Raw genomic sequence first — 57,671 nt, forward strand, 5'->3', positions numbered from 1 at the left:
TACCCAGCGGCAATTTGGCAGTTCAGGCCGCCAGCGCCGCCTCCGGCGGCGTCTTTGCCCCGGTCATGAATGCGACGGCATCGGACATTGTATGTTGTTTGGGATCGATGACGCACAGCCGACGACCCAGCCGATGGATGTGGATGCGGTCTGCCACTTCGAAGACATGCGGCATGTTGTGCGAGATCAGCACGATCGGCAGACCCCGCTTCTTCACGTCGAGGATGAGTTCCAGCACGCGGCGGCTTTCCTTGACGCCAAGTGCTGCCGTCGGCTCGTCCATGATGACCATCTTGGAGCCGAAAGCGGCGGCGCGCGCCACTGCCACGCCCTGGCGCTGGCCGCCCGACAGCGTCTCCACCGCCTGGCTGATGTTCTGGATGGTCATCAGGCCGAGTTCAGTCAGCTTGTCGCGGGCGCGCTTTTCCATCGCCGGACGGTCGAGCATGCGAAGCCATTGGCCGACAAAGCCGGGCTTGCGGATCTCGCGGCCGAGAAACATGTTGTCGGCGATCGACAGCGCCGGCGACAGCGCCAGGTTCTGGTAGACGGTCTCGATGCCGGCTTCGCGGGCCTCCATGGGCGATTTGAAGGCGACCGGTTTGCCCTCAAGCCGGATTTCGCCTTCATCGGGCACGACAGCGCCTGAAATCGCCTTGATGAGCGACGACTTGCCGGCGCCGTTGTCGCCGATAACAGCGAGGATTTCGCCGGGGTAGAGGTCGAAATCGGCATTGTCCAAGGCGGTGACGCGGCCGTAGCGCTTGACCAGTCCACGAGCGGTGAGGATAGGGTCCTGGGTCATGCCGAAACCTTTCTGATCCATTGATCAACCGCCACTGCGCCGATGATCAGCACGCCGGTGAGCAGCACTTTCCATTGCGGATCGGCGCCCAGCATGTTGAGGCCCATGGAGACGACACCGACGATCATCGCGCCGAACAGCGTGCCGAGGATCGAGCCGCGGCCGCCGAAAAGAGAAATACCGCCGATCACCGTGGCGGTGATCGCCTGCAGGTTGTAGTCGGTCACGGCGGCCGAAGGCGAGATCGACCCATTGCGGCCGATGGAGACCCAGGCGGCGAAAGCCGCGATCAACCCGGCCAGGGTATAGACCGTCATGAGCACCTTCTTGGTCTGGATACCCGACAGTTTCGCCGCCTCCTGGTCGTCGCCGACGGCGTAGACATGGCGGCCCCATGCCGTGTGATTGAGCACGTACCAAAGGAGCAGCACGAGCGCGACCATCGCAATCACGCCGGCCGTCAGCACAGCGGTGCCGACCTTGAAGCTGAGCGCGAACAGATGCAGCAGCGGCGCCTGAACGTCGACGTCGGTGTCGCGGATCGTCTCATTGGCCGAATAAATAAAGTTCGTCGCCATGACGACGTTCCAGGTGCCGAGTGTCACGATAAATGGCGGCAGTTTCATGTAGGCGACAAGCACCCCGTTGAGCAGCCCGCAGGCAGCACCCGCGGCAAGTCCGATCGCTACGGCAAGGACGCTCGGCAGGCCGTAGCTGACGGCGCAATTGCCCATGATCACGGCCGAAATCACCATGATGACGCCAATCGAAAGGTCGATGCCGGCGGTGAGGATGACCAGGGTCTGGGCGGCACCCAGAATGCCGACGATGGCGATCTGCTGCAGGATCAGCGTCAGCGTGTAGGACGAGAAGAAACGCCCGCCAATGGTGAGGCCGAACACGATGATCGCCAGGACCAGAACGATCAGCGGCACCGCGGCCGGCGTCGAGTGCAGAAAATGCTGGATGCGTCTGACCGCCGATTTATGCTCGTCAAACGCGGCAACGCTCGTGTCGCTGCCCGAGAGAACCTTCTCGAATTCCTGAGCTTGAGACATGTTTCCTCCCCGTAGGGTATCAGCCACGCGGCGACACCCGTCCACGTCTTTCCGGTCTCCTGCCGGGATTGTTCGCGGTCACGCGACCATCGTCCACCCGAAGCGGCCGGGGATCAAGTCCGGCCGCTCCGTTTTTCGTTGCCAGTCAGACCGGCATCAGCCCCAGCACTTGGCGAGGCCTTCCTTGGTGTCGATGGACTTCACGCCATTGGCCGGCTTGTCGGTCACCAGATTGACGCCGGTGTCGAAGAAGTTCTTGCCTTCGGTCGGCTTCGGCTTGGTGCCGTCCTTGGCAAAATTGGCGATGGCCTCGATGCCGAGCGCCGCCATCTGCAGCGGATATTGCTGCGATGTCGCGCCGATGACGCCTTCGGCCACTGACTTCACGCCGGGGCAGCCGCCATCGACGGAGACGATCAGCACCTGGCTTTCCAGGCCGACGGCCTTGAGCGCCTGATAGGCGCCGACCGCGGCCGGCTCGTTGATGGTGTGGATGACATTGATGGTGTTGTCCTTCTGCAGAAGGTTCTCCATCGCCTTGCGGCCGCCCTCCTCATTGCCGTTGGTGACGTCATGGCCGACGATGCGCGCGTCATCCTCGTCGCCGATCTTGTTAGGATCCTTCACGTCGATGCCGTAGCCCATCATGAAGCCCTGGTCGCGCAGCACGTCCACGGTCGGTTGCGAGGGGGTCAGGTCGAGAAAGCCGATCTTGGCGTCCTTGGCCTTGTCGCCGAGCGTCGCGGCGGCCCAGGCGCCGATCAGCTTGCCGGCCTCCAAATTGTCGGTGGCAAAGGTCGCGTCGGCGGCGTCGATCGGATCGAGCGGCGTGTCGAGCGCGATCACCAGCAGGCCGGCGTCACGCGCCTTCTTCACCGTCGGCACGATGCCCTTGGTGTCGGACGCGGTAATGAGGATGCCCTTGGCGCCGTCGGCGATGCAGCTCTCGATCGCCGCGACCTGGCTTTCGCTGTCGCCGTCGATCTTGCCGGCATAAGTCTTGAGGTCGACACCAAGCTCCTTGGCCTTGGCGGTCGCACCCTCCTTCATCTTGACGAAGAAGGGATTGGTGTCGGTCTTGGTGATCAGGCAGGCGCCGACACCGGCCGCGGATGCGGACGAGGCGAATGCCATCAGGCCCAGAGCGGCCGCCGCAAAGACGGTGGACTTCAACAGTTTTGTATTGGTCACGATTTTCCTCCCAGTGGAACATTCCGGATGCCGACCAACCGGCACCCGTACGGCATCCAAGCAACCTCTCCCGGTGGGATGCCTGCCTCAAATGACACCAGACCAATCTCTCTGTCAATAATTAAATCACTCTTATTTATTATTGACAGCCTTGCGCCGTTCGCACATTCTGTTCCAAAAGCCTCGAGGGGAAATGACGGGAGGAACAGGGGTGGAGACGGCCATTGCCAGGCATGGTTCGCCCGAGGCGAATGAGAGCCTTATTCACCGTGGTACCAACCAGAGCGGCATGCGGGACCACAATGAGCGGCTGGTGCTGTCGCTGGTGCGCCAGCATGGCAGCCTGGCGAAGTCCGACATCGCCCGCATGACCGGACTGTCGGCGCAAACCGTCTCCGTCATCATGCGCGAGCTCGAGGAGGAAAGCCTGCTGCTGCGGCAGGCGCCGCTGCGCGGCAAGATCGGCCAGCCCTCCATCCCCATGGCGCTCAATCCCGAAGGCGCGTTCTTCATCGGCCTAAAGATCGGCCGCCGCAGCGCCGAACTCGTGCTGATCGATTTCCTCGGCAATGTACGTTCGATGCTGCAGCATTCCTACCGCTACCCTGCCCCGCGCGAGACGGTGGAATTCGTCACATCAGGCATGAAGAAGATGCGTGGCGAGCTTTCGCCCGCGCAGGACAAACGCATAGCGGGGCTCGGCATCGCCATGCCTTTCGAGCTCTGGAACTGGGCCGATACCGCCGGCGCGCCGCGCGACGTCATGGACGAATGGCGCCATCGCGATATCCGCGCCGACATCCAGGCGCAATGCGATTTTCCGGTCTATCTGCAGAACGACGCCACTTCGGCCTGCGGCGCGGAACTGGTCTTCGGCCAGGCAGGCGCCCCGCGTGATTTCGTCTATTTCTATATCGGCGCCTTTGCCGGCGGCGGCATCGTCCTCAACGGGCGGCTCTTTGGCGGCCCGACCGGCAACGCCGGCGCGCTGGGCTCCATGCCGGTGCCCGGACCGGAGGGAAAGCCGACCCAATTGATCGACGTGGCCTCGATCGCCATGCTCGAAAAGGCGCTCAATGCGCGTGGCGTCGAGGCTTCGCATCTCTGGACGTCGCCCGACGACTGGGGCGAGATCGGCGCCGAGCTCGACGACTGGATCACAAACGCCTCGCGGGCGCTCGCTTATGCCATCGTCGCGGCGTCGTCCGTCATCGACTTCGAGGCGGCGGTGATCGACGGCTGGATGCCGACGCAGGTGCGCCGCAGGCTGGTCGACGCCGTCATCGCAACCATCGACACGATCGATGCCGAGGGATTGAAATTGCCAAACGTCCGCGAAGGCACCGTCGGTATTCACGCGCGCGCTCTCGGCGGCGCCAGCCTGCCACTATCCGAGCGCTTCCTGATCGGTTCGACCACGATTTCCAGGAGCATCTGAATGCTGATCGGAATTCCGGCGCTGCTCGGTCCGGAGCTTCTGGCGATCCTGCGTGCGATGGGGCATGGCGACGAAATCGCCCTGGTCGATGGAAACTACCCGGCCGAAGAGCAGGCAAAGCGGCTGGTGCGGGCCGACGGCCACCATCTCATTCCGGTGCTGGACGCCATATTGAGCGTGCTGCCCGTCGATGACGTCGTGCCGGAGGCGCTGTTTCGCGCCTCGGCCAAGGGCGACCCCTCGCTCGCCGATCCCGTGCATCATGAAATCGAAGTGCTGTGTGCAAAACGCGCGCCCGGGCGCAAGGTGGTTGCGCTGGCCGGTGCCGACTTCTATGCACGCGTCAGGGCCGCGCACGCCATCGTCGCGACCAGCGAACCCAGGCTCTACGCCAACATCATCATCCGCAAGGGCGTGATCCATCCGCCGGAGACGACAAGACAATGATCCTTTGCTGCGGCGAGGCCCTGATCGATATGCTGCCGCGCACGACGACGGAGGGAGAACGGGCCTTCGCACCCTATGTCGGCGGCGCGGTGTTCAACACCGCCATTGCGCTCGGCCGGCTGGGCGCTCCTGCCAGCTTCTTCTCGGGCCTGTCGTCGGACCTGTTCGGCGGCCAGCTCCGCGAAGCGCTCGGGGCGAGCAAGGTCAGTTCCACCTATGCGCACACTTCGCCCCGGCCGACGACGCTCGCCTTCGTGCGGCTGAACGATGGCCAGGCAAGCTACACTTTCTACGACGAGAACACCGCCGGGCGCATGCTGACCGGCGAGGATCTGCCGCAACTTGGTCCGGAGATCGAGGCCATGCTGTTCGGCGCCATCAGCCTTATTTCGGACCCGGCGGGGGCCGCCTACGAGGAATTGATGAAGCGCGAGCATGGTCGTCGCGTCATGATGCTCGACCCCAACATCCGGCCGAACTTCATCCCGGACAAGGCAAAGCATCTGAAGCGTATCCGCGAGATGATGGCGATGGCCGATATCGTGAAACTCTCGGATGAAGATCTTCACTGGTTCGACGAAGCCGGCTCGCACGAGGATGTCGTGCGCAACTGGCTCGACCGCGGACCCAAGCTGATCGTCGTGACCCATGGCGCCGAAGGCGCCGTCGGTTACACCAGGGATCACATGGTCAGCGTGACGCCGCAAAAAGTCGAGGTGGTCGATACGGTCGGCGCCGGTGATACGTTCAATGCCGGCATCCTCGCCTCCCTGCACGAACAAGGCCTGCTGACGAAGGCGGCAATCTCCGGGCTGTCGCAGGACGCTATCCGCAAGGCGCTGGTGCTTGGTGCCAAGGCAGCGGCGGTAACCGTGGCGCGGGCCGGCGCCAATCCGCCCTGGCGCCATGAGATCGCCTGAGTGGCGCGCCAGAGGAACGAATCCGAATTAACAGGTTCCTTGGAACCTTCGCCGGCGCGCTGTTGATGAGGTAGTAAAGAAAACCCGCCTGTGCGGCGGGTCCTTGGCGCAACTCAGCACCATGGGCAAATATGTAGCATAGTTGCCTTCACCCAGTCAAGAAAAAATTCCTATCTTCGGATAGCTGCCGCACTGCGGACTGGCCGTTCTCAGGCCTTGGCTGACCCAAGTTCGGGCCGTGGTAAGGCCCAACATGGATTGAGCCGGCCGATCACTTTATGTTTAGCAGGGTCGACTCTGGGGTTATAAGGCCGTAATTGCGCCGCACGAATCCCGGATTTCCGGCGTCCGGCTGACCGACACCGGAAAATGCGGTAACAGACTGCCACGACCGGGCAATTTGTCGCTCCGCGCGCCCGGCTTTCTCGGCAGGCGCAATTCTGATACCAGCGGGTCGAGGCTAGACCGCCCGGTTAAAATCGTTTGAGGACGACATGCAGTTCATCGATCTTGGCGCACAGCGCGAACGAATCCGCGACCGGCTGAAGGCCGCGATCGACCATGTCGTCGAGGACGGCCGCTATATCCTCGGTCCCCAGGTAGCCGAATTCGAGAAAAAGCTCGCCGCCTATGTCGGCGTCAAGCACGTCGTGGCCTGCGCCAACGGCACCGACGCACTGCTTTTGCCGCTGTTCGCCGCCGGGATCGGCCCGGGCGATGCCGTGTTCGTTCCGAGTTTCACCTTTGCCGCCACGGCGGAAGTGGTGGCGCTGGCCAAGGCCGAGCCGGTTTTCGTCGACGTCGATCCCAACACCTACAACATCGACATCGCCAGCCTCGAGGCGGCGATCACGATGATCAAGAAAGAAGGCCGGCTGAAGCCCAGGGCGATCATTCCGGTCGACCTCTTCGGCCTTGCCGCCGACTACGATGCCATCATGGCGATCGCCCACCGAGAAGGCCTGATGGTGATCGAGGATGCCGCCCAATCGATGGGCGGTTCGGCGGACGGCAAGATGTGCGGGTCGTTCGGCACGGTCGGCTCGACCAGTTTCTATCCGGCGAAGCCGCTCGGCTGCTACGGCGACGGCGGAGCGATGTTCACCAACGACGACGCCTTGGCCGACAAGCTGCGCTCCTTCGCCTTCCACGGCAAGGGCGAGACGCAATATGACAACATCCGGGTCGGCATCAATTCACGGCTCGACACGCTGCAGGCCGCGATCCTGATCGAAAAGCTCGCCATTCTCGAGGACGAGATGGTTGCCCGGCAAATGGTGGCGAACCGTTATGCCGAAGGGCTTGGCGATGTCGTCACGGCAGCCCGCAACCTGGACGGCAGCCGCTCGGCCTGGGCGCAATACGCCATCGAGACGCCCAAGCGCGACGGGCTGAAGGTTCATCTCGGCGAAAAAGGCATTCCGTCGGTCATCTACTATGTGAAGCCGCTGCACGAGCAGATCGCCTATCGCGACTATCCGAGAACGCCGACCGGCCTTGCCGTATCCGAGCAATTGCCCAAGCGCATCCTGTGCCTACCGATGCACCCCTATCTCAGCGAAGCCGATCAGGACCGGATCATCGAGACAATCCGCAACTATATCGGATCGAACTCGGCGCAGGCCGCGGCCGAGTAACCAGCCGGCTTCAGGCGGGGCTTGCCCCTGCCCTGCCGCTGGCGATGAAATGCGGATTGGCGAAATCCGCATCGCCGCCCTGGTTTCGCTTGCCATACATCAAGGGCTGTCCGTCCAGCGTGCGCGTGATGCCGCCGGCGGCGCGCAGCACGGCATCGCCGGCCGCGGTATCCCACTCCATGGTACGACCGAAGCGCGGATAAATGTCCGCCTCGCCATTGGCGACCAGACAGAATTTCAGCGACGAGCCGACAGAGACGATCTCAGCGACGCCTAGGTCACGAATATAGGCTTCGGTTTCGGGCGTGTTGTGGGAGCGGCTCGCAACCACCGCCAGCGGCGTCGCAGCCGCCCTCACCGAAATCGGCCGGCGAGAGACGATGCGGAAGTCGCCATCTATTTCGAGGAATTCCGCCTTGCCCGGCAGCCCGGAAAAGAACCGGCCCGTGCAGGGCGCGAAAACGACGCCGACTTCCGGCACGCCGTGGCGGACAAGCGCGATGTTGACGGTGAAATCGGTGCGGCGATTGACAAATTCCTTGGTGCCGTCCAGCGGATCGATCAGGAAGAAAGCCCCGTCCAGGTCCGGCGGCACGATGCCGGCGGATGCTTCCTCCTCGGCCACGCAGAGAATGTCGGGAAAGGCGGCACGCAATCCGGCCAGAATGATCTTCTCGCTCTCGCGGTCCGCCTCGGTCACCGGCGAGGAATCTGATTTCTGGTCGACCGCGCAGCCGGCGTGGAACACACGCATGACCTCGCGGCCAGCCGCCAAAGCGAGCCCCTCGAAAATCTCGAGCATCGACCTGTCGTCAGATGCCGCCGCCATTGTCGTATTGGTCTTCGGCAATGTCACGCTCGTTCAGCCAGTGTTCCAGGGCATCTACCATCTCCTCGGCCGATTTGCCGAGCGTCTTCAGATGGATTTCCGGTTTTTCCGGCGCTTCGTAAGGCGAGTCGACACCGGTGAAGTTCTTGATCTCGCCATTGAGCGCCCGGGCGTAGAGGCCTTTCGGGTCACGCCTGGCGCATTCCTCGAACGGCGTGTCGACGAACACTTCGATGAACTCGCCTTCGGCCATCAATTCGCGGGCCATGCGCCGCTCGGCGCTGAAAGGCGAAATGAAGGAAACGATGACGATCAGCCCTGCATCGGCCATGAGGCGGGCCACTTCGGCGACGCGGCGGATGTTTTCGACGCGGTCGGCGTCGGTAAAGCCGAGATCGCGGTTGAGGCCGTGGCGGACATTGTCGCCGTCGAGAATGTAGGTATGGCGCCCGGAGGCGAACAGCTTCTTCTCGAACAGGTTGGCGATGGTCGATTTGCCCGAGCCCGACAGCCCCGTGAACCAGAACACGGCGGGCCGCTGGTTCTTGATGTCGGCACGTACCCGCTTGCCGACATCGAGCGATTGCCAATGGATGTTCTCGGCACGGCGCAGCGAATGCAGGATCATGCCGGCGCCGACCGTGGCGTTGCTGATGCGGTCGATCAGGATGAACGCGCCGGTTGTACGGTTCTCGGCGAAGGTGTCGAAAGCGATCGGCGTGCGCGTCGAGATGTTGCAGATGCCTACTTCGTTCATCTCGAGCGACTTGGCAGCTTCACGGGCGAAGTCATTGACATTGACCCGATATTTCAAATCGGTGACGGTAGCGCTGGTCTGGTCGGTCTCGGTGCGCAGGATATAGGAGCGGCCCGGCAGCAGCGCATGTTCGTCGAACCAGACGATGTTGGCGGCGAACTGGTCGGCGACCTGCGGGCGTGCCGCAGGCGCCACCAGCATGTTGCCCCGGGAAATCTCGACCTCGTCATCGAGGACAAGCGTGATGGCCTGGCCGGCAACCGCCTGGGCGAGGTCGCCACCCTGCGCGACGATGCGCCTGACGCGGGAGGATTTGCCCGATTTGGCGACGACGACCTCGTCGCCTTGCGAGATCGCGCCCGAGGCGATCGTTCCGGCGAAGCCGCGAAAATCGAGATTGGGGCGGTTGACGTACTGCACCGGAAAACGGAACGGTAACTCGGCCGCGGCCTCGTCGACCGAAACGGTTTCGAGATGTTCGATCAGCGTCGGGCCGGAATACCATTCCATCCTGTCGGAGCGGCCGGTGACGTTGTCGCCGTAGCGCGCCGACATCGGGATCGGCACGATGGTCTCAAAGCCGAGATCGCGCGAAAACTGCTGATAGTCCTGCGTGATCCGGTCGAAGACCGCCCGATCGAAATCGACGAGATCGATCTTGTTGACGGCCAGCACGATATGGCGGATGCCGAGCAGCGAGGCGATGATCGAGTGGCGCCTGGTCTGGCGCAGCACGCCTTGCCGCGCATCGATCAGCACGATTGCCAGGTCGGCGGTGGACGCGCCGGTCGCCATGTTACGCGTGTACTGCTCGTGGCCGGGCGTGTCGGCGACAATGAATTTGCGCTTTGGCGTGGCGAAGAAGCGATAGGCGACGTCGATGGTGATGCCTTGCTCGCGCTCGGCTTCGAGACCGTCGACCAGCAGTGCGAAATCGATGTCGTCGCCGGTCGTGCCGTGCTTGCGCGAATCGCGTTCGAGCGCGGCAAGCTGGTCCTCGAAAATCTGCTTGGTGTCGGAGAGCAGACGGCCGATCAGCGTCGACTTGCCATCGTCGACGGAGCCGCAGGTGAGGAAGCGCAGCAGCGACTTCTTCTCCTGCGCCGCCAGATAATCGCGGACGCCGTCGGTAGGTGCGAGGCTCTTTGCCATGATGTGGCGCATGGTCAGAAATACCCCTCGCGCTTCTTCTTTTCCATCGAGCCGGCTTCGTCCCGGTCGATCAGGCGGCCCTGCCGTTCGGAGGTGCGCGCGGTCAGCATCTCGCCGACGATAGCTTCCAGCGTGTCTGCTTCCGATTCGATGGCGCCGGTCAGCGGGTAGCAGCCGAGCGTGCGGAAGCGCACCAGCCGATTCTCGATCGCCTCACCGGGGCGCAATTTCATGCGATCGTCGTCCTTGAGGATGAGCATGCCATCGCGTTCCACGACCGGCCGCTGCTTGGCGAAATAGAGCGGCACGATCGGGATGTTCTCCTGCAGGATGTACTGCCAGATGTCGAGTTCGGTCCAGTTGGACAGCGGAAAGACGCGGATCGATTCACCCGTGGCGATGCGGGTGTTGAAGATCTTCCACATTTCGGGACGCTGGTTCTTCGGATCCCAGACATGCTGGGCGTTGCGGAAGGAAAAGATGCGCTCCTTGGCGCGCGATTTTTCCTCGTCGCGGCGGGCGCCGCCAAAGGCGGCATCGAAACCGTATTTGTCGAGCGCCTGGCGCAGCGCCACGGTCTTCATCACATGGGTGTGCGTGTTCGAGCCATGATCGAAGGGATTGATGTTGTCGCGCACGCCATCCTGGTTGACGTGAACCAGGAGATCGAAACCGAGTTTTTGCGCCATCTGATCGCGAAAGGCGATCATCTCGCGAAATTTCCAGGTTGTGTCGACATGAAGGAACGGAAAGGGCGGCTTGGCGGGATAGAATGCCTTCATCGCCAGGTGCATCAGCACGGACGAATCCTTGCCTACGGAATAGAGCATGACCGGCTTGGCGAAGGCGGCCGCGACTTCACGGAATATGTGGATTGACTCGGCCTCAAGCCGCTGCAGGTGCGTAAGCGCTGTTGTCATGGCCTGTCTAGCGTTCTCTCGTGCCTTCCGACAGAAGACCTGGCATCAAATCATCGGGCTTCCCGCCCGGTTCAAGCTTGCTTCTGGACAATGTTATTCTTGCGGGCGTTCTAGCAGATCGCCGCTGCCCAGAACAATGCAAGACGCGCCTGGCAAGGAGTGGTTCGGGAATGAATTTTCCATCCATGCGTCAAAATGCGGAAATTCCTGCTTGTCACGCCGGCGGCTGAGAAAATGCGGGGGAAAAAATTGCTTGATGAAAAGCACGCAGTCTTCGCCGCGCCCAAATCCGATCGTCTGCCAGCGACTACCGATTTTCGGTGGCAATCGGCCTTGATGCACTTTCAGAAAAAGACCCAAGCCGCTATACCGGCCCCTGAAAGCGGGCAGATGCACGATGCGACACGGGCAATTTCGGCAGGGCTATGTTCGCCGCCGTCAGACAATCCGCCGTGTGAAGCGTCCGAGAATGGTGAGCCGCCCTTGAGCCAGCTTTCATCGATAAGACGGCAGTTCTCGCCCGCGCGGATCAATATCTATTTTTCCATCGCTTGCTTCTTTTTTCCACCGGTCCTGGGGTCTGTGGTGAGCTTCGTGTTCAACGGCGGCGGCCTGTGGTCGGTTCTTTTGATCGCCTCGAAAAAGAGGCGCTTCAACATCGACCGGGCGATGATGGCGCTCACGGTCGCGATCTATGCCTATTGCGCGGCAAATCTCCTGGCTTCGCTCGCCAACAACGCAATCGTCAGGGATGCGCCGCATCTGATCCCGCTCGTTACCTTCCTGTTTTTCCCCCTCTCCTATTCAACCTGGAGCATTACGCAGAAAGCAACCCTTGTCCGGATCATAATCCTCAGCAGCATGGCCGCCTGTTTCGTCGCGCTGGTATTGGCGATCATCCAGCAATATTGGATCGGGATGAGGGCGGAGGGCGGAGCGGGAAATGCGATCGTGTTCGCCACGGTCGTCTGCCTTGCAGTGATGGCCTGCGTGGCCGGTGCCCTGTCGGGCATCGAAAGGCACAAGAGTGCGCTGATCTGCGCAGCGCTCGGCGGAACGATCGCCATCATCTATTCCGGCACGCGCATCATCTGGCTGGCGCTGCTGATTTCCGGCATTGCCGTGCTGTTGATCAACCAGCATTGGCTGAAAGGGAAGAATGCCGTCCGTCTGCTGCTTCTGCTGGCGGCGATCGGCGTCGCGGTCGCCGCTATCGGCTTCCATACAATATCCGACAGATTTGATTTTCTGCGCTCTGATTGGGACGCGCTTGGGGCGCACGGCAATTCCGACACCTCGCTTGGAATACGTGTTGCCCTCTGGGACATCGGCCTGAAGGCATTCCGCGACATGCCCTTGTTCGGACACGGAGTGGGCGCCAACCAGCTCTTGATCAGGCAGGGCTTCCAAGACCTGTTCGCGAAAACGGCAGGTTTCAATCATTTCCACAATGGCTTCCTGACGGCACTGGTACAGGCGGGCATCCTGGGCGCCGTGACTTTGGCGGCGATCTTTGTCGTCGCCGGCAGAAACGCCGCCCTGGTCCTGCGCAACAGCGCCGACCCGATCGAGCGCTTTGGCGCCACCATGGTCGTCATGATGGTGATCATCTACCTGACGGCTGGGATGACAGGCATCCTGATCGGCCAAGACATCCTGGATTCGGTGTTCATGGTCTTCCTGGTATCCGGGACCTATCTTGCGTCGGGACGTCAGGCCCCGTTGCCGGAAGAGATGCCGCTTCCGCCAGTCACGCAATAGCGGCTCCGGGCAAGGCAATGAAGGTCTTGGTCACAGGCGCATCGGGCTTCATCGGACGTCTCGTCGTGCAAAGGCTTTGCGAGGCAGGCGTGGAGGTTCGCCTCGCCTCGCGCTATCCCGAAAGCCTCGCTTCGGGCAGCGACATCGTCGCCTTGCCGCGTTTCGATGCGCCGGCCGAGGCCTTCCTTGCCGTCACCCGCGATGTCACGGACGTCGTTCATTGCGCCGGCCTGAACAATGATCACGGCGGTGCCACTGAAGCCGACTACCGAGCCGCCAACGCGGAACTGAGCGCGCGGCTGGCGCATGCGGCTGCCATGCAGGCAAGCGGACGCTTCATCCAACTGTCATCGGTCCGGGCCGTGATCGGCGCCCGCGTCAGCGCAACGATCGACGAGCATACGGTCCCCGATCCGCAATGCGCCTACGGGCGCTCGAAACGCGAGGGCGAGATCAGGGTCCTGGACGCCTATGCATCGCACGGCCGCGCCGACGCCGCCGTGCTGCGCCTGCCGGCGGCCTACGCAAGCGGCATGAAGGGCAATCTGGCAATGCTGATGCGCCTGGCCGATACGGGCCTGCCGCTGCCGACAGGTATTCTGACAGGAACCCGCTCGCTGGTGTCGGCCGACGCAGCCGCGCAAGCCGTGCGGCATTTGTTGGCTCATCCGGGGCCGCTCAGCCCTGCCTATATAGCCAGCGACGTGCCTCCGGTGTCGGTGGCAGCCGTCGTAAGCGCCTTCCGTAAGGGACTTGGGCGGCCGGTGCGCCTGGCTGCCGTACCGGCCAGCCTGATGCGGATGGCCGCGGTGGCGCTAGGCAAGCGGGCGTTTTGGGAAAGCATGACGGCGACACAGATATGCGACCCTTCCCTGCTCGTCTCGCAGGGCTGGCTGCCGGAAACAGCGACGCTTGATCGTCTAAGCGAAATCGCGGCGCGCAGCAGGCAAGCTCAACCTGGATAAATCGTCGCAAGCAGGATGCGAAGATCAAGGCCGATCGAGGCGACCTTGAGATAGTCGGCATCGGTTTCGGCCAATAGGGCCGGGTCCGACATGTCGATGCCCTTGACCTGAGCCAGGCCGGTGATGCCGGGAAGCGCCGATGAAACGCCCAGCCGTCGGCGGCACTCGATCAGCTCGGTTTGCGTCGGCAGACAGGGACGCGGTCCGACCAAGCTCATCTCGCCCTTCAGAACATTCCAGAACTGCGGCAGCTCATCGAGCTTGAACTTCCGCAGGGTTTTTCCGGCCGGCGTCACGGCATTCGCCGGCGCCTCGTGCGAAGGCAAGGATGGCGTGCCGACATACATCGTGCGCAATTTGTGACAGCGAAAGAGCACGCCATCGCGGCCAACCCGCGTTTGAGAAAAGATGGCCGGACCGGGCGACGATATACGAACAGCCAGGACAGCGAGCGCTAGGACGGGTGACGTGACCAGGAGCAGCAGCGCCGCGCCGGCAAGATCGAAGATTTGCTTGGCTGTCTTCATGAACCGCCGATAGTGCTCGTTGCCAAAACCAAAGACGAAATACGAATCCGCTCGACGTAGCATGAGGCTATCGCTCGACCAAGCTCGACCCCTCGCCAGCCAGCGCCCCAGAGTCCCGAAGGTCCGCCGATAAATGCCGCTCTTGCGCAGACTGCTCAAGCGCCTAAGAAGGCCAGGGTCTTTCGAAGCATCAGTTCGCCTGCCCGGCCGCTTTCGGGATCACGGCCTCAGGCACGTCCCCTCTTACCTTCTTGGTATGGTCAAGACCCGCAAGCACAGCGAGCGAGGATGCCTTGTCCTGGCTCTTCACGGATTGCTGCAGGGCCGCAAGCGCCGCCTGGACATCGGACCATTCCGCGACATCGGTGCTCAGGCCAAAAATCTTGGAAATGCCGAGTTCGACCAGCTCCTCATCCTCACCATGCAACGTTTCATGGAGTTTTTCACCCGGCCGGATTCCGGTGAAGCGAATGGGGATGTCCGTGTATGGGCTTTTTCCGGACATGCGGATCATCGTCTCGGCAACTTCGAGGATCGGCACCGGTTTGCCCATGTCGAGCATGTAGACGGCGTAGTCGTCGCCGGCTTTCCGCGAGGCGGCATCGGCCGCGGACATGATGACGAGGTCGACGGCTTCGGCCACGGTCATGAAATAGCGCGTCATGCGCCGGTCGGTTATGGTGACCGGACCTCCGGCCTCGATCTGCGCCTGGAATATGGTTGCGACCGAGCCATTGCTGCCAAAGACATTGCCGAACCGAACGGCTATGAACTTGGTGGCGGGGCGCCGTGCGCCGGGCTCGCCGGCGGGCGTTTCATGCAAGGCGCTGACGATCTGTTCGGCCGCCCGCTTCGTCAGGCCCAGCACGGATGTCGGGTCCACGGCCTTGTCGCTCGAAACAAGCACGAATTGCTTGACGCCGCATTTGGCGGCAACCTCGGCACAGACAAGCGTTCCGAAGACATTGGTCTGGATGGCCGAATCCCAGTTTTCCTCGAGCAAAGGCACATGCTTCAGTGCCGCGGCGTGGAAAACGATGTCCGGCTTGAACTCGGTGACGACACGCGTCATCTGGCGCCGGTCGGCGACATCGACAATGCGGACCTTGAGGCGGTCATGGTCCTTCTCTTCGACGTATTGGCTCAACTGGAAAATGCCGAACTCGGAATTGTCGGCAACCAGCACCGCCTCCGCGCCCAGTTCCAGTGACCTCTTGACCAGGGTGCGGCCGATGGAACCGGCGCCGCCGGTGACCAGGACGCGCTTGCCGCCGACGAAGGCCCCGATGCGTTCGATGTCGGACGGAACCGTGGGGCGGCGCAGGATCGTTTCCATCTCGACCTCGTCGAGAACGAGCTTTCCCTCCTGGCCGAGCTGCGAAAGCCCCGAGAACTGCACCACCGCTATGTCGCCTTGCCGGGCAACACGGACGAGCTCCGAATACTCCTCGATCTCATGTTCGGCGCCGCTGCCGAAAATCAGCAGGTCCAGGCTTGTCGTACCCTTGGCGTATTCTTCCAGCACCTCGATCAGGCGGGGGCGGGTGGCCACGACGGGAACGCCCTGGATCCGAGTGCCCTGCGGAACACCGTGCTCAATCGCCATAATCCCTGCAATTGAATACTCTACAGGCTGCGTCGTGCGCGTGAAACGGATGATTACGTCGGCCTCGCTCAGCTTGCCGACAAACACCGCTCTCTTGGTCGAAGCCTTGCCGCGACTCAGAATGCGCCAGCTCGCGCCGTCGCGAAAGAACCGGTAGAAAATCCGGGGCGCCGAGATGATCGTGAAAGAAACCAGGAAGAAGACGATGAACTGGCGCTCATTGAGGCCCGCCACCGGCTGAAAGGAACGAACAAAAAGCGAAACACAGTAAAGGACGATGGTCAGTATTGCGCAGCCCTTCAGGATGTTGAAGAAATCCGGCGTCGAGGCGAAGCGCCACACAGTATTGTAGAGGCCGCAATATCTGAATAACAGATGACTAAGAATAATGATGCTCGCCCAGCAAGCGAAACCCGCTGGAGAGAACGCTTCGAACGACAGCCTCGACTGCGATAAAGTCAGGCTAAGCGCCACCGCCACCAAAACCATGGCGATGTCTTGAATCATGATGATGGCGCGACGCATTGTGGGCCGGAGTCCGGGTACAGCTTCTACATAGGATTTCATCGGACGGTACTGAACTCCAGGCGCGAAGACTTCAATACTAAAGTGGCTCTAGAGCGAATACCATCCGTCACCGGCGGCTTCTTTTTAGTACCAAATCTTCGGCCCCCGCCGCGTGTATCGCATAGCGTGGACTTGAAATCATCGCCAGAGATTTTTTCATAGGTTGGCGGGTGAAGAGAAAGTCCGTTTGATCAAGATCTTGCACATCAACTGCAAAGAGCCCTAGAGTCCGACAGCAACTCAGGATAGAGAGAGGGGTCGGCCGGAGAGGTCAATCCTTGACTACTCTTTGCCCTGGTGCGGTCTGCTCTCGACCTATGGCCTATGGTTCCGCAGATATCAAGCGGTTCGAGAATGCCGGCAGCGCGATCGTGAGGCCATCGCTCGGTCCTTGACGCCAGACGGCTCTCACCCTGTCGACGCGGCTGGGAATGCAGTGTGGATAGCTGGAAGGAAAGGTGAACCGCCCGAAGCGATTTTGCGGTTGACAGCCAAGTCTGCTGCAATATGACGGTCTTCCCTTTACCAGCCAAAGCGAAGTGATGAAGTTTGGATCAAGTGGCCTGCGAGGGTTGGCTTCAGAATTAGTCGGGAAACCCAGCGGCCTTTATACGGAGGCTTTCGCTTGGCGTCTCGTTGCCGATGGGGTCCGATCGAAGGCCAAGGTGTTCGTTGGTCGCGACTTGCGCGATAGCAGTCCGACGATCGCCGCCAACTGCATGGCTGCCTTGGCGGCAAGTGGGTTTCAACCGATCGATTGCGGTGCCATTCCAACGCCAGCCTTGGCGTTGTATGCCGGGCAGCATGACGCAGCGGCGCTCATGGTTACGGGTTCGCACATCCCTGCGGACCGCAATGGCATCAAGTTCTATAGCCCGCGGGGCGAGATCACCAAGGCCGATGAAGCCGCTATGGCACACTATGCTGCCGAACGGCTAGACGCCTATTGCCCCCCGCCGCCAATAGGTACGGCTTTGCCGGGACATCACGACAATGCGATCGCCGCCTATCGCGCGCGCGCCGATGACATCTTGGAGCCTGGGTCCCTTTCGGGCCTGAGGCTCGGCGTCTATCAGCACAGTTCGGTCGCGGCGGATCTTCTGGTGGAGGTTCTCCGATCCTTTGGCGCAGATGTGACACCTGTCGGGAAATCGGAGACCTTCGTACCCGTCGATACCGAAGCCGTTGACGAAACCACAATTGCAAAGTTCAAGGGTTGGGCGCGGGAATTCCACCTCGACGCCATCGTGTCGACCGATGCCGATGCTGATCGGCCACTGATTGCCGACGAGAATGGTGACCTGTTTCGCGGCGACCTGATCGGCCTCGCCACGGCTCTGTTCCTGCGGGCTGACATCGTGGTGACGCCCGTGACTTCGAATTCAGGTATTTCGAAAGCCTTCGGTTTTACGGTTCTGAGAACGAAGGTCGGATCTCCCTTTGTTGTCGAAGCCATGGAAGCCTCACACCGCCCCGGGAAAATCGTTGTGGGCTTTGAAGCCAATGGTGGCGTTCTCTTGGGGTCGGACTGTTCGCTACACGGCAAGACATTGACGGCATTGCCGACACGGGATTCACTGCTCCCCATCCTGGCTGTCCTCGGGATGGTCGCATCGACAAGAAAATCGCTGTCAGGTCTGCGCGCGTTGTGGAATCTTCCGGCTTGTGCAAGCGAACGCCTTGAGAATTTCCCGGTGGAGAGTTCGCGCAGCTTGATGCGCCGGCTCGCGGATCGGCCTGCACTGCAGCGGTTTCTGGCCCCGTTCGGGACTGTTGCTGAAGTTGACGAGACCGACGGCCTAAGGACACAAATGCTGACTGGCGAGATCATCCATCTGCGGCCGTCCGGCAACGCGCCTGAACTTCGCTGCTATTCGGAGGCAGCAGACCCAGGCAGAGCGAGAGCGATTGTGGCGCTGACGCTCGACAGGGCGCTGGCAATCGCATCCACAAACGAAGCAGAGGTCATTTCATGAAAGTGGTTCCCGTCATCATCAGCGGTGGAGCCGGATCGCGACTATGGCCTGCCTCAAGGCAATCGCACCCCAAGCCTTTTCTTAAAGTGGCGGATGGGCATTCGCTTATTCAGCACACGGTGCTGCGCGCCGCGTCCATTGAGGGCGTGGTGGAACTCGTGGCTGTAACGTCCGGGGACCACCTTTTCCTCACGAAGGACGACTTCGACGAACTGGATTCGGTTGTGTTGCCGCGTACGTTTCTGCTCGAGCCGGAAGGCCGGGATACTGCCGCTGCCGTGGCGGCAGCCACTGTCCATGCCAAGGCAACGCAGGGCCCTGATGCGATTCTATGCGTCTTCCCGGCCGATCACATGATTGGCAACTTGCCTGCGTTTCTAGACGTTATGGGCCGGGCCATCGAATACGCAAAACTGGGGCGGATTGCCACATTGGGCATCAGCCCGACCAGACCGGACACGGCATTCGGCTACATCGAAGCCGATGGTGAGAAAGTCGTCCGCTTCGTTGAGAAACCGGATCTCGACACAGCCAAGGCCTATGTCGCCTCCAAACGCTTCTTCTGGAACGCGGGGATATTCTGCTTCAGCGCGCAACGCATGCTCGACGAGATGGCTTTGCATTGCCCCGAAGTGATCCAGGCGGTTTCCGACAGTTATGAGAACGGCCGATTCAGTCAAGGCGAAGGCTTTGCCAAAATCGAACTCGCGCCCGAGCATTTTGGCTCCGCTCCGCGTATCTCTCTCGATCATGCGGTTATGGAGAAGGCGAACAATCTTGCCGTGGTTCCTTGCGACATGGATTGGAACGACATCGGATCTTGGAACGCAATGGCCGATTTGATCACTCCTGACGAAAGCGGCAACAGGCTACGCGGCGATGTTCACATGGTCGACACCACCGGCAGCTATATAAGTTCCGACAAACGCGTCATCGGCACGGTCGGGGTCAGCGATCTGGTGATCGTGGATTCTCCCGACGCATTGCTTGTCGCCTCCCGCGATCGCGTTCAAGACGTCAAGAAGTTGTTCGAGGGCCTCAAGGCTTCCGGGCATGAGGCGCATTTGGTCCACAGCACCGTACATAGGCCGTGGGGCACCTATACGGTTCTGGAGGAGGGCGAGCGCTTCAAAATCAAACGCATCGAGGTGAAACCCGGTAGACGTTTGAGTTTGCAGATGCACTACCATCGCTCCGAGCACTGGGTCGTGGTCAGCGGCTCCGCGAAAATAGTCAATGGCGACCAGGAGCTGTTCCTGGCGACAAACGAGTCAACCTACATCCCCTGCGGTCATAAACACAGGCTGGAAAACCCGGGCCGGATTGACCTGGTGATCATTGAAGTGCAAAGCGGCGATTATCTCGGCGAGGACGATATCGTGCGTTTTGACGACGTATACGGCCGCGCCTGACAATCCATTGGGTGCTTGGCGACCAGTCACCGGATAAACCGAGAACATCGATGAAAAAGACAGCTTTGATTACCGGCATCACCGGGCAGGACGGCGCCTATCTGGCGGAGCTTCTGCTTGCCAAAGGGTATGAGGTTCACGGACTTGCACGGCGTTCAAGCACTGCCGATGTGAACACCACGCGCCTGAAGTGGCTCGGCATCGAGAAAGACGTTCGGATCGTGGACGGAAACCTCACGGATTTGTCCGGTCTGGTTAGAACTATGCGCGATGTGAAGCCGGATGAAGTCTACAATCTTGCGGCCCAATCTTTCGTCAAGTCATCGTGGCAGCAGCCGATCCTGACAGGCAACGTTACCGGCATAGGCGTGACCAATGTTCTTGAGGCAATCCGCCTGGAATCGCCGGAGGCCCGTTTCTATCAGGCATCATCCTCGGAAATGTACGGCCTTATCCAGGAGCCGATGCAATCGGAAACCACACCTTTCTACCCCCGTTCCCCTTATGCGGTGGCGAAGCTCTATGGTCACTGGATTACGGTCAATTATCGCGAAAGTTTCGGCCTGCATGCCTCAAGCGGCATCCTGTTCAATCATGAATCTCCGCTTCGCGGCATCGAGTTCGTCACCCGCAAAGTCACGGATGCGGTCGCGCGCATCAAGAAAGGCATGGCAAAGGAATTGCGTCTCGGCAACATCGACGCCAAGCGTGACTGGGGTCATTCCAAGGACTATGTCCGCGCCATGTGGCTGATGGTACAGCAGGACCAGCCGGACGATTACGTGGTTGCGACAGGCAGGACGACAACTGTGCGCGACATGTGCCGAATCGCATTCGAGCATGTTGGGCTCAAGATGGATGACCATCTTGTGATCGATCCCGACCTATTCAGACCGGCCGAAGTCGAAATTCTGCTCGGAAATCCCGCCAAGGCAAAGCAGAAGCTGGGATGGGAGGCGACGACCTCGCTGGAAGCAATGATCTGCGAAATGGTGGACGCGGACCTCGACCGCCTTACCAACCCGCCGAGCCGCGGGTAATCGGAAAGCCCTCTTTGCCAACATGATCGGCACGTTGACGCATCGCATCCTGATAACCGGGGCCAGTGGGTTCGTCGGCACGACACTCTTGCAGTTGCTGGAGCGGGAGCACGGTTCCTGCGAGGTTTTTGCTTTTGGTCACGGCGAAGGGCAAAACCCGATCGATCTGCTGGACCAGGACGCGGTCGACACGGCCGTCCAGAAGGTACAGCCCACCGCGCTTATCCATCTGGCAGCGGTCGCCGCCCCTTCCGATGCACGCAATGCGCCGCGACATGCCTGGAACGTCAATGTTACAGGCACGATGAATCTTGCCGATTCCGTGATGCGCCACGCGCCACAGGCACGGTTCGTTTACGTTGGCAGCTCGGAAGCGTACGGCGCTTCCTTCCAAAGCGCCCGCGGCCCGGTGACGGAGAGTGCCCCGCTTCGGCCAATGACGATCTATGGCGCTACCAAGGCAGCAGCAGATCTGATGATCGGTCAAATGGCCTATGACGGCCTGCGCGCCATCCGCTTTCGCCCGTTCAACCATACCGGCCCGGGCCAGTCCGATGCCTACGTTGTCTCCGCCTTCGCACGCCAAGTTGCAGAGATCGTATCGGGCAAGAACAAGCCGGTCATTCAGGTCGGCAATCTTGAAGCCGAGCGCGACTTCCTCGATGTTCGCGACGTGGTGCGCGCCTATGCGAGCGCCGCGACGATGGATTTGGATGACGGACCGGACCATGTCTACAACATCGCATCCGGGCAGCCCCGAAGAATCCACGACATATTGGATATGCTTGTCGCACAGGCAGGCATCGATATCGAAGTGCGCGCTGATCCGGAAAAATTCCGCCCAAACGATATCCCCTCGGCTTGGGGTGATGCGTCAAAAGCACGCGCCAGGCTGAATTGGGAGCCATTAGTGCCGTTCGAACAGACAATAGCCGACGTTCTCGGATATTGGCATCGGGTATGTAACGTCCGCTGACGTCGTCATAACAGCGCACAAAGGTCAAACCTATGTTCCGAAGCCTATGGCACTATCGACATTTCGTCATTTCCTCCATCAAAGGTGAACTGCGCGGTCGTTTTGCACGTTCGCGCCTGGGGGCGCTTTGGTTCATTCTCCACCCGCTCGCACAATCTCTGATTTTTTCGATCGTTCTCGCGGAAGTCATGCGCGCCCGCATGCCTAATAGCGACAATACGGCCGCCTATCCGATCTATCTCCTTTCGGGCATGGCCGCCTGGGGTCTTTTCAGCGAGATATTGAACAGGAGTATCGGCATCTTCATCGAGCAGGCTTCTGCAATGAAGAAGATTGCTTTTCCTCGTCTCTGCCTTCCAGTGATCATTCTGGGAAGTGCGCTCATTAATCACGTCCTTTTGCTTGCCGCGATCATGATCATATTCCTTTTTTTCGGCCATTTTCCCGGTTTGGCATGGCTGTATCTCGTTCCTGGAATGCTGGTAATTTCAGCCATGGCATTCGGCATCGGCGTTTTCCTGGGGGTGCTGAATGTATTCGCGCGCGACGTCGCTCAGTTCATGAGTGTTTTCATGCAGCTTTGGTTCTGGTTCACGCCTATCGTTTACTTGAGAAGCGTCGTGCCCCAGCATTTTCAGTGGCTGCTTGCGTTTAATCCCATGACGCCTCTGGTCGGGCTCTATCAAGACGCCCTCCTGCTCAACCAAGGGCCGCACTGGACAAGTCTCCTGCCCACCGTTGTGATCGGCGGCCTTGCGATGCTGCTCTCCTTTACCGTGTTTCGCCGGGCGAGCCCTGAGCTGGTGGATGCCCTCTGATGCCGTTAGTCCTTGACGTCTCCCACGTGGGCAAGTCCTACGCCACATACCGCAGCAATCTGCAAAGATTTGCCAACTGGTTCGGCGCGTCCATCGCGCCGCAAAGCGAATTCTGGGCAAACCGGGACGTCTCCTTCCAAGTCGAGCAGGGAGAGGCCGTCGCACTGATCGGGCAGAATGGCGCCGGAAAAAGCACGCTGCTCAAGATGATCACCGGCACCGTTCGTCCGACAGCCGGATCGATTACGGTGACCGGCAGGGTCAGTGCCATTCTCGAACTGGGTCTCGGGTTCAACCCCGAGTTCACCGGGCGTCAGAACATATACCAGGCGGGGGGGCTGATGGGCTTTTCCCAACAGGAGCTGACGGCCTTGATGCCCAGCGTCGAGGAGTTCGCCGAAATCGGCGAATTCTTCGATCAGCCCACCAGAATCTATTCGAGCGGTATGCTAGCGCGCCTCGCCTTCGCACTCGCCACGGCGAAACGACCCGATATCTTGATCGTGGACGAGGTTCTTTCAGTGGGCGACAGTTACTTCCAGCACAAGAGCTTCGACCGGATAAGGCAGTTCAAGGCGGAAGGCGCTTCCATTATCCTGGTCACTCACGGCATGGGCGACGTTCGAGCATTAAGCGACCGGGTGATCCTTCTCGACAAGGGCAAGATTCTTAAGGACGGCAAGCCGGACGAAGTCGTCGACTACTACAATGCGATGATCGCGGAGCGGGAGAACGCGAAGCTGTCCATCGAGCAGAAGCGAAACAAGAATGGATGGTCCTATACAGAATTTGGCAACGACCTCGCCAAAGTCGAGGCCATCGACGTCTATCATCCAGATGGTGAAACGCCGATAAAGGTGGCGCGCACAGGCGAAGAATTGGAAATCCGAGCCCGTATCACGATAAATCGCGATCTTGACCGCCTTGTCATTGGGCACCGTATCGCCGATCGGACCGGCCAGATCATTTGGGGCAGCAATACCTGGCACACAAAGCAAATCATCGAAAAACCCCGTGCTGGACAGGTTCTACTTTCGACGCTGCGTTTCAATTGCGCTCTCGGTCCCGGCTCCTATGCCGTCTCATTTGGCCTTCACCGCGATGATACGCACCTGACGGAGGTCTACCACAAGGTCGACAACAAAATTGTCTTCGATGTTGTAAATACAGATCATCCATTTTTTATGGGGACCACACACCTCAACGCGTCCTTCGAGTTGGATTTCGTTTCATGAATGAATCGGGTCGCGACCCCTTATTTATTCATTCGCTCCACAGAAGCGGCAGCACGTATCTTTTCAATGCGCTAAGGCGCGTAAAGCATGACGGCAAGCCATGCTATACTTGCTTTCAAGAGCCTATCCATGAAATAGCACTTTATTCGCGCTATAATCCTGATTTACTCTTGCCATTTGAAGGCTCAGGCTCGTTTCAGCGAACCGCGCGCCACCCTGAGCTTGAAACGCCATATTTCCAAGAGCTTTACGATCTCCATTCCGCTTGGAAAGATGTCATATCGCCCGAGATAGTCTACTCCGGTTATTTTGGCGGCGTCGCAGTGGGCGCAACGTCGGCCTATCTTAGGGCGATCATAGAAGCCGCTCCAGCTCAACCGATCATTCAGGAATGCCGAACACCGCTCCGGATAGCTGTTTTAAAAGAGCAGCTTGGCGGCTCTCATGTTTTTCTCTGGCGCAATCCCTGGGATCAATGGTGGTCACTGAAAGCGACCGACTATTTCGACACGGCACACCAAGTTATCTTGAATGCTCCGGGAGCTCCCCGCGTCATTTCCATTTTAAGGGACCATATCGGCTTTGAGGCCTGTGACGAAACGAGCATATCCGCCCAATTTTCATTTTACGGATTGCGACGCCCCTCGGCCGAAGCGAGTTATCTTACATATTTTACACTATATATGCTCACGATGTTGGAGGCACGGCGGGCAGCCGATTTCTCGATAAATATCGACCAACTTTCGTCGAGCTCCGATTATCGTGAGAAAATTTTGGAGAAGTTCGACTCTCACCGCATACAAGGGGTGGACTTTTCCGACTGTCGTGTAGCCCAGGCGCCGTACGACAAACGAGATGCGGCTTTTTTCGAACCACTCGAGCAGCGGGTAGTGCAATGGCTCAACGAGGCGGGCCACGAAACCGAGCAAATTTCTGACGTCCAGCGACTTCGAGCAGAGAGTGCACCCCCGCCGGGAACTCGCTCGAGAACTAGCCGGTTTCCGGGCGAAATCTGGCGCCTCAGGGATGTTCTGATCCGCACAGAAAATAGAGAGGCCGCTGCTCTGCGCGACCTGAACGGAAAGATTGCCTCCCAGCAAGCGGAACTTACCAATCTGCACCAGCGGAACGCAGAAGCCGAACGCGTCAGAGCGCAGTTGGAAACCGGTCTAGTTGAAGAGCAAAACGCGAAAGTTGCTCAGGAGGCTCAACTCGCCGAGGAACGAAGCGCAAAGGCCGAATTGGAAATTCGCCTTGCCGAAGAGCAAAACGCGAAATTTGCTCAAGAGGCTCAGCTCGCTGAGGAACGAGAGGCAAGATTGCAGTTGGAGGCCCGCCTCGCTGAAGCTTTTGCTTCGGTCTCCTGGCGGGTCACAAGGCCGTTGCGATCTGTGAACCGTAAAGCCCAATGGAGATGGGCTCAGATTCGCCGAAAGTTTTCGTCCTAATCCCTCGCCAATCAATTACAGGCAAAATGTTCATGACCAAGCCAAGGACGGTCCTACTTCTAAGCACCTACCCCATTGCGGTCCCGCAGCACGGAGGACAGGTGCGCCTCCTCAATATCAAGCGGGCCTATGAGAGCGCCGGGTGGAAAGTCACCCCCCTAGCCGTATACCCTGAAGAGGGCTACCAGAAATCGAGTATAGGACCCGATGACATCTTATTTCCTTTAGATAGTCCCCACAGACTTTTCAACGGCAGGCACGTTCCGTTCGTTACGGACATCACATCGGGTGCATTCGCCAGCAGTGAAGATGGCGGGTTACCTCAAATACTGGCGAGTATTTCGGGTCAGATTGATGTCATCCATGTTGAACAGCCATGGTTATGGCCGCTGGCTAAAATCCTGCGAGAGCGTCAACAATATTCTTCGTCGCTTCTTGTCTATGGATCGCAAAATATTGAAGCTCCGCTGAAACGTGGGATCTTCAATGATTGGAATGTTGTGGAATTTGAAGACGCAATTGAAGCGGTTGACCGGCTTGAGAGGCAGGCTGCACGAGAGGCCGATCTAACTATCGCAGTTACGCAGGACGAAGTTGACGTCTTGACGAGTTGGGGGACGAACAACGTCAAATTATTACCCAATGGAATTGAACCTTGGCAAGCCGATGAGGAAGCAATTGCAGAGTGGCGACAGAGGCTTCCGAAACAACCCTGGCTCCTCTACGTGGCGAGCGCACATCCACCCAATTTTACAGGCTTTGCGCAGGTCTTCGGAGGATCGCTCGGCTGCTTTCCTCCAACAAGCAAGCTGGTCGTTGCGGGCAGCGTAACCGAACACATTTATCGAGTGATGAATAATACGAAATGGTCGACATTGAATCTGTCACGGCTACAATTGTTGTTCCCACTACCTGATCGTGACCTTGCTGCCGTTAAAACGCTGGCTCACGGGTTCATATTGCCAATACCTTTTGGGGGCGGCTCGAATATTAAAACCGCAGAAGCTTTGTATTCTGGGGCATATGTGGTCGGCACGCCATCTGCCTACAGAGGCTTCGAATCATTTATCGATCTGCCGGAAGTGTTTGTGGGAGGTAATGCAAAAGAATTTCAACGAGCAATCAGGGATGTCCTCATTCGCCCGCGAGCTTCACCTTTGCAGGCAGGGTCCCAACAATTGGAACGTCGTAAAAATTTACGGTGGGACGTTTGTTTGGCTTGCTTGCCAGCGATGGTTAAGAAACTGAAATGCGAAAAGTGTGCGTAGTGAATAAAATCTGGCTTGATGTTACCTCAATACTCCAGTGGACTCGCCCTGCGGTTGGGGTCATTAGAGTTGAAATGGAATGCGGAAAATATGCTCTTGACCACTTAGAGTCCGCTGTCGAATTCTGTCGCTTTGATCGGAAGGCTGGCTACATAAGGGTTACAGGCTCCGATCTACGACGCGCGATAGACAGAATTGGCCATGTTCACCAAACGCTCGTTGCATCATCGGCTGACGACAGCTTGGTCACACGCCCTGCCGTTCCCTTGATCCGCAGACTGGCCTCAGTCGTTCGGCGGATTTTGAACAAACTGCCGGGTGGGTTTGGTGAATCAATGTTTCGTTTTCTGGCCGTCAGACGAGAAGCCGCGGAGGCCAGCATAAATGGCCTTCGAGAATTCCGAAGGGCTGTTCGCGCATGGCGCAGTCCAGCGGCCCAAACACTTTCTCTGCTGGAAAATTCGAGGCCCCAAACAGACGGCGTCCTCTTTTCTCAGGGAGATGTCTATGTCTCGCTTGGATTGGATTGGGATCAAAAAGACCTTACCTTCGTTGCCGAACGGAAGGGACTTCTGGGCTTCAAAACGATATTCTGCTGTTATGATCTAATCCCGGTAAAATTTCCTCACCTTTGCGTTGGTGATGTAGCCGCAAAGTTCGCCCGTTATTTTGCTGATCTTGCCTGGTGTGCGGACGAAATTGTAAGCATTTCCGAATGCAGCAAACGTGACTTACTCACTTTATTGGAAGAGCTTGGAACGCCTGTACCAAAAACTACCGTTATCAAGCTTGGAAGTCATCTTCCAACATCCAATAATGCTGGCGTTTCTACTCAAACAAAGGAGGCATCTGGTGATCGTTTCATCCTTTTCGTGTCGACGATCGAACGCCGGAAAAATCACGAAACGCTTTATCGCGCATATACGCGCCTGATGGACAAGGGAGTCAAAAACCTGCCGAACCTCGTGTTCGTCGGCATGCCTGGCTGGGGAGTAAACGACTTTCTCGCGGATCTCCGATTTGATAACCGCGTGAAGGATCTCGTGAAAGTGCTTACGAATGTGAGCGATGCGGATCTTAACTGGCTCTATAAAAATACGCTGTTTACTGTCTTCCCGTCACTGTATGAAGGTTGGGGGTTAGCTGTCGCCGAGAGCCTTGCCGCAGGAAAGTTCTGCCTTGCCTCAAATGCAGCTTCGATTCCGGAAGTCGGCGGCGATCTGATAGAGTACCTCGATCCATGGGACGTTCAGCAATGGGCAGAGCGGCTGGAATGGTACTTCGACAATCCGTATGCTTTGACACAAGCGGAAATGCGGATACGGAAAGAGTACGATGCTCCAACCTGGGAAGACACGGCTATTGCGGTTTTCGGTAGAGCTCAGGCGTTGCTCGCGTCGTGACATCCGTCAGAGCACGATTTGATTCGGGGCCAGAGCACTCAGTATCATATCGTTGATACTTTCTATCCTTGACTGCTCACTTAATCCGCGGGTTTAACCAATACTGCCCGCCGTCTCTTGTCGTCCAGCCGGTAATCTCTTTTCTATCTTTTGTATAGTTGAACCTGGTGGGTCTTTCACGCACCAGCGTCCATGCATTGGCATGAAACAATTCGAGCAACTCGCCCTCAATTTTTCGCGAGTGAGTTCCGACAAAGATACATCGGACTTTTTCATTCAAGACATCAATTGCCGATGAAAGAACATCCCCCTCCATTCCCTGAATATCAACGTGGATCAAATCTGTAACGCCCTCCGGCAACAAGTCGGAAACCGGATATCCCTGAACCTCCTCGTGTTCAACGACACGACCCAGATAGTCAACTGCTACGGTGCCATTCTCAGTTCGACCTCCGTTCTCCGCAGCGCTCGCGACTTTTGGAAAGTAGAGAGTACACCTTCCGGTTGCAACAGCTCCATTGACCAGCCTGATATCTGCCGAGTGCCCGGAAATCCCGTTCTCAGCGAGATGACCCTCAATAAGACCAAACAGATATTTGCTCGCTTCTACAGCCGTTATTGAGATATTTTTTCGCGCAGATCGTTTCGCCAACACGGCCGAAAAACAAGCCCAAGGGGCGTAGGAGGCACCGAACTCTGCCATAGTAAATGAATTGGAAGGCGCACGCTCGAGCGCATCGAGCGTTGCAAAATATTCGATTGCTTCCGCACGTAGTTGATCGTCGGGGATTGGCGGCAAGACGTGTACGGAACCTGACATGTGGGACGCCCAAGGATGGAGGTGCGCACTGGTACGAACGCCAAAGTAGTCAATGATTTTACCTGCCTCAGGGGCAGATTGCACTGTGTAGTTGGCGAAAAGTCTAGCGTCTTGCTCTTCCCACCCCCCAAAGAAATCATCACCAAGAACGGCTCGTGCTTCGATGAACTGCTGCAGACGATTTCGCTTTGAAGCCATTCGTTCCACTTTAGACAATTTCAAAAAGCTAAACATAAATTCTCTACCTGACGCTACATGAAGATGGATGCACCCACACTATCTTGCGGGTGCGCTGCCGTGCCTTTGGGGACCTTCGTCGCGCCATGATCTGCCTTTTCAAGCGAAGAGAGCAGGCCAGCTATGGGCCTTCTCCTTCGGCACTAAGAAAAAATCCCAATAGGATCGGTCGCAGACGTACGCCCATTCCTCACGCGATCGTATCAGGTTACCGAACAGATCCGAGATTTGATACCCCCTTTCATCGGTCCAATGATAAAGGCTTTCAGCAGTTAGGCCATAGAGGCTATAGGCAGGCTTCCCGTACTCAACACTGACGACGGGGCGGGTTCGAGCAAGGACGGTGCGACCGCCATTCAATACGGATATCTCGTGGCCTTCTGTATCGATCTTGATGAAGTCGATTTTTGGGGTACGCGGAAACTCCGTATCGAGAGTGCTGATCTCAACCTGTATGACCTTTGTGCCTCGATCGCCTTCAGTCTCGCGTTCCTTAAACCCAGATTCGCCTATTGCCTTTGTCATATGCAGGAACTGGCCACGGCCAGGTTCAGTAGACAGTGCCTTCTGGCGCAAATCGATGCCCTGGCCGTGTCGGGAATGAACAATGGCAGCAAAATCCGGGACAGGTTCAAAGCCGACAACAAGCCCGGTTGCCCCTACGCATTCTTTCAGTCGACCGAAATGGAGGCCGTGGTTAACGCCAATATCTAAGGCTACGTCGCCAGATTTCAGGAACCGGCGATAGCCCTCAGTGAGAAGGTCCTCATATTGGGGAATCACGCCAGCTTGATGAAGCTTATAGCATTCGTCGGCCGTGTCAGCGGCTGTTTTGCCGCTGATCGTCGGAGATGTTCTACTTGAAAGCCATCGTGCCAGATAGGATCGTGCTTTCCGTATCATCTGCTCCTCCGCTACGCCCGTGAATGGCGGGCTGGCTTGTCGGATCGACGACGTCCCGGCCTAGCCAATCGCCCTCCCTAGAATAGCGCACCCTTGAACAGCAAACCACCATCGCTGCAGCGTTGGGCTCAACTGCGCCGGGCGCGGACGCTCGGAGCCATGGACGGACTCAGCACCTTGAGATTGTGTCACCTATCTAGTAGACAGCGACCATAGGGGTAGGAATGCAGTATTTTCTGTCTTCCGTCACCTTGAGAGTTGGAGACTGGCGAGAGCCTTGCGGCAGGAGGTTCTGGCTTGCTTCAAGTGTGGCCTCGATTTCTGGGAGTCGGCGCCGATCTAATAAAATACCGGCTCCCTGGAGCGTTCAGCGACGGGTAGAGCGCCCGTAGTGTATTCCAACAATAAAAATGCTTTAGTGCAAGCGGAAATGCGAATGCCGGAAGAATACGATGCTCCCAATTGGAAATTATTATCTATAATGTCCTTCGGAAGGCTCAATCGTTATTCCATTTTTGATAATTATGGATGCTATGCACTGATTGCTTTAGTCGTTGCAATTTTCTTTCTCTACAGTTTCGATTTTACCGGCCCATCATACTTGGCAGACGAGATCGGTTACCTCGCAAATGCCGCAGCCCTTGCTGGATACGTCAGCGACAGTGCAAGCAGCTATCAATTTGGATATTCGTTGCTAATTTCTCCTCTTTTTCGGATGACGAACAATACAGATGTAATTTGGCACGGAATTGTTGCCGTCAACGCGTTATTATTTTCTACAGCTTTCTTTCTACTATACAAATTATCCTTTGATTTCGAACCTAGCCTGAGCCCAGGATATCGGCTCTCGATCATCGCATTGTGCTCGGCATATCCTGCGTGGATTTCGATTTCAGGTTACGCCTTTTCGCAAAGTGCATTTGTTTTCGTTTTCATGCTGGCTCTTACCTTCCTCATTCATGCGGTGAAAGGGCAGACACACAGATTGCCGTGGCATGGGCTATGTGTGGGCTATCTGTTTGCAATCCATGTCACTGGTGCAGTCGTTGCGCTGTCTTCTTTCGTTGTCATTTTCTGGCTGGGACTCAGTACGCGGAAGTGGCGTCCGGTCATCCTATCGGCATCGGCTACGCTCGTTGTCATTCTAGGGTACAAAGTTTTCTTCCACCCTTGGATGGTTGATCTAATGACACCAGATCAACAATCTCCGGCGATACATTATCCGTCGATGACGGCTGTTCTACTAACCCTTGCTCACAGAGCCACTCTGATCGAGACGGTCATTCGATCTCTCGGCACGTTCGCCTACCTGTCGATAGCCACGATCGGATTTCTGACGCAAGGGATAGGGGCAGCTATCAGCCGGCTATGGACCGCGCGAACCCATCTAAAGCCTGTCGACCCAATTCAAATCTCGATGCTATTCTGTTTGTTGAGTCTCGCGGGAATAGTCCTTGTGGGATCGATGATGTTCACCGACACCCGATCATACCGCCCAGATCATTGGATGTATGGGCGGTACGCAGAGGGCGTTTTGCTGCCGCTTCTCTTCATAGGATTTGCGACAGAACGCAGATTGGTATGGGTGGTTTCTGCTCTTCTTCTTCCTCTGATATTTTTGGCAACCTTATCGACCAACAGCCAAACACCTTGGATGTACACCGTCGCAAAAAACTGGGGTTTGAGTGAAATCAATACCAGTGGATTTTGGCCGTTTGCCATGTCAGGTTATGCGCCGTTCTGGTGCGCTATAATCATAGCGTCTCTAATATCCGCCGTTGTCCCCCTGTTGCCTCGGTCTCTCGCGACAATCGCTGTCGCTGCATTCTTTGTTATGTGCATGGCAATCCAGTGGTTCCACCACGAGAAGGCCTTTAAAACGTTCGCTAGGCCGTCCGGGCTAACGGAATTTGTCAGGTCTAATTGGCGAACCGGATCATGCCTTGCCCTCGACACAAGCTTGCCAGACGGCGCCACAGCGGTTCAATATCAGCGATTAGCGCTATATAAGTACTACCTTTTCGACTACGACATTCAGCGGATGACCTACGATGAATGGAACCAAAGATGTAGCGGCCCGAGGCTATCGTTTCGCATATCAATATCCGACCAGTATAAAATTCCCGTTGTGGCCAAGGAGGCAGCCTACGGATTGATGGTTTGGTCGCACAAGCCTCTACCGGCATATGGCAACACGTATGCTGGGCTTTTCACTGGCGACGATCCCTGTGTGACAAGCAGTTGCTTCGACGAGGATGCGTATAACATGGCGCAGTTCACCAATGTCGGTAAACTCTCTGACGATCACCTTATGACTACGACAACTGAAGGCGTGTTGATATTCGGACCATACCTACCAGTCAGATCGGGAACTTATCGATTTACAGCTTCTGGAGATTTTGCAGATACTGAGGGCCTTTATGCAGATGTCGCAGTTGAGGAAGGCAAAACACTCATGTTCGGAAAACGCTTCTCTGGAATTATCGTCAATGACATTTTATCGTTCGATTTTATCGCTCCACGAGCTTTCGATGACTTTCAGGTTCGTCTTTTTGTGTCCGACAAGACAAAAATAGCTTTGAAATCGTACGCTATTCGACCCATCCCTGAGGCAGAGCTAACAAACATCAGGTGAGAAGATTTTTATGCTAGCTCGCGTTATGTCTACGAAAGTCGTTCCAAAATTCGGTTACTCCACATCATGGAGTTCGACGATCGGACTGACTCAAAAGTGACTGCGAAACCCCAATGTCGGGTTTGGTCTAACTAGCCCTCTTTCAATCGCTCTGGGCGCCACTCATCGGCCTTTTCGTCGCCCGCATTTCCTGAATTCCTAAACACTTCTCGTGACCCTGGCGACATCTGAGGGAGAGATCGATTGTCAGACAACAAGCACTGCTCGATAGCACGATAGCGGAAGGGCCTACTCCAGACGACCAAAAGGCTAGATTAAGACTATCGCTCGCCTGATAAAACGAAGACGCGCCCGGCTGTGCCTTCAGCGTTGTTGCTGGGTTGTCCGATAAGATCGGCCGGCGATCTGCCCGCCGACAAAAAAGAGAAGGTCGCCGATGACAGTGATCATTCGCCCGATTACCACTGCCAATAGAATCACCGGGCCAGGGCTGAACCCGCCAAGAAGGAAGAGCAAGACGGCCTCCCTGACACCGACACCTGCCGGCGCGCCCGGAGTCAATAGTCCCGCGAGCCAGGCGATTACATAGGCGCCCGCTATCGCAGGAGCGAGGATGAAGTCGCGGGAGCCGCCGGCAAGATGATAGGCCGCCACAAAAACCACGCCCGAGAGCGCAAGAAACGCGATGTAGAGCATGGCGGCTGTGCCCAAATCGGCGCCGCCGACGCGGGCAACCAACCAGAGCGCGATCGCAATTGCCGCGGTGAAACAAATCCAGCCGACCCAGCCTGGGACATTGGCCACGGCCAGCGGCAGCGCAAGTGGTGAAAACAGGAGCCCGCCTATCGTGAGAAAGGCCAGTTCCCAAACAGTCGACTTCGCCAGCGGACCGTTACCGATGCCGGCCGCGACACCAATGGCCTGCCGGCCCGCGAACTGGAAGATGTTGCCGGGAACGTATTTGGCGAGCTGCGAGATTGCGTAGGCGTGAATAGCCCAAGGCCGAGAGAGCGGAACACCGAGGTGGCGCATGAGCCGCTGCCAGCCGAGAGCCAGCAACAGATTCGACGCTCCGTATAGCCCGGCCAAGGCTGCCACCGCGGCATAGGCGCCAACCCCCATCCGCTGGAAATCAATTTCGCCGGCGTAAGTGTAGAGCCTGTTTCCCACGAAAACGACGCCGGCCAATCCCAAGAGAGCCCCGACGCCATTAAGCCATCTTCTGGCGCTCGGGTCGAGCGCCATCGTCAATGCCTTTTCTTCGACTTACAATGGATCATAGTCCATGGCAGGGGCGACAGGACCTCAACCACATCGAAATACCGGGACGCTAGTGAGACGATGCCACGCTGCGACCAATGCTGCAAATGCCCTGGCGTGTTTCCCAGGGCCGATACATATTTCCCGCGCGCGAGATTGAGCATGCGCCAAAGCGGCTCACGGGGCACGCTGAGCACAAGGTCCGCCGTAACGATGCGTTGAAGCGCTTCCATCGCCTTTTGCGGCTCCTCGAGGTGCTCCATCACCTCGCAACAGACGACGAGGTCCGCGCTGTCGCGTTCCGGCGTCACTTCATAGATGCTGCGGACAGCGAAGCGACTGGGATCCATGGCGCGCCCGCGGGCATTCTCCCTTGCCATGCCGATCACTTGCGTCGAGAAGTCCGTACCCCGCGCATCGATGGCCTGGTCAAGCCAGCGCATGACCCAATAGCCCTCTCCACATCCGACCTCGTGGATGGTGGTGGGGCTGACCTTTGCCACCAGGCCGGACAGGGCACCGTCGAATCCTGCGACCATCCGACGTGCGATCAGGTTCCGCGTACCGTATTTGTCATAGGTGTTGCCTATGACGATGCCGTCCTCTGCCTGTCCGCCAGCTACCTTCATCCGTTCAGCCTGCTTTCCTGCCGCTTTGGGCGCAGTCGCGCGATCTCTCCTGGCGTGGCGCGCTGCGTATAGCGGATGTCTTCGAGAAGCTTGCGGTTGGCCGCTATCACATCGGCCAGAAAGGCGACCAGAAGTGCCTGGAAGCCCATCGACATGAGCGCACCCGCCAGGATCACCGACTGTATGTGGCCGCTGCCTCCGTCAAACAGATAGAAATAAAGAAAACGCAGGCCGATCAGAAAACCAACGCCGAAAAGAATGGCCGCGACAGTGCCGAAGAACCGGGCCGGCTGGTAGATAACGAAAATACGGATGATCGTGAAAATCGAGCGCTTCAGGTAAGATGGAATGCTCTTCACCAGTCTCGACGGCCGCAGGTCGCCGTTGACGCGGACCGGCACCGAAACCACGCGCATATTCTTGCGGCCGGCCTGAATGATGGTTTCCAGCGTGTAGGTGTAGTTGTTGAACACGGCAAGACGCTGGGCCGCGTTTCGCGAGATCGCGCGAAATCCGCTTGGGGCGTCCTGGACATCGGTGCCGCTGCTGACGCGAACCACCCAGCTGCCAATCTTCTGCAGAAGCTTCTTGACCGGCGAGAAATGCTCTATCTCCGATATCGGTCGGGCGCCGATGACCATATCCGCACGCCCTTGGAGAACCGGCCGGGTCAACGCCGGCAGGTCGGCCGCGTTATACTGATTGTCGGCATCGGTGTTGACGATGACATCCGCGCCCCGCGCGAGGCAGGCTTCAATGCCAGTCATGAAAGCATAGGCGAGACCGCGATTGCTGGTATGGCGCACAATGTGGTCGACGCCGTTTTCCTCGGCAACCCTCACCGTCTCGTCGCTGCTTCCATCGTCGATGATCAACCATTCGACGCAGTCAAAACCAGCAACGGTCCGCGGCAGATCATTCAGCGCTATCGCGAGCGTTTCCGCCTCGTTATAGCAAGGGATCTGGACAATCAGCTTTGGCAGCGGCGTACTCTCGAATTGGGACCCTGATACCCATGCATCTACCATTCTCAGACTGAGGCGCAAGCAGTTTTCCCCTGGCAGAAACCTCACCTACTATTGAGCAACGGAGTCGGCGAAATGTGTATTGGCGTTTTTTCATAATGAGTTGTCGCCTGATCGCTCCTCGAAGCGTTGTCTCTGCTATCACCGCAAAAATGTCCGGAATCCTTTGCCCAATTCGCTGCTCAATTCGCTTCCGGAGAGAAGATTGAGAATCGGGATCGATGGCAGGAATTTAGGATCGGCCTCCGACGGAATTGGGCGGTTCGTCCACAATGCCGTGAAAGCGCTGGCGGCTCTCCGCGCTGATGTCTTTCTGTACGCACCGGGCAAGATCAATGCAGACTACGATATTCCGCATGGCGTTTCCGTGCGGACCGCCAACTTCAAGGGTTCTGTCGCCCGAACCTATTGGGGACAGGCCGTGGTGCCCTCCTGGGCCGCGCGCGACAACGTCGAGATCTTCTGGGGCCCATCGCACCGCCTGCCCTTCCTGCTCGACCGCCACATCGGGCGGGTGGTCACCATCCATGACCTCGTCTGGTTGCACGCTGCGCAGACCATGCGAACCCGGACCTGGATGGGTGACCGCCTGCTGATGAAGCCGGCGTTGAAGACCGCTGATGTCGTAGTCGCGGATTCGATGGCCACCGCCACTGCCTTGAGGAACGAATTCCCCTGGCTGAAATCGCCGGTCAGGACAGTTGCCCCCGGTACAGTGGCATTGCCGCCGCCCGGCGATGTTGGGAGCCTGGAACCGCTCGGCATCGTCAAGCCCTATGCGCTTTTTGTCGGCACAATCGAGCCACGCAAGAACCTCAGCAACCTGATAAAGGCCTACGGTCTGTTGCCGGCTACTGTCCAATCCGGCTGCGACCTGGTCGTGGTCGGCGCGAAGGGCTGGAAACAAACGGGCTTGGCCGACCAGGTCCGCAGTAGCGGCCTCGGGACAAATATCAAATTTACCGGTTTCGTCGACGACGCGACGCTCGCCACGATCTATGCGAATTGCCTGTTTCTCGTGATGCCATCGCTTTATGAGGGGTTTGGTTTTCCGATCGTCGAGGCCCAATCTTTCGGCAAGCCAGTGCTGACGTCGAACACCTCGTCAATGCCCGAAGTCGCGGGGAACAATGCCGTGCTCGTCGATCCGAAGAATCCCTCGGCAATTGCTGATGCATTTCACCGGCTCTGTGTCGATGCGAAATTTCGAGACCGGATCGCTGCGGACGCGAAGAAAAATGCCGCGCGTTTCACCTGGGAGAATTACGCCAAGGGTATGCTTCAGATTTTTGAACTGGCCATCGAGCGAAGACGGAAGACCAACATTTGAAAGTGCTGCATTTCTTCAAGACATACTGGCCCGATACCTTTGGCGGGGTGGAGCGGACGATACACGCCATCGCTCAAAGCACCGCCAGCCACGGCATCGAAACCGAAGTGCTCTCGTTGAGCCGTGCTCCGAACGAGAACACGCAGCATCTCGACGGGCACATGGCCCGGAAAGCCAGGCTGGATTTCGAACTGGCGTCGACCGGGTTTTCGCTCGAGGTCTTTCGGAAGTTCGGGGCGCTCGCCGGGAAAGCCGACCTCATACACTACCATTTCCCATGGCCATTCATGGACATGGTGCATTTTCAATCCCGTCATGGCAAACCGACCGTCGTCACCTACCATTCCGACATCGTCAAACAGAGGCTTTTGCTGCCTCTTTATCGGCCGCTGATGCTGCGCTTCCTCAGGGATGTGGACGCTATCGTCGCGACATCTCCGGACTATTTGAAATCGAGCCCCGTTCTCAGAGCCTTGGAGGGCAAATCGGCGATCATCCCAATCGGCATCAATGAAACCGATTATCCCACGCCGACCGAAGCCGACAACAGATGGTGCCAAGCGGCGGTGACGGAGCCTTTCGTGCTCTTCGTCGGCGTCTTGCGCTACTACAAGGGGCTGGACGTGCTGATTCAGGCGGCCGACAAAGTCAGGTGCAAGATCGTTATTGCCGGATCAGGGCCTATCGAAGAGCGCCTGAAGCTTCAGGCCAAGACGTTGCGTCGCAACAATGTGATATTCCTCGGCGAGGTGGCCGAGCGGCACAAGATGGCGCTCCTCCACAACTGCCTGGGGTTCGTTTTTCCGTCAAACCAGAGGTCGGAAGCCTACGGGCTTTCTCTCGTCGAGGCTGCGATGTGCGGTAAACCGATGATCTCCTGCGAGATCGGAACGGGAACAAGTTATGTGAACAAAGCCGGCGAGACCGGGTTGGTCGTACCGCCTTCCGATCCAGCACGCCTTGCCGAAGCCATCAACCAGGTCGTCGATTCGCCGGTCGAGGCAGCGAACTGGGGGCGAGCTGCTCGCGATCGCTACGTTCGCCTCTTTACAGCTGACAGGATGGGAAAAACATACGCCGATCTCTATCACCAACTCGATAACCGCCGACGCTGAATACGGTTTCGCACTGTGGCAGCCGGTGAATCCCCGCGATTTGTTGGTTGTTGATGCAGTCAAATCCCCGTCAGGTCACCTGCTCAGGAGACGACGGACCACCTCTCGCGCCGATTTCTGCAGTACCGGCGCACTCCATCCAAACACGGAGGCAAACTTCGCGCTCGACAGCCGGGAATTGACGGGGCGGCGCGCCTTGGTCGGATAGTCCGTCGCAGCAATATCGCGCACCCGCGCGGAGGGGCCTCCGAGCCCACCGCTTGTGTCCAGGATATGGCGGGCGAAGCCGCTCCAGTTGGTCTCGCCCGTGCCGGCCAGATGATAGATGCCCCACGCGGCGAAATCCTCGTTGCGGTGCAGCCGTGCTGCCGCATGCAGGATTGCGTCGGCGATATCAAGCGCGGAGGTGGGATTTCCCCATTGGTCGGCCACGACCGAAATCTCGTCGCGATCGCCGGCCAGCCTCAGCATGGTCTTGACGAAATTCTTGCCGAACGGGCTGTAGACCCACGCCGTGCGCAAGATCACGTGGCGCGGATTGGCTGATACCACCGCCTGTTCGCCGGCAAGCTTGGAGGTGCCGTAGACACCGAGCGGCGCGGTCGCGTCGGTTTCCACGTAGGGACCGTCCTTGGTGCCGTCGAAGACATAATCGGTCGAAAGATGGATGACAGGCACGCCGAGGCGCGCCGCCGCTTGCGCCACCTCGCCGGCGCCGGCGGCGTTCACCGCAAAGGCCAGCTCAGGCTCGTCCTCGGCCTGGTCCACCGCCGTGTAGGCGGCGGCCGACACGACGATACCGGGTTTGGCGGCCGCTATGGCGTCGATCACGGTCCCGGGCCGCGCGAGGTCGAGTTGCGGCCGGCCGATGGCGACGATCTCGACATCTTCGCGCCCGCGCCCAGCCTCCAGAAGGCTTGCCGCGACCTGGCCCTCGCGTCCGGTGACAGCGAGCCTCACACGGCCGCCTTGCGGGCTTCGCCCAGCCTTTCGCCGGCATAGCGCTGTTCGCGGATCGGTCCCCACCACCATTTGTTGTCCAGGTACCAGTCGACCGTCCTTGCCAGGCCGCTGTCGAAATTCTCCCTCGGTGTCCAGCCGAGCTCGCGGCCGATCTTGGAGGCGTCGATGGCGTAGCGGCGATCATGGCCGGGACGGTCGGTGACGAAAGAGATCAGGTCGCGATAGCTTTTGCCGGCGGCCCGGGGGCGCCTGGCGTCGAGCAGATCGCAGATCGTCTCGACGACACCCAGATTGGTGCGTTCCGAATTGCCGCCGACATTGTAGCTCTCGCCCGGCTGCCCCTTGGTGGCGATCAGTTCCAGCGCGCGCGCATGGTCCTCGACGAACAGCCAGTCACGCACATTGGCGCCGGCGCCGTAGACCGGCAGCGGCTTCTCGTCGAGCGCGTTGAGGATGACCAGCGGGATCAGCTTTTCGGGAAAATGGTAGGGCCCGTAATTGTTCGAACAATTGGACAGCACCACCGGCAGGCCATAGGTCTCGTGCCAGGCGCGCACCAGATGGTCGGAGGCCGCCTTGGAGGCGGAATAGGGCGAGGACGGCGCGTAAGGCGTCTCTTCGACGAACATGCCGCCATCGAAGGGCAGGTCGCCGAACACCTCGTCGGTCGAGACGTGATGGAAGCGGAAACGGCCCTTCCTGTCGTCGGACAGGCCGCGCCAGTATTCCAGCGCTGCGTTGAGGATCCGGTAGGTGCCGACGATGTTGGTCTCGATGAAGGCGCCCGGCCCATCGATCGAGCGGTCGACATGGCTCTCGGCGGCGAGGTTCATGACGATGTCGATATCGTCGCGGCGCAATATGTCGAGCACCGCCCGTTCGTCGCAGATGTCGGCATGGGCGAAACTGTAATTTCGTGCATTCTCGATCGGCCGCAGCGAGGCCAGGTTGCCGGCATAGGTCAGCTTGTCGAGATTGATCACCCGGTAGGCCGGGTTGGCGCACAGATGCCGGCACACCGCCGAACCGATGAAGCCGGCACCGCCCGTCACCAGAAAGTTCATGCCGCTATCCCCGTGCACCTGGCAATGTTCATCAGGCAAACACCTCGGCGGCGGCGAGCAGCGGCGCCTTGAGGTCCTTGTCAGAAAGCTGGAAGCCGCCAGGCGGCGGCGGCCATTCGATGCCGATGGCGGGGTCATCGAAACGGATCGAGCGGTCGTGTTCGGGCGAATAGGTGTCGGTCACCTTGTACAGCACCTCGGTATGGGGCACGAGCGTCATGAAGCCGTGGGCGAAGCCCTTGGGCACCAGGATTTGGTTGCCCTTCTCGGCCGAGACCTCGAGGGCAACCCATTTTCCGAATGTCGGCGAGGAGCGGCGGATATCGACCGCGACATCCAGGACGCTGCCCCTGACAACGCGCAGCAGCTTGTCCTGGGCACGTGGCGGCAACTGATAGTGCAGCCCCCTGACGACACCGGCCGCGGCGGAATAGGAGTGATTGTCCTGGACGAAGGCGAGTTCGAGGCCGGCCTCGGCGAAGCGTGCGGCGTTCCAGGTCTCGGTGAAGTAGCCGCGGGCATCGCCGTGCCGCTTCGGAATAATTTCGAGCAGACCTTCGATGCCAAGGGGTCTCACCTCCAGCATCTAGTCCTCCGACAACTCGACCACCCGGCGGCGCAGATAAGCGGCATATTCATTTTTTCCCAAGCGGGTTGCGCGCTGCAACACTTCATCGGCCCTCAGCCAGCCCTGTTCGAAGGCGATTTCCTCCGGACAGGCGACCTTGATGCCCTGGCGACGTTCGATTGTACGCACGAACGAAGAAGCATCGTCCAGGCTATCGTGAGTGCCGGTATCGAGCCAGGCATAACCGCGCCCCAACCGATGCACCTGCAACTGGCCACGCTCGAGATAGGCATTGTTGACCGCAGTGATTTCGAGCTCGCCTCGAGCCGAGGGCCGAATCCTTGAGGCGATGTCGACAACCTCGTTGTCGTAGAAATAAAGGCCGGTGACGGCCCAGTTGGATTTCGGCTTCTGCGGTTTTTCCTCAATCGTGAGCGCGGTTCCAGTGATCTTGTCGAAGGACACCACGCCATAGCGCTCCGGATCCTCGACATGGTAGGCGAACACCGAAGCGCCGCTTTCGCGCGATGCCGCGGTGCGGCAAAGCTTGGACAAGCCGTCGCCAAAATAGATGTTGTCGCCCAGTATCATCGACACGCTGTCCGCACCGATGAAGTCACGGCCGATGATGAAGGCTTCCGCAAGCCCGTTGGGCTGCGGCTGCTCGGCGTAGGACAACTCAAGCCCGAATTCCGATCCATCGCCCAACAGCTCGCGGAAAACCGGCAGGTCCCGCGGCGTGGATATGACCAGAATCTCTCGAATCCCCGCAAGCATCAAAACGCTCAGCGGGTAATAGATCATCGGTTTGTCGTATACCGGGAGGATTTGCTTGGAGACCGCCAACGTTAGCGGATAAAGGCGCGTTCCACTGCCTCCAGCAAGGATAATTCCTTTCAAGAAACTCTCCTTGACATGCCTAAGTCCCCTCCCCTGACACAAGCCGCCCGTGCTTAGGTTTCATGCCGTGGCTTGTCAATCTGACGCCCGACGAAGGGGCCGAGCGAGTGTCCCCGGCCCCCGCCAGCCGCCCTTGTCTTGCCGGGCCCGAGGTCCTGGCCGGGACAAGCAGATCGTCTTCATTGTGATGGCCTATCTCGCCCATCTCGCGCCTTTGGTTCAGCCGCTCGGCAAAACCCTTGTGAAAGACGATCGCATTCAAATAGGCAAACGTCATCGCGAGTGCTGCGGTTCGCAGGGGATAGTCGACAAGAGAGTGAACGAGCAAAAACGACACCGACAGAAATGCAGCCTTCTGTAACGGCTCCCGGCGAATCCGGACCGACGAGGCGAAAAGCAATAAGGCATACACAATCATTAACAAAACGACCGGTATGCCGCCCTCAAGTGCCAATTCGAGGTAGTCATTGTGAGCATGATTTACATAAGTTCTGAAAATCATTCCGGCTTTTTCGTACATCTGATAGACCTTCGGAAAGCTGCCGAAACCAACGCCAGTCACCCAGTTCTCTTTCATTCCTTCGATCGTGGTGCGAGCAAACTCTGCCCTGCCGAAAGCCGGATCGACCACTTTCGCATCGATCTTCGCCCATGCGCCGATCGTGTAGACGGAAAGCCCGATGAAAACCGCAAGAATGCCATATCCGCCCGCCCTTGAGCGAGCGGACAGGAAGACAACTGATATCGCGGTGATCACCAGTCCGATCAGAATGCCGGCGCGCGAGCCGGCTGCCAGAAGAAGCAGCAAGAGCATCGTCAGCCCAAGCGATCCGGACAGAAAATGTCCACGGAACAAGCCGTAATAGACCACGACTGGGATGGAGACGAAGAGCAAGGCCGAAAAGTGATTTTGATTGGCAAACAGGCCCGCATTGATCGTAAACGGCAGCAATCCTTCTATGGCGACTGTGTCGGAGAGCGAATACTGGATCGCCGCGGCCAGGCCATTGCAGATGACGCCCATGAAAAAGAAGGGAACAAGGCCGTAGACCTCCTCGGTGCGCAGGCGGGTGACGCCGAGGAAAAATGCCGCGGCGGCGGCGAAATACAACATGCACTCGATCGTGCGCCCGACGCCGACGCTGACGAAGCGCGATTGCGTTTCACCATCCAGCCAGGGTCTGGCAAGCAGCACCTCGGGCCGCAAGCCGTCCAGCAAGGCCCCGGGCAGCGGAACGATCTGGAAGCAGAACACGGCTAGGCCGAGAGCAATCAGCCACAAGATCGCCCGGGGAATTGTTTGTCCGCTGGGCCGCGACAGGATGGCCGCGGCCGAGAGAATCGCCGCGATCTCGATCAGCGTTTCGGTGTAGAGGCCGCTCGCCGTGCCGCCGCCAATCAGCAGGGACAGGAAAAGAACCGACCCAAGCAGGTATTTGTCCCACTGCCCGGGCTGCCGTGACCGTGCTCTCACGACGACACCCTCTCGATGCTCAATCTGTGCATGATCAGCGTGCCGACGTATCGAAACCGCCAGCTCTCGGCAATTGCGGCTGTTTCCAGCCTCAGCAACTGTATCGGACACGCAGCCGGTCCGACGGTGAAATCCAGGCTCAGGCTTCGCCGGTTGAATGTGCCTTCCGGTATGTTGAAGCGCGCTATCTCGCTTGACGGGTCCGCGCATCTGACGGACCAGAACAGCTGCTTTGGCAGTTTGAGATTTGTTGCGGACACGGTCATGGACATCCGGTAAGAACCGGGGGGCAATTCGACATATTGCTGAAGCGCAGCGTTCTTGACCGGCGTGTTTAGAAATCGAACCATCGCCCCGCTGTTGCTGTCGCTTTCACTTTCACCCGCGCCCTGCGATCCAGCAAAGGTGATCTCCAGCCCAGATCGGTCGTGTATCACCCAGTCGAACGGCTTGCCGCTGAAGAGCGGCTCGAAGCCGCCATTGAAGATATAGCCGCCCAGCTTCCGCTCCCGATCGGACAGGCTGAAAAGAAACAGCCGATAGGCCGGGCCATAGTCCTTCTGCTTGATGTAACCGGTGATAACGGCGGACAATTCGCTGGATTTCGGCGGCGCATCCGTGCGCCCGAGATCGAGCAGCAGCTGGTTTGCAGGTCCCAGGCTTTGCGGGTTCTGGCCAAGGGCGAGAAAAAGCTTACCACGCCACGGCGCCTCTGCCTCCAGGGCTGCCAGCACGGCCTGATAGCCGTCGGAATTGGAAAGGATGGCAGGCCAGCCTGGGGCGATGGCCGAAAACTGGTCTGGCCACCGGCGCAGCAAGGTGTCGATCTCGCCCACGGCCCTCGCCAGATCGCCTGCCGCGATCGAGCGATCGATGGACCTCTGCAGCGCATGGATTTCAGTCTTGGACAGTTTTCGCGCCTGGTCGAAAAGTTCGAAAGCCTGGGCCTGTTCGCCTTGCCGATATCTGATCTCACCGATCAGGCTGTAGAGACGGGCGTCCGCGACATTGAAGCGAAGCGCATTCTTGGCCTTGGCGGCCAAGGCGCCGAGATCGGCGCTCGTTTCGTTCAGTTCGCCGGCAATTTCGTCTATCAAGGCATCTGCGTTCAGCGGGTCCAGTGCCAGAGACACGCTCGGCGTTCCCTCCTCAAGGAGCCGACTTAGCCCGATCGACGAAGCCATCAACACCAGAACGGAGGCGACGAACCAAACGCTTGAACGCAGGAGATTTTGCATGAGAGGGCTGGCCTGCTCCGTCATCGACTTTGCCCTCAATCTTCGGCGTGCCCGCGCCATGTTCGTAATATTGGTAGTTCATGTATTTATAGGCGTAGTTGTAGTCGAACTTGTTCACCGCGAATTTCGACATTGCCGCCCCGATCACGTTCGCTCCGGCTGCGCGCAGGCGTTTCAGCGCCGTCTTGGCCGCCTTGCGCGTCACCTGGTTCGTGGAAATGACCACCAGCGTGCCCTCGGCAAGCCGGCTGAGAATGGGCGCATCGGACAGGCCGACGATCGGCGGAGCGTCGATGATGACGAGATCGAAGCGCTTGCCGAGATTGGTGACGATCAGCGCCATCTTCGGCGATGAAAGCAGATCCGCGGGGTTGGGCGGGATCGTTCCGGACGTCAGCACGGTCACGTTGGGATATTTGGTCGTCCTGAATATGCCCGCCACATCTTCCTTGCGCACGGTATTCGTCAGGAGATTGCTCAACCCGATCGCGTTGTCGAGACCGAACAGCCGATGAAGATTCGGTTTGCGCAGATCGCCGTCGATAAGCAAGACCTTCGCACCGAGGGCGGCGAAATCCTGGCCGAGCTTGAACGAGGTCGTCGACTTGCCTTCGGAAGGCTCGGAGCTGGTCACCAGCAGCGAACGCGGCGCGCCCTCCGCGCCGGAGAATTGCAGCGATGTTCGCAGCGAACGATAAGCTTCCGATAGCCCGGACTTCTGGTCGGCGATGCTGGCCGTCAGTTCGCGGTCATCGACGAGCGGCAGGATACCGAGCATGGCCAGCCCCAGCTCCCTTTCGACCTGCTCGGGGTTGGTGAAGGTGTTGTTCAGCAACTCGATGATGTAGATGATCGATGCAGTGAGAGCCATGAAGAGCGCTAGCGCGATCGCCAGATTGATGATCAGGCGCGGAGAATAGGGACTTACGGGCAGGGTCGCGAAATCGACGATGGCTGCGTTTTGCGTTTTGAGCTCGGAGCTGACGCCTACTTCATTCAGCTTGGTGATGAGGCTGTCATATTGCGACCGGTTGGAATCGACCTCGCGCTTGAGGATGGTGTATTTTATGTTCTTGTCATTGAAGACGACCTGCTGCTTTTCCATCTCGGCGAGCTTGGATTTGAGGTCGGCTTCCTTATTCTGCGCTTCCTGGTACTTCAGGCGCAGCGAATCGGTTATCGCCAGGACGCCGTTATTATAAAGCCGCGTCAGCTCCTTGATCTGCGACTGGAGCTGCTGCATCTCCGGAAAGCCTGGCTTCAGGATGCTCAGTTTCTGCTGGTATTGGCTCTTGAGGTCAGCGAGTTTTTCGCTGAGCTTTTGCAAGCCATCACTCTCCAGGACCGGCGACAGGCTGGAGCCCCGCCCTTTGTCTATCTGGTCCACGACACGACCGGCATCAAGACGATCCTGGATAGCGGTGGCGAGCGCTGTGTTCAGCGCCTCGATGTTCGATCCGATCAGCGATTTGTCGTCGCCGGTGACGGTGATGCCGGCATCCTTCGCATAGGCGACCAGTTCCTCCTCAGACTTCTGCAGCTTCTGCTTGACCTGCAGGACCTGTTCCTGGATGAACTGTCTCGCCAGATCCGACGTCTCGCTGGTCTGGTCGAGACGTTGATCGATAAAGCTCTGCGCGACCTGGTTGGCGACGTCGCTTGCGTATCTGGGCTTCTGGTCGATGAAGGTGATCGACAGCAAGCTGGTGTTGGTCACAAGGTTGACCGTCAGATCCTTCAGAACGCGCTTGATCGCCATTGCCTCTCGCTCTTCGGGGGTCTTTTCCTGGATCGAAGGCGATTTGGAAATTCCGAATGCACGGTAGAAGATGTTGCTGAGCGAGAAGCTCGGGGTTGGGAACAGGAAATCCGGTTTTTCGGAGAGCCCCAGCTGAAACACGACGCGCTGGGCCAGCGCCCGGCTCTTCAGTTTCTCGCGAGCGGTCAGAAACGCGCGTAAGTCGCTGTTTTCGGAAACCACTTCGATGTCCTGAAAAACCTTTGCCGAAGGGACCAGGACTTCCAGCTGCGTCGTTGCCTGATATTTCGGCGTCTGCATCATTGTCACTATGGTACCGGCAACTAGGCCAGCCACCGCCATCATGACGATCAGCCAGCGATATTGCACGACATAGAAAAGCAGCTTGAGCGGATTGAATCTCTCGTCGTGAGCGGCATAGTCTCGACCGTAAGGACTATAATTCTGCGCCCCGTCATAATAGAGGTCCGCGGACAAAGCCTGGCCATGTCGAGGACCGGCGATTTGGGACTGCCTGTTGCGATCGAGCATGCGCGAGGTGATCCTGGTTGTCGGTACCCTGGCCGGCCAGGCCTCCCTTACGGAATGACCGCAATTCGGGCCGCGCTCGACGCGAGGCCCAGGGCATCCTTCAAATTGTTCATTGCGATTTTCGACTTCGAAGCGAAAACCACGACCACGTCGCCGCCATAGATACGCGGGTTGCGATTCTTGCCGGCGCGGATTTCCTCGACATTGTAGTTTGCGACCAGCTTGTTTTGACCGACATTGCGGTAGACGAAGACCTTGCCGGCATCGCCGATGGCGTTGAAGCCTCCGGCAAGGGCGATCGCATCCAGCAAGGAGGCGCTGCTGGACACCGGATAGATGCCGGCCCTGTTGACCTCGCCGTCGACCGTGATGCGCTGGCCTATCGATTCCTTGACGAAAATCGTCACATCCGGCGATTGCAGATATTTTGCGCCATAGGCGGTCTCGATATCCTTTTCGAGCTGGCGGACCGTCTTGCCGGCCGCTGTCATCGTCCCGATAAGCGGAAGGGAAATCTGGCCGCCGGCATCCACCTGAACCGTCCTGTTCAGGTTGTCGACCTGGAATACGCTGACTTCGAGTACATCGTTGGCAGACAGCGGCTGCTCGCTGCCGTTTTGTGTATTCTGCGGTGCCGGCAGATCCGTCACCATCCGTAGCGCGCCGCCCCCGGCAAGCGCCGTTGAGGACGATGTCGGCTGCAGCGCATCGACAGAGCTCGTGGACGATGATGAACTGCTCGCGCAAGCAGAGAGGGCGAGCAATACAAGCAGTGCCGGCATTCCCGCGCCAGTTCCCTCAAGATCGAGAATGCCCATCACAGAGCCCCACTTTTGAACAGCTTGGGCAGTCCATCGAAATGGCCCGCACAGCTGGCCCGGCTTTTTTCCGATGGCGTGAGCAACTGGTTCTGCACTATCGCGCCCGAGCTTGCGCAAACCGGCGAGACCAGACCTTGGCTAGCGGCTGACTGCGTCGTCGTCATCCTGTAGTCCAATAGCCAGTGCGGCGCCGCCACCAACCGCGCCGGCGCCCAACAGCACCGGCAAAATGCCAGGTCCGGAATTGGCAGGTCCGATGGCAGCCTGCTGCGCATCAAGCGAGACGCACATACCGTCTTGCACTGGATCGATGCTGACGGTCGCGTTGGCCGGAACATCAAGCGCGCAATTGGCGCCGATGGCCAAGGAAGCCGATGCTTGCGGCCCGGTCATGATGCGCGCGCCTGGATAGATCGGCGCTCCCGCGTCCACCCCGGCGTAACCGCCGGCCTGCGACATCTGCACATCACCCTGGACTTGGGTGAACTGGCCGACAATGCCAGACACGGGCGCAGCGGCCAGACACGAACATGCCTGTGCCGACTGGGCAACAGCATCGGACGCTGCAAACAAGGCACCTCCCCCGGCGAGCGCGACAAAAGCGAAAACAATCCCAACCCGATGACGCCCGGTCATTTCTACCCCCCTTTCGAATCAACGACCCGCCCCCGGAACGAATCGCTTACGCACCCCTTCGATCAACAACACTCAAAGAACTCACCAGCACTCATGGTGGTCCGCCCCTCAGCGACTGACCGCTTTGTCGTCATCCTGCGTCGCCGCCAACACACCGCTGGTGACAAGCGCACCGGCGAAAATCCCTTCGGGCAGGCCAAACCCACTTGTGCCACCGGACGGCTGGATGGCCGCCGTCCGTTCTGAACCCACGAGTTTCAGACAGATGTTGCCGCCCACGCGTGAAACATCCAGACTGGAATTCGCCGGTACATTCATGTTGCAGCCGCCAACAAGTACGGATGCCGAACCCTTGGTACCGACTACCACCCGACTGCCAAGGCCGAGAGTGCTCCCCGCCTTTGCAGGACCATAGCCGACCGACTGCGAGACCATCACGTCGCCATCGGCGGAACGAATGGATCCAATCGCACTCGCCGGGCCGCGATAGGCGGCAGCGCAGCTGCAGGATACGTCCTGGGCGAAAGATGAAACCGAAGTGAAACCGCTCGCGGCAACCAACGCGCTCACTGCGGTTCTAATGATGACATTCATCCGTTTCGCCTTTCCTTCAAATCATCCCGGATATGCCAGATCAAAAGGTGGTGACATCAGCGCCTAACATTTTTTTGCCACAATTCCAACCCGTGTCGCACGATGCGGAGAAGTTTGACCTGAACAACGCGCCATTTTAGCAATTACGTATAAATAATCCCGAGCTGTCGGCGATGGATGTCTGGCCCTCCAAAGAGAAATTACGATTCCCTTTTCATCCTGATTACACCGAGCCCAACTTGATCAAAGCCGAGCCCCCTCGAAAGCCGAGTCCCGATCTGCAATGCAGCAAGACAAGCTTAGCGCCTGCTTGAATGCCCGATCTCCTCGGCTCGAACTTCAACCGCGTTCAACTACACGCCGGCCGGTTCATCGCCTGGCGAGGCATTGAGCTTCCCTATCTGCGTCATGTAGCACTCTATGACGATCCGTTCCGAAAACTGCCGCTCCACTTTGCTTCGGCTCTCCATGCCCATCCTGTTCCTGGATGCGGCGTCCATCGTTGCGAATTCGAGCATCTTGCTTGCCAGGTCGCCTGCGTCTTTCACCTTGCACAGCAGGCCGTTGACGCCGTGGTCCACCACCTCCCTGCAGCCGGGCACATCTGACGCGATCAGCGGCTTGCCCATCGCGGCTGCTTCCAGTAGCGAGCGCGGCGTTCCTTCCCTGTAGGAGGGCAAGACGACGCAATCGGCCACGTCCAGGAAGGGACGGACGTCGTCGGTGGTTCCGAGATACTCGACCAGGCCTTCGCCTGCCCATCGCTCGACCTGCGCACGGCTGACCGCTGTGCGGTTCTCGACATCGAGGAATCCAAGAAGCTGGAAGCGCGCGCCGGGCATGTTGCGGCGCATCTGACGAGCTGCCTCGACGAACTCGCCCACGCCCTTGTCCCAGAGAAGCCTGGCCACCAGCAGAAAGACGATCGCGCCGGACGATTGGCTTTGGCGGGGCGCCGGAGAGAAGCGAATAAGGTCGACCCCGGAGCCCGGCAGCAGCGCGGTCAGTTCCTTGCGGACTAGGCGCTCGCTGACGAACAGCATCCTGTCGTCGTCATTCTGAAAGAAGACTATTTTCGAACGGGCCAGCGCCAGCCGGTACAGGACCTTGGCAATTTTCTGGAGAAGGCCGCCACGGACGAAAACCGTGCCGAGCCCTGAAACATTGTTTATGACCGGGATGCCATTGAGGTTTGCCGCCAGCGATCCGAACACGTTGGGCTTGATGGTGAAGCCAACAAACGCCAGCGGCCTCTCGCGGCGCAGCAGGCGCCAGTAGCGCCACAGAAGCACCATGTCGCGAAACGGCGAGGTGCCGGAATTATCCATCTCGATTTCGACATACCGGCAGCCCATCGGCGGGATCAGGCGCGAATACTCGTCCCTGGGCGCCGCAACCACCACTTCATAGCCCCGCCCTTGCAGCGCCTCGATGAGGCCTTTGCGGAAATTGACGACATTCCAGGACGTGTTGATGGAGATGATTATCTTTCTTCCGATCCCAAGCATCGTCCCCGCCTCCCCCAATGCCGTTTCGCTCACCGTCTTGTATGCAGTCGTGCCCTGCCCGGCCCAAAGGTCTCGAACAGCCGCAAGATCTCGTCGTCACTGGCGAGCGATGAGATGCGGGCGAAGCAGGCGTCCCTTGCAGGCCCCAGATCCTGTGGCCGAGCGATCAGCCTCGCGACCGCGCGTGCGATGTCTTGCGGATCGTCGGGGTTGAAATCGAAAGCGGCCCCCTCGGGCATGTAGTACCTCGTGCCGCTGTCTCGCGACATCAGCACGGCACATCCCGCCCAGGCCGCCTCGATGGGAGACACCGCCGCGGGTTCAGCCCGCGAGGGCAGTATCAAGAGATCATGAACGGAGAAGACCGAGATCATGTCGTCATGCGCAATGTTGTTTTGAAACCGAAGCCTGTCCGCCACGCCAAGCGCCTGAGCCTCGCGCCGCAAGGCCTGACAGAAAGCCGTGTCGGCGTTCGTTGCCTCCTCGCCGCAGAATGTCAGGGAGAAGGGCATGGATGAAATCGCGGACAACGCCCTCAGAAGCAAACTGTGCCCCTTGCGCTCCCGGTATTTTGCCACCATCAGGATTCGAGGCGGCCACTGCAATGGCCTGCTTTCCAGGCCTTCAGTCCGGGCCGGCTCGAAAGGGCTCCCGAATGGCAGGGACATGGCATCGCCGACCCTGAGCGGGCCAGGGTTCGGTGAGAGCCGCGAGGTGAAATGCGGAATGCCCAGCCCCTGAAAGATGGCTCTTCGAATCCAAGTGCCACTCCATGCCCGAGGCGTGGCGTCCTCCTGGTCGTAGATGACCAGCCTGCGCCCTTGCAGGATTGAACAGAGTGCCGCGACCCTGGAAAACCTTCGCGTCACTCCGCGGATGATCACCACGTCGGGGTCTTCGGCCTGCAAACGCTTCCAGTAGGAAAAGACGCCGGGAAAGGAAAAAGGCGAATTCGGAATGTTGCTCGAGCGCCGACGCATGATCATCCGGGACAGCGCGGATGGAGCCATCACGTTGGGAGAAACAAGAGCGTGATTCTCGGTGACGCTCGTTTCGACTACGTCGACCGCAACATGGTGCCCCGCCGAAGTGAGAATGCGAACCCAAGGTACCGCATTGGTGTGGTATCTTGGCAGGCAAAACAAGTATCTCAAAACATTAGCCTTCAGATATCTTCCGCCAGGCGGATCCGCCTTTTCAACAATAGGTGCGAAACCACCATCATCGCCGCATAGACCGCCGCCGATACGAGCAAGCCGGCCCAGGCGATGCCTGAAATTCCGATCCATCCGGACAAAGCCAGGCAAAGCGGCACATAGACGGCGATCGCCAGCGCCGTGATTTTCAAAAGCGGCTTCGTGCCGGCCAGGACCTGGATCAACGGATTGAGATGCATTCCAACGAGGCCGAAGCATTCGGCCGCGAACAAAATGGCAAAGAGCAGCGAAGCTTCGGCGTAGGCCGAACCGCCAGCCAGAAGGACGATGGGGTTTTGCAGCAGCACCCCCACGACTGCCATGCCGGTGGCAGCGCATGCCGAAACCACGGTGATGCGGGCGTTCAAGCGGTATAGACGAGAAGGAGGCTCTTGCCTGGACAGTTTCGCGATTTCGGGAAAGATCACCTGGTTCAAGGGACCGGTCAGCCGGGAAACCATCGTCGCCAGGCGCGATGCGAGCGAATAGGAGCCCGCGGCGACCTCTCCCAGCAGGCCCGCGACAAGGAACAACGCGAGATGCCGCCTGGCGCTCACAAGCGTCGAGAGCAGACTGGTCCCCGTGGCCATGGCAAGAAACGCCCAGAAGAAACGGCGTTTGGACCGGGAGCGAAGCGGGTTGAGCAGTTCGATGTGCTCCTGCCTGGCATAGAGCAGCATGCGAACGAACAGCGTCAGGTTGTAGAATGCGCCGACCGCTGCCAGCACGATTACATAATCCGGCAATGAGGCATCGAGGATCCAAAGGACGAGAGAGGCAACCACCACGGCAACCCCTTGCATGAGTTGATTGCCGGCAATGACGTGGTACCGGCCGTTCAGCCGAAGCACACCTTTCGGCGTACCCGAAAGACTCGCCAACAAGGTGAGGCTGTAGATAATCGCCAGAAGGCGATTATCCCGCGACACGCCAACAGCTTCTCCAAACAGCAAGATCCCGCCTATCGCCAGGACCGTGGCGAGAAGGGCGGCTGAAACATCGAGGGCAATTCCGCAAGATGCCGCCGGTCCCAGACGCAAAGGCGACCTCGCGCACAGCCTGATCACTAGCTGCCAGCTCTCGAACGTGCATAGGCCGGAAACGAACGCCACATAGGCCTGAATTACGGCGAGTGTGCCAAAATTCCCCGGACCAAGCGACCGTGCGTTGAGCGCCAGTGCAAGGATGGAGCACAACGCGGCCACTCCGCTTGCGGACGTCGTAAACGTAACGTCGCGGGCAACCCGCCGCGCGCGCATCCATCCGGAAGGCTTGGCGACCGCCGTCACGTCCTCAGCCATTGTCTCGGCGCAAGGCCCGCGCCCCCTGCGGCATCACCTCGGCGGAGGCCGGTGGAAAACACTTCCGGTGCACATAAACCAAGCCAAAAATGAAAAGCGCAACGAGAACGGCTCGCTTGGCGGAGATGAAGGCGCCAAGCAGCTCCTTGCGCTGGATGTAGAATGTGAGATGGACGATGGCCACGATCAGCCCGGCCTTGAGCGTCGCGCTGCGCACATTGCGGATTATCGCCTCGACGGCAACACACACGAGCGACAGAATGACAACGAGCAGCGGAAATCCGGCATACCCGAAATTGGCAAAGAACTCCGCCCAGATGTTTGCAGCGACGCCACCACTGTAACCCGGAAATAGGAACGGCTGAACCTGCTCGTTGTAGGTGCATCCGTCCTTGCCAAAGACCGTATCCGAGAACGGAAACAGAGAAAGAGGCACCAGCCAAAGATTCGAGCACGGCAAGGTGTAGTCATATTTCACGACCAGATCCAGGTGAGCCAATGTCACGAACTGCTCCAGCCCCACGAGAGCGGAATCGGACAATTGGTCGAATTGTATTTTCTGACCTACAAGTTCAAAATTTCCTGCTTTTATTGCTGCATATACTGCCTTGTACACTGCAAGAAAAAAGAATGCGCCAATTCCTCCAATTATGTATCTTTTCCTGATCAAAAGCAGGGAAATGTTCCTGTACCTTATGTACAAACAAGCTAAAATCGCGATGGCAACCGAAGAGCGATGCCCGATATAGAGCGTAAGCATCAGTCCCAGGCAGCTCAAGATGATGACCAGCCTGGATTTCTTCCACCCCGACAGGGCTCCGAACACCATGCCGATGATGCAGCTGTTGTAAAATACATACTGGATCCGCCCGGTAGATGACAAAACATCGGCCTTTGAGGCCGAAAAAAGTGCCGGATTTGCTATCGAAATCCCACCGAACACCACCAGCATCACAATTATTATGATCGACTCCCCCCGAACGTCGCCTTCGACTTCGAAATCTTGACGCCTTGGCATGAAGACCAGCATCGCGGCAGCAATGCAAGAAAGAGAAAGCGCAATGGCATATCCAGTGCCCGCGTGATATATGAAATCATACTTCCTTCTGCTGACATCAACATACTGAAATCCCCCGGTGACGAATGGCACAAAGTAGACCAAGCTCGACAAAAGCAACAACATTTGCGGCGTGAGCGCAAATGGCGAAACAAAATAATCTCGTTTGAGGTGCTTCACTTTCGTTCCATCGCCATCTGAATATTCGAATTGTTCTCACCCCTTAGCGGCCCAGGGACGATTTCTCCCACAGCAAGCCATACGAGTGCGCCATCCGCTCAAGCGAGAAATCCGCAGCGATGCGGTCGCGACATGCTTGCCGCCTGCTCGCCCAAGACCGGGTATCCTGAATTTCCGAAGCCATGATCTCGATGGAACGCGATAACGCGTCAGGGTTCCGCGGCGGAACGATCAATCCCGTGTTGCCGACAAGCATCGCGATGTCCCCGACGTCCGTTGCCACGCATGGCGTGCCGCATGCCATCGCCTCGGCAATCACGTTCGGAAAGGCTTCGCTGCTGGAGGCCAGCACATGAATGTCGAATGCATTCATCAAACCGGCAATGTCGTCGCTCGGCCCGAGAAGCTTCACCTTGTGGCGAACATCATAGCGCTCCAACAGCACGGCAAGCGCAGTGTTTTCAGCCGTCATACCCGGGCCGGCAAGAACACATTTGAAGGGAAGGCTCTTGTGCATCGACAGCCTGGACAGGGCAGCGAAGAGATTCTGGTGGTCCTTGTCGGGATGCCAGCGAGCGACGTTTCCGATAACGAACTGGCCATCACCTATCGACCAATCCCGACGGAGCCGCGCGCGCGCCCGGTCGTCCGGCTCGAACACGGCCAGATCGTAGCCATTCGGTATGATCGTCCAGTTCGAGCTCGAATATCCTGCATGGATGTGGCGCTGCGACGCGTTTTGCGAGCAACTGACAATCCGAGCCGGGATGATACCGGATATGAGAGCGCATATCCTGTCCACTGTCCTGGTCGTAAAGGAGGCCGCCCGCGGATCCAGTCCGCAATTGTGCATCCCCCAAAGAACCGGGCTGATGCCGCCAAGCCGCGCCAGGACGCCTCCGACGAGGTTGGCGTGATACATCCAGCACTGAACCACGTCCGGCCGATAGGTCGAGAACACGCGCCTGAGCGAGGCGAGCCCCTTGAGACTCAACCTTCCCTTTGGCATCGCCAGGCAGGCGAGCGGTATTTTGGCCGCGCGAAGCAACGGGCCATATTTTCCGTCACCCGAAAGCGAGACGACAAAATGGGAATGGCTGCGCTCGGCCGTGCACAGGCGGTATAGCGCTGCCTCGGCGCCGCCGTTCTCAAGTCCGGTGATGACGTGCAGGATCTTAATACGACCGCTCCTTCCCCACGGCGTTGGTGGGATCGACACCCATCGCGAGCAGGTAGGCGTCGGCCACCTTTTCGACACTAAAATCCCGCGCCCGACGCCTGACGTCCGGAGGATCAGCTTCATCAAGGGCGACCATCACTTCTGCCGCAAAACCCTGGGCATCTCCGACCGCGGCGAGACGCCCCCACTTGCCGTCCTCCAGAATCTCGGCCGGACCGCTTTCGCAGTTGGTGCTCACCACGTTGGTCCCGCAAGCCATTGCTTCGATGATCGTGTTTGGAAATCCCTCCCTGCGGGAGGATTGAAGAAACAACGCTGCCCGCCGCATCCACGGATACGGATTCTTCGAAAAGCCGACCAGAGCGACCGAAGAATTCAGCTCGAGTTCGTCGATCAGGGTTTGAAGCGATCCCCGCAGCGGTCCTTCCCCGACAATGGCCAATTTGACGGGCCTCTTCGTCGCAATCCGCGCGAAGCTGCTTATGAGCGTGGCATGGTCTTTTGCGAAATCAAGCCGCCCAACGGCCACCAGCAAGACCCTGCCATCCTCGACCGCGAAGGGGTGATCGAGCGGCTCATCCGCCTGCTCTTCAACATGTTTGATGTCCAGCGGATTGTAGATCGTTTTGACGGAACTCCGGTGGACCCCGATGCTCTGGATCAGGTCTTCCGCGACGCCATGCGATACAGTGATGATCGTGTCGGCACGACCATAGGTCAGCCGCATGAGGAATGGCAGGAACTTCTCACGAACCAGCTTCGTATCGGCGACGGTCCTGGAAAGATTGCTCCTTTCCGATATCACGATCGGTGTCCAGCGCAGCGAGAGCATGGACGAGACGATGCCAACGATATTTGCATGGGGTAACGCCGTCAGCATCACTCGCGGCTGCTCCCGCCTCAAATACCGGATCAAAGCCAATACGGAAAACAGCAACCGCGAGGCTCGGAGGTCCTGTATCCTTATCGTCTTCGGAACCAAAGCGAGATACTCGCCCGTCGCACACCCAAGCACCAGATCGATCGGCAAGCCGCGCCGGCCAAATTCGCTGGCCAGGGTGAGCATTGCCCGCTCGGTGCCGCCAGCACGAAGAGAGGGAATGAAGATAGCAATCCGAGCGTCTGGGCTGCCTGGTGATCTCTTGTCTTGGCGCGTGCACGTCACTCGGTTCGCCACCTTTCCTGGCCGGTCACGGCGAAAGCTTTTTTGCTTGCGCCTGACCGTGCGCGATGAGCGATGCTCCACCCGGATACCGGGGAGACAGCCGTCGCACTCGGGTCCACGAAAGCGGAGAATATCTTCGGGTGATCAATGTCTTCGCCGAAAGACATAGGCGTAGGTTTCAGCCGCATCCTTCCCGATGAGAAGAGCCGAGAGACCTAGCCAGAGGCGCCAGACAAGGAAGGCCGGCACGAAAGCATAGAAGTATGAACTCCTCCAGAACAGATGACGCTGGACAAGCTCCAGGCCATTTTGCGCTGCGATCCTTTCCACCTCGCTCGGCAGGCATCTGTCATAGAAGGCTGGGAAGCCGTCGTGCCCCCTGCCCTTGTCCGGATAGACCGCAAACAGCAGGCGACGCTTGATCGCCTCGGGCAAGACCCGATTGAGCCTGGCGAAAACGGCGTTGCGTGAAGGCGAGAAAATGGCGACCGTGCCGCCCGGCCTTACGCAGCTGGCAATGCCGCGAAATGCGCCTTCGCCGTCGCGGACGTGCTCCAGAGTGGCCTGGCATATGACCAGATCGGCATCTCCCTTCCCCCTGAACGAAGTAAGGTCCGCCTCGATCCGCTCGTCATAGATCTCGCCCGGAGCCTTCGACAGTTCCTTGGCATCGCGGTCCACTCCGACGACAACCAGCCCCAGACGACGCTTCTCGGCTAGGCTTACAAGCGGCCTTGCTCCTCCGCCCAGATCATAGACCAGTGCGTTAGGTGTAAAGAGCACCGGTGCGATTTCCGCAGCAAAGGCGTGGTTGCCATCCACGCGCAGCCGTAGCGGCAAGGCTCGGTCCAGACACTCTGAGACCGCCACGTTCGTGCGAACAAAACCCCGCAGCAAAGACGCTATCCCGTCATCGATTTCGTGGACAAGACGTGACCTCCCCCTACCTCCGCTCAAAATAGGCCTGGTACCATTCGACGAACCGCCCGACGCCCTCCGTCACGGACGTGCCGGGACGATAGCCGACCGCCGCCTGCAGCGCCGAAGTATCGGCGAAAGTGTCAGGCACGTCGCCGGCCTGCAGCGGCAAGAGCTCCACGATGGCCTTGCGGCCAAGCGCGTTTTCAAGCGCCTCGACATAGGCGGTCAGCTTCACCGGGTTGTTGTTGCCGATGTTGAAAATGCGCCAAGGCGCGCTGCTCGTCGCAGGATCCGGATGACCGGAATCCCAGGCGGGGTTAGCCGCGGCGGGGCTGTCGCTGGTGCGGATCACGCCTTCGGCGATATCTTCGACATAGGTGAAGTCGCGTGTATGATTGCCGTTGTTGAACAGCTTGATCGGCTCGCCGGCCAGGATGTTCCTGGTGAACAGGAACAGCGCCATGTCGGGACGTCCCCAAGGGCCGTACACTGTGAAGAAACGCAA

Annotated in this window: 49 protein-coding genes (1 of these 49 only partly in view); 18 read left to right on the forward strand and 31 right to left on the reverse strand. The window is 58.6% G+C overall.

Annotation, left to right across the window (positions count from 1 at the left end; translation table 11 throughout):
- Window positions 1-22: 22 nt before the first annotated feature.
- The 3 genes from FJ867_RS22385 to FJ867_RS22395 form a co-directional block, all read right to left on the reverse strand.
- On the reverse strand, window positions 23-805 hold the full coding sequence (locus FJ867_RS22385; protein ID WP_140495053.1) for an ATP-binding cassette domain-containing protein: 783 nt from the start codon (window positions 803-805) through the stop codon (window positions 23-25).
- The gene (locus FJ867_RS22390; RefSeq protein ID WP_140818605.1) at window positions 802-1,863 is read right to left on the reverse strand and encodes an ABC transporter permease; all 1,062 of its coding nucleotides are present in this window, start codon (window positions 1,861-1,863) and stop codon (window positions 802-804) included. The genes FJ867_RS22385 and FJ867_RS22390 overlap by 4 nt, the downstream gene beginning before the upstream one ends.
- Window positions 1,864-2,019: 156 nt before the next feature.
- Window positions 2,020-3,036: a sugar ABC transporter substrate-binding protein gene (locus FJ867_RS22395; protein ID WP_181165177.1), complete on the reverse strand. Its 1,017-nt coding sequence runs from the start codon at window positions 3,034-3,036 to the stop codon at window positions 2,020-2,022.
- Window positions 3,037-3,265: 229 nt separating this feature from the next.
- On the opposite strand from FJ867_RS22395, the gene FJ867_RS22400 reads away from it, so the two are divergent.
- The 4 genes from FJ867_RS22400 (at window position 3,266) to FJ867_RS22415 (ending at window position 7,496) form a co-directional block, all read left to right on the forward strand.
- Window positions 3,266-4,492: an ROK family protein gene (locus FJ867_RS22400; protein WP_140629354.1), complete on the forward strand. Its 1,227-nt coding sequence runs from the start codon at window positions 3,266-3,268 to the stop codon at window positions 4,490-4,492.
- Complete coding sequence (locus FJ867_RS22405; RefSeq protein ID WP_140514913.1) at window positions 4,493-4,939, forward strand: RbsD/FucU domain-containing protein; 447 nt, start codon at window positions 4,493-4,495, stop codon at window positions 4,937-4,939. It begins immediately after the preceding gene.
- The gene (locus tag FJ867_RS22410) at window positions 4,936-5,859 is read left to right on the forward strand and encodes a carbohydrate kinase (RefSeq protein ID WP_140818607.1); all 924 of its coding nucleotides are present in this window, start codon (window positions 4,936-4,938) and stop codon (window positions 5,857-5,859) included. Before FJ867_RS22405 ends, FJ867_RS22410 begins: the two co-directional genes overlap by 4 nt.
- Before the next feature lie 494 nt (window positions 5,860-6,353).
- Window positions 6,354-7,496 carry a DegT/DnrJ/EryC1/StrS aminotransferase family protein gene (locus FJ867_RS22415; RefSeq protein ID WP_140818609.1) on the forward strand — a complete coding sequence of 381 codons (1,143 nt, stop codon included), beginning with the start codon at window positions 6,354-6,356 and terminating at the stop codon, window positions 7,494-7,496.
- 10 nt (window positions 7,497-7,506) lie between these two features.
- Here FJ867_RS22415 and cysQ read toward each other — a convergent pair whose 3' ends face one another.
- Genes cysQ through cysD form a run of 3 tightly spaced genes read right to left on the reverse strand, consistent with a single transcriptional unit; the run spans window position 7,507 to window position 11,154 of the window.
- On the reverse strand, window positions 7,507-8,298 hold the full coding sequence (cysQ, locus tag FJ867_RS22420; RefSeq protein WP_181168416.1) for a 3'(2'),5'-bisphosphate nucleotidase CysQ: 792 nt from the start codon (window positions 8,296-8,298) through the stop codon (window positions 7,507-7,509).
- A gap of 10 nt (window positions 8,299-8,308) precedes the next feature.
- Window positions 8,309-10,246, reverse strand: a complete 1,938-nt coding sequence (cysN, locus tag FJ867_RS22425; RefSeq protein ID WP_181168410.1) for a sulfate adenylyltransferase subunit CysN — start codon at window positions 10,244-10,246, stop codon at window positions 8,309-8,311.
- Window positions 10,247-10,248: 2 nt separating this feature from the next.
- Window positions 10,249-11,154, reverse strand: a complete 906-nt coding sequence (gene cysD / locus FJ867_RS22430) for a sulfate adenylyltransferase subunit CysD (RefSeq protein WP_140494839.1) — start codon at window positions 11,152-11,154, stop codon at window positions 10,249-10,251.
- Between the two features lie 483 nt (window positions 11,155-11,637).
- Between cysD and FJ867_RS22440 the strand changes: the two genes are divergently transcribed.
- Both FJ867_RS22440 and FJ867_RS22445 read left to right on the forward strand, forming a co-directional pair.
- Window positions 11,638-12,915, forward strand: a complete 1,278-nt coding sequence (locus FJ867_RS22440) for an O-antigen ligase (protein WP_140818615.1) — start codon at window positions 11,638-11,640, stop codon at window positions 12,913-12,915.
- 17 nt (window positions 12,916-12,932) lie between these two features.
- Window positions 12,933-13,880 carry an NAD-dependent epimerase/dehydratase family protein gene (locus FJ867_RS22445; protein WP_140818617.1) on the forward strand — a complete coding sequence of 316 codons (948 nt, stop codon included), beginning with the start codon at window positions 12,933-12,935 and terminating at the stop codon, window positions 13,878-13,880.
- Here the strand turns inward: FJ867_RS22445 and FJ867_RS22450 are convergent.
- Window positions 13,868-14,407 carry a sugar transferase gene (locus FJ867_RS22450; RefSeq protein WP_140494844.1) on the reverse strand — a complete coding sequence of 180 codons (540 nt, stop codon included), beginning with the start codon at window positions 14,405-14,407 and terminating at the stop codon, window positions 13,868-13,870. The genes FJ867_RS22445 and FJ867_RS22450 overlap by 13 nt on opposite strands.
- A gap of 190 nt (window positions 14,408-14,597) precedes the next feature.
- The gene (locus tag FJ867_RS22455; RefSeq protein ID WP_181165146.1) at window positions 14,598-16,580 is read right to left on the reverse strand and encodes a nucleoside-diphosphate sugar epimerase/dehydratase; all 1,983 of its coding nucleotides are present in this window, start codon (window positions 16,578-16,580) and stop codon (window positions 14,598-14,600) included.
- 542 nt (window positions 16,581-17,122) lie between these two features.
- On the opposite strand from FJ867_RS22455, the gene FJ867_RS22460 reads away from it, so the two are divergent.
- The 9 genes from FJ867_RS22460 (at window position 17,123) to FJ867_RS22500 (ending at window position 28,156) form a co-directional block, all read left to right on the forward strand.
- Complete coding sequence (locus tag FJ867_RS22460) at window positions 17,123-18,556, forward strand: phosphomannomutase (RefSeq protein WP_140655814.1); 1,434 nt, start codon at window positions 17,123-17,125, stop codon at window positions 18,554-18,556.
- A complete protein-coding gene (locus tag FJ867_RS22465; RefSeq protein WP_140738177.1) occupies window positions 18,553-19,968 on the forward strand; it encodes a mannose-1-phosphate guanylyltransferase/mannose-6-phosphate isomerase in 1,416 nt (471 codons plus the stop codon). Before FJ867_RS22460 ends, FJ867_RS22465 begins: the two co-directional genes overlap by 4 nt.
- A 50-nt stretch (window positions 19,969-20,018) precedes the next feature.
- On the forward strand, window positions 20,019-21,008 hold the full coding sequence (gene gmd / locus FJ867_RS22470) for a GDP-mannose 4,6-dehydratase (RefSeq protein WP_140624488.1): 990 nt from the start codon (window positions 20,019-20,021) through the stop codon (window positions 21,006-21,008).
- Window positions 21,009-21,030: 22 nt separating this feature from the next.
- The gene (locus tag FJ867_RS22475; RefSeq protein ID WP_140818619.1) at window positions 21,031-21,984 is read left to right on the forward strand and encodes a GDP-mannose 4,6-dehydratase; all 954 of its coding nucleotides are present in this window, start codon (window positions 21,031-21,033) and stop codon (window positions 21,982-21,984) included.
- Between the two features lie 32 nt (window positions 21,985-22,016).
- Window positions 22,017-22,802 (forward strand): ABC transporter permease, encoded by a 786-nt coding sequence (locus tag FJ867_RS22480; protein ID WP_140818621.1) that lies wholly within the window; start codon window positions 22,017-22,019, stop codon window positions 22,800-22,802.
- Entirely contained in the window at window positions 22,802-24,037 is a 1,236-nt protein-coding gene (locus FJ867_RS22485) for an ABC transporter ATP-binding protein (RefSeq protein ID WP_140818623.1), read from the forward strand. The genes FJ867_RS22480 and FJ867_RS22485 overlap by 1 nt, the downstream gene beginning before the upstream one ends.
- Window positions 24,034-25,485: a hypothetical protein gene (locus tag FJ867_RS22490; protein WP_140818625.1), complete on the forward strand. Its 1,452-nt coding sequence runs from the start codon at window positions 24,034-24,036 to the stop codon at window positions 25,483-25,485. The genes FJ867_RS22485 and FJ867_RS22490 overlap by 4 nt, the downstream gene beginning before the upstream one ends.
- A 101-nt stretch (window positions 25,486-25,586) precedes the next feature.
- Window positions 25,587-26,753, forward strand: a complete 1,167-nt coding sequence (locus FJ867_RS22495) for a glycosyltransferase (RefSeq protein WP_181168411.1) — start codon at window positions 25,587-25,589, stop codon at window positions 26,751-26,753.
- 302 nt (window positions 26,754-27,055) lie between these two features.
- A complete protein-coding gene (locus tag FJ867_RS22500; RefSeq protein ID WP_181168412.1) occupies window positions 27,056-28,156 on the forward strand; it encodes a glycosyltransferase family 1 protein in 1,101 nt (366 codons plus the stop codon).
- Window positions 28,157-28,232: 76 nt separating this feature from the next.
- Here the strand turns inward: FJ867_RS22500 and FJ867_RS22505 are convergent, their stop codons facing one another.
- On the reverse strand, window positions 28,233-29,210 hold the full coding sequence (locus FJ867_RS22505) for an FkbM family methyltransferase (RefSeq protein ID WP_140818631.1): 978 nt from the start codon (window positions 29,208-29,210) through the stop codon (window positions 28,233-28,235).
- Window positions 29,211-29,312: 102 nt separating this feature from the next.
- A complete protein-coding gene (locus FJ867_RS22510; RefSeq protein ID WP_140818633.1) occupies window positions 29,313-30,116 on the reverse strand; it encodes an FkbM family methyltransferase in 804 nt (267 codons plus the stop codon).
- A gap of 436 nt (window positions 30,117-30,552) precedes the next feature.
- Here FJ867_RS22510 and FJ867_RS22515 point away from each other — a divergent pair, with 436 nt between their 5' ends.
- Complete coding sequence (locus FJ867_RS22515) at window positions 30,553-32,751, forward strand: hypothetical protein (RefSeq protein WP_140818635.1); 2,199 nt, start codon at window positions 30,553-30,555, stop codon at window positions 32,749-32,751.
- Window positions 32,752-33,114: 363 nt separating this feature from the next.
- Here FJ867_RS22515 and FJ867_RS22520 read toward each other — a convergent pair whose 3' ends face one another.
- From FJ867_RS22520 to FJ867_RS22530, 3 genes are read right to left on the reverse strand one after another with little or no spacing between them, the layout of a single operon-like run.
- The gene (locus FJ867_RS22520; protein WP_140818637.1) at window positions 33,115-33,996 is read right to left on the reverse strand and encodes a hypothetical protein; all 882 of its coding nucleotides are present in this window, start codon (window positions 33,994-33,996) and stop codon (window positions 33,115-33,117) included.
- Window positions 33,997-33,998: 2 nt separating this feature from the next.
- On the reverse strand, window positions 33,999-34,640 hold the full coding sequence (locus tag FJ867_RS22525) for a class I SAM-dependent methyltransferase (protein WP_140818638.1): 642 nt from the start codon (window positions 34,638-34,640) through the stop codon (window positions 33,999-34,001).
- On the reverse strand, window positions 34,637-35,668 hold the full coding sequence (locus FJ867_RS22530) for a glycosyltransferase family 2 protein (RefSeq protein WP_140818670.1): 1,032 nt from the start codon (window positions 35,666-35,668) through the stop codon (window positions 34,637-34,639). The genes FJ867_RS22525 and FJ867_RS22530 overlap by 4 nt, the downstream gene beginning before the upstream one ends.
- Window positions 35,669-35,870: 202 nt before the next feature.
- On the opposite strand from FJ867_RS22530, the gene FJ867_RS22535 reads away from it, so the two are divergent.
- Both FJ867_RS22535 and FJ867_RS22540 read left to right on the forward strand, forming a co-directional pair.
- Window positions 35,871-36,995, forward strand: a complete 1,125-nt coding sequence (locus tag FJ867_RS22535; RefSeq protein ID WP_140818640.1) for a glycosyltransferase family 1 protein — start codon at window positions 35,871-35,873, stop codon at window positions 36,993-36,995.
- Window positions 36,992-38,110: a glycosyltransferase gene (locus FJ867_RS22540; protein ID WP_140514878.1), complete on the forward strand. Its 1,119-nt coding sequence runs from the start codon at window positions 36,992-36,994 to the stop codon at window positions 38,108-38,110. Before FJ867_RS22535 ends, FJ867_RS22540 begins: the two co-directional genes overlap by 4 nt.
- Window positions 38,111-38,185: 75 nt before the next feature.
- On the opposite strand, the gene rfbD is transcribed toward FJ867_RS22540, so the two are convergent.
- From rfbD to FJ867_RS22630, 18 genes are all read right to left on the reverse strand, one after another.
- Window positions 38,186-39,070: a dTDP-4-dehydrorhamnose reductase gene (rfbD, locus tag FJ867_RS22545; RefSeq protein WP_140818642.1), complete on the reverse strand. Its 885-nt coding sequence runs from the start codon at window positions 39,068-39,070 to the stop codon at window positions 38,186-38,188.
- Window positions 39,067-40,137: a dTDP-glucose 4,6-dehydratase gene (gene rfbB / locus FJ867_RS22550; RefSeq protein ID WP_140818643.1), complete on the reverse strand. Its 1,071-nt coding sequence runs from the start codon at window positions 40,135-40,137 to the stop codon at window positions 39,067-39,069. The genes rfbD and rfbB overlap by 4 nt, the downstream gene beginning before the upstream one ends.
- Before the next feature lie 31 nt (window positions 40,138-40,168).
- Complete coding sequence (gene rfbC, locus FJ867_RS22555; protein ID WP_140818645.1) at window positions 40,169-40,723, reverse strand: dTDP-4-dehydrorhamnose 3,5-epimerase; 555 nt, start codon at window positions 40,721-40,723, stop codon at window positions 40,169-40,171.
- On the reverse strand, window positions 40,724-41,605 hold the full coding sequence (gene rfbA, locus FJ867_RS22560) for a glucose-1-phosphate thymidylyltransferase RfbA (RefSeq protein WP_140624477.1): 882 nt from the start codon (window positions 41,603-41,605) through the stop codon (window positions 40,724-40,726).
- 19 nt (window positions 41,606-41,624) lie between these two features.
- On the reverse strand, window positions 41,625-43,079 hold the full coding sequence (locus FJ867_RS22565; RefSeq protein ID WP_140818647.1) for an O-antigen ligase family protein: 1,455 nt from the start codon (window positions 43,077-43,079) through the stop codon (window positions 41,625-41,627).
- The gene (locus FJ867_RS22570; RefSeq protein ID WP_181168413.1) at window positions 43,076-44,341 is read right to left on the reverse strand and encodes a hypothetical protein; all 1,266 of its coding nucleotides are present in this window, start codon (window positions 44,339-44,341) and stop codon (window positions 43,076-43,078) included. Before FJ867_RS22570 ends, FJ867_RS22565 begins: the two co-directional genes overlap by 4 nt.
- Entirely contained in the window at window positions 44,229-46,607 is a 2,379-nt protein-coding gene (locus FJ867_RS22575) for a polysaccharide biosynthesis tyrosine autokinase (protein ID WP_140818648.1), read from the reverse strand. The genes FJ867_RS22570 and FJ867_RS22575 overlap by 113 nt, the downstream gene beginning before the upstream one ends.
- Window positions 46,608-46,654: 47 nt before the next feature.
- The gene (locus FJ867_RS22580) at window positions 46,655-47,545 is read right to left on the reverse strand and encodes a polysaccharide biosynthesis/export family protein (RefSeq protein ID WP_224680325.1); all 891 of its coding nucleotides are present in this window, start codon (window positions 47,543-47,545) and stop codon (window positions 46,655-46,657) included.
- A gap of 21 nt (window positions 47,546-47,566) precedes the next feature.
- Window positions 47,567-48,064, reverse strand: coding sequence for a hypothetical protein (locus FJ867_RS22585; protein WP_140728046.1), 498 nt, complete (start codon window positions 48,062-48,064; stop codon window positions 47,567-47,569).
- A 108-nt stretch (window positions 48,065-48,172) separates the two neighbouring features.
- Window positions 48,173-48,658 carry a hypothetical protein gene (locus FJ867_RS22590; RefSeq protein ID WP_140494880.1) on the reverse strand — a complete coding sequence of 162 codons (486 nt, stop codon included), beginning with the start codon at window positions 48,656-48,658 and terminating at the stop codon, window positions 48,173-48,175.
- A 353-nt stretch (window positions 48,659-49,011) separates the two neighbouring features.
- The gene (locus tag FJ867_RS22595) at window positions 49,012-50,166 is read right to left on the reverse strand and encodes a glycosyltransferase family 4 protein (RefSeq protein ID WP_140818650.1); all 1,155 of its coding nucleotides are present in this window, start codon (window positions 50,164-50,166) and stop codon (window positions 49,012-49,014) included.
- Between the two features lie 29 nt (window positions 50,167-50,195).
- Window positions 50,196-51,176, reverse strand: coding sequence for a glycosyltransferase family 4 protein (locus FJ867_RS29130; protein WP_348641430.1), 981 nt, complete (start codon window positions 51,174-51,176; stop codon window positions 50,196-50,198).
- Window positions 51,177-51,331: 155 nt separating this feature from the next.
- The gene (locus FJ867_RS22605) at window positions 51,332-52,663 is read right to left on the reverse strand and encodes a lipopolysaccharide biosynthesis protein (protein ID WP_140818653.1); all 1,332 of its coding nucleotides are present in this window, start codon (window positions 52,661-52,663) and stop codon (window positions 51,332-51,334) included.
- Window positions 52,656-53,900 carry an oligosaccharide repeat unit polymerase gene (locus FJ867_RS22610; protein WP_140818655.1) on the reverse strand — a complete coding sequence of 415 codons (1,245 nt, stop codon included), beginning with the start codon at window positions 53,898-53,900 and terminating at the stop codon, window positions 52,656-52,658. Before FJ867_RS22610 ends, FJ867_RS22605 begins: the two co-directional genes overlap by 8 nt.
- Window positions 53,901-53,943: 43 nt before the next feature.
- Window positions 53,944-55,194 carry a glycosyltransferase gene (locus FJ867_RS29135; RefSeq protein ID WP_246675101.1) on the reverse strand — a complete coding sequence of 417 codons (1,251 nt, stop codon included), beginning with the start codon at window positions 55,192-55,194 and terminating at the stop codon, window positions 53,944-53,946.
- Window positions 55,076-56,326, reverse strand: a complete 1,251-nt coding sequence (locus FJ867_RS22620) for a glycosyltransferase (RefSeq protein ID WP_348641427.1) — start codon at window positions 56,324-56,326, stop codon at window positions 55,076-55,078. The genes FJ867_RS29135 and FJ867_RS22620 overlap by 119 nt, the downstream gene beginning before the upstream one ends.
- 63 nt (window positions 56,327-56,389) lie before the next feature.
- Window positions 56,390-57,085: a methyltransferase domain-containing protein gene (locus FJ867_RS22625; protein ID WP_181168414.1), complete on the reverse strand. Its 696-nt coding sequence runs from the start codon at window positions 57,083-57,085 to the stop codon at window positions 56,390-56,392.
- 103 nt (window positions 57,086-57,188) lie between these two features.
- A protein-coding gene (locus FJ867_RS22630; RefSeq protein WP_140514855.1) for an NAD-dependent epimerase crosses the window boundary here: on the reverse strand, window positions 57,189-57,671 show its final stretch. It continues 543 nt past the right edge of the window; only the last 483 of its 1,026 coding nucleotides appear in the window; its start codon lies beyond the right edge, outside the window; it ends in the stop codon at window positions 57,189-57,191.

The sequence above is a fragment of the Mesorhizobium sp. B2-5-3 genome (assembly GCF_006441005.1).
Lineage (GTDB): Bacteria > Pseudomonadota > Alphaproteobacteria > Rhizobiales > Rhizobiaceae > Mesorhizobium.

What these genes read in the sequence shown, in the direction of transcription:
- FJ867_RS22465 (WP_140738177.1), top strand. Translation starts at nt 18,553, where the DNA reads ATGAAAGTGGTTCCCGTCATCATCAGCGGTGGAGCCGGATCGCGACTA.
- cysD (WP_140494839.1), bottom strand. Translation starts at nt 11,154, where the DNA reads ATGACAACAGCGCTTACGCACCTGCAGCGGCTTGAGGCCGAGTCAATC.
- gmd (WP_140624488.1), top strand. Translation starts at nt 20,019, where the DNA reads ATGAAAAAGACAGCTTTGATTACCGGCATCACCGGGCAGGACGGCGCC.
- FJ867_RS22505 (WP_140818631.1), bottom strand. Translation starts at nt 29,210, where the DNA reads ATGTTTAGCTTTTTGAAATTGTCTAAAGTGGAACGAATGGCTTCAAAG.
- FJ867_RS22405 (WP_140514913.1), top strand. Translation starts at nt 4,493, where the DNA reads ATGCTGATCGGAATTCCGGCGCTGCTCGGTCCGGAGCTTCTGGCGATC.
- rfbB (WP_140818643.1), bottom strand. Translation starts at nt 40,137, where the DNA reads ATGAACTTTCTGGTGACGGGCGGTGCCGGCTTCATCGGTTCGGCGGTG.
- FJ867_RS22595 (WP_140818650.1), bottom strand. Translation starts at nt 50,166, where the DNA reads ATGCTTGGGATCGGAAGAAAGATAATCATCTCCATCAACACGTCCTGG.
- FJ867_RS22525 (WP_140818638.1), bottom strand. Translation starts at nt 34,640, where the DNA reads ATGAAGGTAGCTGGCGGACAGGCAGAGGACGGCATCGTCATAGGCAAC.
- FJ867_RS22530 (WP_140818670.1), bottom strand. Translation starts at nt 35,668, where the DNA reads ATGGTAGATGCATGGGTATCAGGGTCCCAATTCGAGAGTACGCCGCTG.
- FJ867_RS22475 (WP_140818619.1), top strand. Translation starts at nt 21,031, where the DNA reads ATGATCGGCACGTTGACGCATCGCATCCTGATAACCGGGGCCAGTGGG.
- FJ867_RS22410 (WP_140818607.1), top strand. Translation starts at nt 4,936, where the DNA reads ATGATCCTTTGCTGCGGCGAGGCCCTGATCGATATGCTGCCGCGCACG.
- FJ867_RS22445 (WP_140818617.1), top strand. Translation starts at nt 12,933, where the DNA reads ATGAAGGTCTTGGTCACAGGCGCATCGGGCTTCATCGGACGTCTCGTC.
- FJ867_RS22515 (WP_140818635.1), top strand. Translation starts at nt 30,553, where the DNA reads ATGCCGGAAGAATACGATGCTCCCAATTGGAAATTATTATCTATAATG.
- FJ867_RS22415 (WP_140818609.1), top strand. Translation starts at nt 6,354, where the DNA reads ATGCAGTTCATCGATCTTGGCGCACAGCGCGAACGAATCCGCGACCGG.
- FJ867_RS22510 (WP_140818633.1), bottom strand. Translation starts at nt 30,116, where the DNA reads ATGATACGGAAAGCACGATCCTATCTGGCACGATGGCTTTCAAGTAGA.
- FJ867_RS29130 (WP_348641430.1), bottom strand. Translation starts at nt 51,176, where the DNA reads ATGGCTCCATCCGCGCTGTCCCGGATGATCATGCGTCGGCGCTCGAGC.
- rfbC (WP_140818645.1), bottom strand. Translation starts at nt 40,723, where the DNA reads ATGCTGGAGGTGAGACCCCTTGGCATCGAAGGTCTGCTCGAAATTATT.
- FJ867_RS22480 (WP_140818621.1), top strand. Translation starts at nt 22,017, where the DNA reads ATGTTCCGAAGCCTATGGCACTATCGACATTTCGTCATTTCCTCCATC.
- cysN (WP_181168410.1), bottom strand. Translation starts at nt 10,246, where the DNA reads ATGCGCCACATCATGGCAAAGAGCCTCGCACCTACCGACGGCGTCCGC.
- FJ867_RS22450 (WP_140494844.1), bottom strand. Translation starts at nt 14,407, where the DNA reads ATGAAGACAGCCAAGCAAATCTTCGATCTTGCCGGCGCGGCGCTGCTG.
- FJ867_RS22385 (WP_140495053.1), bottom strand. Translation starts at nt 805, where the DNA reads ATGACCCAGGACCCTATCCTCACCGCTCGTGGACTGGTCAAGCGCTAC.
- FJ867_RS22585 (WP_140728046.1), bottom strand. Translation starts at nt 48,064, where the DNA reads ATGACCGGGCGTCATCGGGTTGGGATTGTTTTCGCTTTTGTCGCGCTC.
- FJ867_RS22455 (WP_181165146.1), bottom strand. Translation starts at nt 16,580, where the DNA reads ATGAAATCCTATGTAGAAGCTGTACCCGGACTCCGGCCCACAATGCGT.
- FJ867_RS22570 (WP_181168413.1), bottom strand. Translation starts at nt 44,341, where the DNA reads ATGACGGAGCAGGCCAGCCCTCTCATGCAAAATCTCCTGCGTTCAAGC.
- FJ867_RS22575 (WP_140818648.1), bottom strand. Translation starts at nt 46,607, where the DNA reads ATGCTCGATCGCAACAGGCAGTCCCAAATCGCCGGTCCTCGACATGGC.
- FJ867_RS22485 (WP_140818623.1), top strand. Translation starts at nt 22,802, where the DNA reads ATGCCGTTAGTCCTTGACGTCTCCCACGTGGGCAAGTCCTACGCCACA.
- FJ867_RS22590 (WP_140494880.1), bottom strand. Translation starts at nt 48,658, where the DNA reads ATGAATGTCATCATTAGAACCGCAGTGAGCGCGTTGGTTGCCGCGAGC.
- FJ867_RS22520 (WP_140818637.1), bottom strand. Translation starts at nt 33,996, where the DNA reads ATGGCGCTCGACCCGAGCGCCAGAAGATGGCTTAATGGCGTCGGGGCT.
- FJ867_RS22390 (WP_140818605.1), bottom strand. Translation starts at nt 1,863, where the DNA reads ATGTCTCAAGCTCAGGAATTCGAGAAGGTTCTCTCGGGCAGCGACACG.
- FJ867_RS22490 (WP_140818625.1), top strand. Translation starts at nt 24,034, where the DNA reads ATGAATGAATCGGGTCGCGACCCCTTATTTATTCATTCGCTCCACAGA.
- FJ867_RS22605 (WP_140818653.1), bottom strand. Translation starts at nt 52,663, where the DNA reads ATGGCTGAGGACGTGACGGCGGTCGCCAAGCCTTCCGGATGGATGCGC.
- cysQ (WP_181168416.1), bottom strand. Translation starts at nt 8,298, where the DNA reads ATGCTCGAGATTTTCGAGGGGCTCGCTTTGGCGGCTGGCCGCGAGGTC.
- FJ867_RS22460 (WP_140655814.1), top strand. Translation starts at nt 17,123, where the DNA reads ATGAAGTTTGGATCAAGTGGCCTGCGAGGGTTGGCTTCAGAATTAGTC.